This window comes from Sphingobium aquiterrae, assembly GCF_037154135.1.
GTDB classification, from domain to species: Bacteria; Pseudomonadota; Alphaproteobacteria; order Sphingomonadales; family Sphingomonadaceae; genus Sphingobium; species Sphingobium aquiterrae.
Window position 1 is genome coordinate 57672 of record NZ_JBANFL010000017.1, and the last position, 57671, is coordinate 115342.

The following is a 57671-nucleotide window of genomic DNA, read 5'->3' on the forward strand; positions in this document are numbered from 1 at the left end:
TGCTGTCGACCCATCGCGTCGTCAGAGCCTATGGCGTGCTCAACCTCATCGGGCTGACGATCGCGCAGATCGTCAAGGAATATGCTTTCGCTTCGGTCTGGTGCTTCTACGCCGCGACCCTGAGCATCGTGATCTACTGGCAGTTCAGCCACCGGACCATCGACGTCGAAACGCCCAATGGCACGTCGGCGATCCTCAGGCCATTCCTCCTCCCCTGGCTGCGGCTGACCGGCGCGGCGCCCCCGCAGCCGGACAGACCCCGCGAGGCGGATTTATAGAAACATCTGCCTCAGCCGCACGATGAGCCAGGCCGGAGACCTTGCAGCCGCATCGACGCGGCATGCAAGCGCCCCCAATGCGCAAACGACCTCAGAACTCTGGATGTGCTTCAACCTAGGTGAAACAGATCCTAATGCGACGCGTCTCCGCCTTCTTCCGTTGATGAGGATGCCACCGGTGCGCCGGCCAGCATGCCATTGAGGCTGCCGCCGGACATGCCCAGTTCGCTCATCAGTGCGTCGATCAGCGGGCCTCCCACCCGATAACGCATCGCCGCGGAGACGGCGGCATCTGCCAGATTGCCGCCGCCTGTCGCTTCGTCGCCGGTTGCATGGTCGCCATGCAGGCCCCGTGCATCCAGGATCGATATCTTGTCGATCTGCTCCATTGGCTTGCTGGCGGCTGCAATGATTGTCGGCAACGCTTCCAATATCGCCTTGCGGACCAGCAAGGCTGTCTGCGCCTCGTTCAGGACATTCGTTGCTTCGTTGACCGCCGCCTGACCAGCCGCGTCGACCTTGAAAGCGGCGGCACGACCTTCCGCGCGCGCCTTTTCCGCGTCGGCCTCTGCGGTCGCTTCTGTCCGCAGCGCTGCCGCCCTGGCTTCAGCCGCTTCCTTTTCGGCCGACGCAGCGACGGTGATCTGCACCGCTTCTTCCTGGGCCCGCTGGGTTGCCGCGATCACGGCCACATTCTTGTTCCGGTTTGCAATTTCCGTCGCCTTGGCGGTCTGCACGCTTTCCTCGGCGCGAACAGCAAGGGCGCGGGCCTCATTTGCCGCTGCCGTTGCCGTCGATTCCTCCTCGGATTTCTGCGCGGTCTGTACAGCGGTGGTAATGCGCGCCAATTCGATATTGCGGTCGCGTTCGATGGTCGCCGTCTGCACGGCGCCATCGCGTGCAATGGTCGCGGTCTGGATCACCTTATCGGCCTCAGTCTGCGCCACGGTCTGCGCCTGCTCCGCACTGATACGGGCAATCTCGGCAAGGCGGGTCTGCTCGGCCTCCGCCGTTGCAATGGCCGTCGCCTGCTCGGCGCGGCGGGCCGCCAATGTCTGCTCTTGCGTCAGTCTCGCCTGCTCGGCCGCCTGCGCGATTTCCAGCGACTGGTTATTGGCGTCGAGGTTCCGTTGTTCGATCTCGACGCGGTTGGTCGCCACGATATCGTTCCGGATTTTCTTCCGTTCCTCAATGGTGCGCGTCAACACGGTCAGGCCTTCGGCATCGAAGGCATTGTTCTCGTTGAAATGCTCGAACGCGGTCTGATCGAAATGCGTGATGCTGACCGATTCGAGCTGGAATCCGTTCATGTCCAGATCGGTCATCAGTGCTTCCTGCACCTTCTGGATGAAGTCTGCGCGGTTGGCATGGAGATGTTCCATGGTCATTGTCGCGGCTACGGATCGCAAGGCGGATACCAGCTTGCCGTCCAGCAGGGATTTGACCGCATCCGGGTTGTTCACGGAATCGCCCAGCGTCTGCGCCGCCGCTGCAATCGACTGGGCATCCGGCTTCACCTTGATGTGAAACAACCCCACGACATCGACGCGCAGTTTATCCAGGGTGATCAACGCATCCTTGTTGAGCCGCGACACTTCGAGTTTCACCGTCGTGAGGCGAACCTGCATCAACTCGTGAAGCACGGGGATGACCATGATGCCCCCGTTGAGCACGACTTTCTCTCCCCCGAATCCGGTACGGATCAGCGCAACGTCCTTGGTCGCGCGGCGGTAGAGCCTGGTGAGGATGATGCCGATGACAATGAGCGCAAAAAGCACGATGCCGGCATAGATGAGGATGTTCAGAAGCGATGCGGGCAAGAAAGTCTCCTGTATAGATTTGCACGACGCCTTATAATGGGCGGAATGGGGTGCTCGCGTCTGGCTGGACGAAGAATAGCGGGCCATTACGCCGGACAAGCAGGGCCGTCTCCCCCTGAGCGATGACATCGCCGTCCATATGGGGCTCGATCATCACATAATGGGCCTGCCCATGCTGGTCGATGACCTTGGCCCTGGCCGGGTGCCCCCTTCGGGCGGCCCCCTCCAGCACGGTTCCACGGCGCATGATCAGATCCTCGGTGTCGATTATGGTGCTCTCATATTCGGGCAAGATCCTCGCCAGGCCAGCCGATGCAAAACCGTTGGCAATCAGGCCAGCCACAAGAGCGCCCGCACCGGCAATACTCCAGTGGAAAGGCGTTCCCAGGATCGCGGTCGCGCTTTGCTGGAGGGCTATCCCGACAAGCGTAAAACACCCCAGCAGAGAGGTGAACCAAACAAGGACCGGCAATCCGGACCGCAACCCCAGCCAGTCGAGAACGCCGGAGGAATCGATCCCTCCGCCATCGGCACCGGTGGCCATTTCGTTATCCAGGTCGAAATGGCCAAGACCCAGTCCGATCGCCTCAATTGTACCGATTCCCAGCATCACGACGAACGCGATTGCGAATATGGCATAGCTGGGCGTGAGAAGCTCCGCGAACATGTGCTGTCCATATCAGGACGGCTTTAATGAAATACAGCAAAATCCGCTCTCCGAACGCAGGCAGTTCATCCGCTTTCTCATTTCGAAACGAACCGGACGCGCGAAACAGCCGACTTTCGACCGACAATTCCGGCGCGCCCCCCTGCGAAGGCCTCTGCCTTCTTCCCCCGGCAAAAGCGAACTGATCGCGACATCCGCCAGTCGCTTTCCGATCCGTCCCACGAGCGTGGGCCAGCCACTTCCCGTCACCCATATGGTCCGATATCGCCCGCATGGTCCGGATGCCCATGTTGCGTTCGGCCATCTGCCTGTCCCGGCGGTTGCGGTGGAGAGAAGAGCGAGGCTCCTGGTCTCACCGGCCGACTGACCGAAACCGCGCCGCCTCGCCCGCTGCCCTGGAGCGATTGATCCGATATCATCAGATCAATCACCCTAGAAGCGGATCTTCAGCCCGACCGTTGCGCTTTCGCCGCTGCTGTCCGCGCCGAACTCGCTATTGGCGCCGAAGAAGAGCGCTGTCGCTCGCGATAGCTGCATGGTCGCTCCAGCCCCGACGGTGGCCAGCGTCGCGTTGCGCGTAACGCCGATGACTGTCAGGCTGTCGGGCACACCGATATAGGCCGCCGTCGCCGCGCTATGGGTATCGCTCAACTGATGGCGGATGCCGACCGAAAGCCAGGGGCTGATGCGGGCCGCCGTCGCGCCCTTCAACGTGAAGGCACCGTTCAGGAAGCTTGCCTTGGTTCGACGGGCATCCACGGTGAGCCCCCATGTTCCATCGCCATTTTCGGTCGCACGTCCGCGGCGTGAGGACATTTGGGTGAGGCCCACTTCGGGCCGCAGCGACCAGCCGCCGCCGATGGCGAAGGATCGGCCGAGCGACAGGTCCGTCGTCCAGCCGCGCAGCCGATAATGGGCGCTCGTCCTGCTGCCGTTGAACAATGTGCGATCCGTGTCCGCCGCACTGCCGTCATAGCTGAGCGAGGCGGCAATCTCGAACCCGTCGAAAGTCGCCCGGGCGAACACGCCGGCCAACACGCCGTCCGCTTGCGTCTTCGTGCCGAGAGCCGCGATCCGCTGCCGCGCATTGATATAGCCGGCAAAGGCGCCGATCGACGCGGTTTGCGATCCCAGCCCGATTCCGGCGAACGCACCATAGGTGGAGATGTCCGCCCGCGACGTGCCCGTGGCCGCGGCGCCGGGCAACCGCCGCCAGCCGCCCAACGTCTGGCCGAAGGTGAAGAGGCCAGGCGCGTCACCATGCGATGCGACATTGGCGGAGCGTAGCGCCGCCGCGATGGTCAGCCCATTTTCCACCCCGATCTGCGACGCGGAGGCGTAGCTTTCGGCATTGAGGCGCGCGATGGATGCCGCATTCACCGAACCATCCGCCATCAGCAGAGATGGGGCGGCATCCAGGATGGCGCCGGTCGCGGTGCCGGCGATCAGCAGGCCATTGAGATAGTCGACCGTGCGGACCACCTGCGGATTGGCGCTGCCGTTGACCACGAACTGTCCGAGCAGGTCTATGCTCTGACTCCCCTGCCGGATGAAGCCGATCACCGTCGATGCCTGGTCGATGGTCGTGAAGCTGCCGGTGATGCCGTTGCTTGCCGTGATGAGCCGATAGGTCACGCCGGGGGTCAGCGGACGGTTGCCGATCAGCGTCAGCGTTGCACCAGGCGCGATGGCCAGCGATCCGTTGATGATCAGGGCGTCGCTCACCGTCGGCGTCATTTCGAACAGCGTGGTCGACCCACCGGCCAGCGCAACGCCGCCGTTGATCGTCATCGTACCCGGTGACGCGCCCGGAGAGAGCGTGCCCTGTACCGTGACATTGCCGTTGACGGTGCCCGCGCTGCCAAAGGTCGCGCCGCCATTCACCGTGATGAGAGGCGCGTTCAGGACCGAACCCGTGCGTCCGATGAACCGGCCGTTGACGATATCCAGCTGACCCGTCGTGTAATCGCCGGAAAGCGCGACCGTGCCGCTGTCCTGCCGCGTCCGTTCAAAGCCCGTGAACGCGGACAGGCGGATGTCATCGGGAGATGTGCCGCTGCCGCCGGCTGCCAGGATCAGCAGGTCATTGCCTGCACCCGCATCGACCGGACCGGAGACCAAGGAGCCTGCCCCGATGGTGAATATGTCATTGCCGCCGCCCAGCGTGACCGGCCCGGCGATGTTCCCCATGTTGACGAAGCTGTTCGTGCCGCCAGCAAAGCTGAGCCCGCCCTTGATCGTCCCCATGTTGATGAAGCTGTTCGTGCCGTCGGCAAAGACGACGGCAATGTCGCTCGCAGTCTGCAATGTTTGCCCGGCCGCCAGCGTCATATGGGCATCGCGCAGGAACAGGCTGTCCACGGCGAGCTGGCCGTTCGTCGTGATCGTACCGGTGCCGCTGAGCGCCTGGCTCTCGAAGTTGACGAATGTGTCGAAGGTCGCCTGATCGAGCAGCCCGCCCCCGTTGATGTCGATGACCAACGCGTCGGTACCCGCCCCCCCGTCCACCATGCCGTTCAGCGTGGCGTGCAGATTATGCGTGAACGAGTCGTTCCCCTCGCCCAGGAAGACATTGCCGTTGATGGTGCCCAAATTCACCATGCTGTCGTCCATCGCGCCCAGATCGACCGATCCGCTGATCACGCCGGTGGCGAGGTTGGTGATCGTGTCGGCCGAATTCACCGTTTGAATGGCGCCGGCCATGAAGCGGCCTGCATATTCATAATCCGAAATGTCGTTGTAAATCAGGAGATCGGAAGGGGTAACGCCGCCATTGAGACCGCGGATCGTGCCTGCATTGACCAACGTGACCCTGTTGGCCGAGGCCATGAACGCCGTCGAGCCGATATCCTCGAACCCGGCGAGCGGCGTGCCTTCCAGATCGCCCGCATTTCGGGTTGCACCCGTCGCCGAAATCAGGCCGCCGACGGCGTTGGTGACGGTGATGGAGGAAACGCCGCCGCTCGAGGCATTGATCCCGAGGGCCGTAACCAGCTGCAGACTTTCCGGCGTCGCGGGATACCATGGGTAGGGCGGCGGAGATGCCGCTTCATGCAAGGCTCCTCCATCGGCACTTATGACACCGGAGTTCGTGATGCTGACGCTCGTCGTGGGTTCTCCATCACCGGGCCCGGCCGATTCATCATAGCCATGTATCTGCTGGTCGACGGATCGTGCGTAGCCTTCGATGGAAACGGCGGATACGCCCAGGCGGTCTGTCTTGATCGTCCCGCTGTTGGTGAGGTTGATCGTCTGGCTGCCCTGGCTGCTCGACTCTATTTCAAGGGCGGCCCCGTCGGTCTCCGCCAGCGTAGTGGCTGCGGCATCCACGGTGCCGCTGTTCGTCACCGTGAGGGTTCTGGCGCTTGCCAAGATATTCGCGCCGCCGTTCACCGTTCCGCCGTTGGCGAATGCGACGCTGTCCTGATCGACATTGCCGTAAAGGCCCATTGTCGCGTCGCCCGTCCAGTGGCCATATTGGGTCAAGGAAATCGCCCCTCCATAAGAGGACGAACCGACGATGCCGCTATTGGTGACGCTTATTGCCTTGGCGCCGGCATAGAGGCTGAGGCCGTTAGAAAAGGTTCCGCTATTGTCGATGGTGACGCTGTCGGCGTTGATGTCGTCGCTGGCGCCATAGCCTTGCCCGATATCGATCGACGCCGAGACATTCTCGCCATTGCCGCGCGCGATGGTGCCGCTGTTCGCGAAGGTGAACTGCCTGGCGTTCAGCGCCACCGCGATGCCACCTTCAATCGCGCCGCTATTCTCGATATCCGCCTGGCCGATCATAAGGCTGCTCGTTGCAGCCTCGATGGTGACGGCCGTCGCCATGCCCGAATAATATGGGCTGTTGTCAGGCGACGAGATGGTGCCGCTGTTCCTGAATGTGAAGCTGTTTGCGTCGCTCGCCATGATCTGGGCGCTGACATTCCCCGCCACGCGGTTGAGGACAGTCCCTTCATTGTCGAAGCTGCGCGCATAACCGATCACCCCGTCGCCGATGGTGCCGCGATTGATGAATGCGAGCGTCGAGCCGGCGCCCGAGAGGTTGAGCGGATCTATCGCGGTGCCAAGCACGACAAGGCGCCGCGGCCGCAGACCCGCTGCCGTCGCGATATCCGCCATGTTGACGATGGTGCCATCGCCGACCAGCATGATCGGCTCGCTCGCCTGTCCCGACGATGCGGTCAGCGTCACCACCGTGTTCGCGCCGGAAGCGCCGACGCCCCGCCGTTCAAAACCGACAGGAAGCGTTGGCAGGGCGGCAAGGTCGACGCTGCCGCTGGCATTGTAGCTGCGCACATATGTATCGGTACCGGCGCCCGCATTGAGGGTGCCCAGCACGCCGGTCGTGTCGCCCGTGGCGACGAAGATGTCGTTCCCCGCGCCGAATGTCAGATTGCCATTCAGCGTGCCCCCGCGATCGACATAGGCGCCGCCCGCCATGCTGGTGCCGCCAAAAGCGCTGTACGCCAGATTGACGTTGCCATTGATGGTCCCCGCATTGGAGAGCGCCCCTCCGCCCGCCAGCGCAACGGCATCGAAACCGGCTCCGCCGGAAATCGTGCCGCCTGTCTCGTTGACGATGGTCACCGGGCTATAGCTGCCCATGATGGCCTGCGCGCCGCTGCCCGCGATCGTGCCGCTGTTGCGAACGGTCGACGGCATGGAGTCGCCCGTTCCGACCGCCACCCCGGCCGTCTTGATTGTGCCGCTGTTCGTCAGGTCCCGGACACCCGAAACGCCGACAGCGGTCGCGCCACCCGAAATCTGGCTGATCGTCCCGCTGTTGATCGCGGACAGCGAACCGACAATGCCGGCGCCACCGTCGAGGATAATCCGGCCATTGTTCGTCACCGCGCTACCGCCACCGATGGCGGCAATACGCAGGCCATAGGGGTGCGGCGCCTGAACAAGCGTGATCGTCCCGTCATTCGTGAAGCGGTCGGTCTGATCGAGGGCAACGCCAGCTCCGCCATTCGCACTGGCATCGAATTCTGCGTTCAGCACACCACGACTGATGATGGCCGTACTGGTGTTGTCATAGGGCGATGGGCTGTCTGGAAGATTGAAGCCATAAGACGAGCCGGTGATCAGGCTATGGTTTTTCGCGTCGATGGTCAGTGAGAGGTCGGCTGTACCTTCACCGAAAACAGCCAGGCCATTGCCCGATAGGGAGCCGCCCATCTTTGCAACTTTGCCTGCTGCGACTTCAAGGCCAATCGCTTCGAAATTCATGAAATCGCCCAGGACGACATCGGCATCCGACCGGAAACGGGCGACGAGCTGATCGTTCCCGGCCCCGCCATCGAGCGCGCCGGAGATGCCGGTGCGGAACCCGTCTGCGCCCATGGCACCGTCGGCGATGAAGATGTCGTCGCCCTCGCCAAGGCGGACATCGCCATGCACCGCGCCGCCCTGCTGCATGATGAAACGATCGGCGCTCGACCGACCTGTCAGATCGACATTGCCGTTGATCGTGCCTGCATTGGTGATGCCGGTCGCGCTCGCCGCATAAGGATTGCTGCCGGACACGATGGCGATGGCAGCGGATGCGCCCTCGATCACGCCACCGGTCTTGTTCTCGACGGCCAGTCGGCCACTGCCGAAAGTGTCGCCAAACAGGATCGCCGGACCATCGCTGGCACTGATCTTCCCCGAATTGACCAGAGCGGAACCCGATCCGGACTGCATGAAAATGCCGACCCCGCCCGTCGCCTCGATCATCCCGTCATTGGTGAAGGAGGCGCCATCCAGAAAGATGGCGGCATCGGTGGCGTTCTGCAGGCCAGCCTTGATCGTGCCGCCGTTCACCACGCCCAGCGGGTCGGGAGAGGCGAAACCACGAGCGGCGATCGCCCGACCCCGGGTTTCGATGCGGCCCTGATTCTCCAGCGTCCCCGACCCCGTCACCGAAACCAGCGCCGCTGCGCTGAAGCCGGTGTCCAGTGTCAGGCGCGCCTTGTCCTGCAATGCGACGCCCAGAACCGAGAAGTTGGTGGGGAGAACCAGGGGACCGCTGGCCGTGCTGTCCTGGGCCACAGCCACCTTGATCATGTTGATCCCGGCGGCGCCATCGACCTTTCCGGTGACGCCGGTCGAAATTATACCCACGGTGTCAATCGAAGCGACGAATATGTCGTCACCTGAACCGAACAGTACGTCTCCCTCAATAGTGCCCAGACTGTTGTCGACCAGCGACGCTGAAGCACCGCCCGTCTGTATGCTGCCCTTTATGGTGCCGCTGTTGGTCAGGGAAAGGCCGCCAGTCGCCAGTATCGCGAATCCGGCGCCCTTATTCTCGATGGAACCGCTGTTCGAAATGTTCGACTGGTCCTGACGGCTGTCGATGGTGGCCGCCGACGAGGATGCAATCGTGCCGCTATTGGCGATGCTGCTGGTCGAGGAGAGGAAAAAAAGATCGGTCAGGTGGTTGAGCGCAATGGCCGCATTGGCGCCACCATCGATCATGCCCGCATTGCTGATGTTGAAGACACCGGCCGCGATGCCCGTGATGGTGCCGGTCTGCGCGTTGGCAATCTGGCTGTAATAGATGTCGTTGCTTGCAGGGCCGCGGATGGCGGCACTCCCGCCCGTGGACGTGATCAGGCCGCTATTGCTGATCGAAGCCGTCGAGCGGCCGATGGGGTTGCTGGACGATTTTTCAATCCAGATTCCGGTGTCGCCGCTGATCTTCCCCTGCTCGCCCACGACGATGGTGGCCGCGCCATTGGGATAGACAAATCCATAATGGGGTGAAGCCCCGGCATAGGGATCGGTGTTGTAATAGGGAATGCCATTCTGCACCGTCAGCGCCGCCGCGCCCGTTGCCGTGATCGTTCCGTCGATCCGCAGGTTGGCGCGATCACTGTTGAGGCGGATGGCGGACAGGCCGTTGCCGGAAACGGTCGCGCCATCGGCAATGATCATCTGCGCATTGGTCGTGACTGTGAAAGGTTGATTGTCCCCCGTGCAGGTGGTGATGCTGCCCTGAGCGGGAGGGGAGGTATCGCAAGCAGCTTGGGCGGATTGAACCATGGCAAGAACCGCAACAACGCTTCCGCCAGCCAGCAACGCCCATTTGGACGTGCATTCCCTCAATTTCATGATTCCCCCAGTAACTGCTTAGTCAAACCGAGCCTTACAGAGTGAATGCAAATAAATACAAGGCATTATTTTTCACCAAGCCGGATTCAATATTTCTCGGCAGGCGTGCCATCCGGCACCGGAATTGAGATATTTTACGCGCGGACACTTTAAGCGACATCTTTGTCACCCATTTGTCACCAGGTGGCGCGCGCCGTAGAATGAAAATGGGCTCGCATCGTCCACATTACACGCCTTATATCCCCAGAAATCGGGCTTATCTGGCTCCCGCAAGGACCATTTCTCTATATTGAATTGTCTATATTGAACGCATCTTGGTCTAAAAGCGACTCAGCCGGCCGTCGCCCGCACATGGGGGGGGCGCGTCCATACAGGAAGTCTGCGAACCGGAACCCAGCCGCGCCGTCGCAAGACAGCTTTCGGCGCCGGCGACAATATCCCGCCCATATCCTCCCCCCCTGATCGCCATCATCGCCGATCCGATGGGCCAAGGGCCTCGATGATGCGGCAGTCCGCCACCTTGCCGCCGTCGCAGGAATCGATCACCGCCTTCAACTCGCGGCGCAGGGCGGTCAGGTCGGCAAGCTTGCGGTCGACCTCGCGAAGATGGTCCCCGGCGATGCGGTCGATCCCTGCGCAGTCGCAGCTTCGGTCGTCCGACAGCTGCAACAGCGCCCTCACCTGGTCCAGTGAGAAGCCAAGCGCCCGCGCCCGCCGGATGAAGGACAGGCGGCCCAATTCCGCCTTGCCATAGTCGCGGTAATTGCCCGTCGTGCGCGGCGGCTTGGGCAACAGCCCGATCCGCTCATAATAGCGCACCGTCTCCACCCTGGTGTCCGTCGCCTTGCCGAGATCGCCGATCGTGAGCGCCATGATCCTGACCCTGTAGTTGCTACGACCACCCCTATGGCACGTCGTCGCGGGCCATGCGAGGTGGCGACATCGCCGGCGGCGGGCGGATCGCCCGTCAGGCGCGCGGAAGGGGGCGTTCAGTCCGCGCCGAACCGGAAGCGCACCCCGCCATTGACCACGAACCCATCGGTCGGCGCCCAGGCATCCACCGTCCACGCGCCATCGGGTGCGCGGTACGGCAGGAGCAGCGGGTCGAAACGGGTCTGCCGGACATTCAGCATATTCTCGGCATTCACGAACAGGCTGACCCTGCCCAGCACCAGCTCGCCCATCGCGCCCAGTTCGACATAGGGCCGGCCCCGGGTGCGATAGGGATTGTCGTCCAGCTGCTGCTGCCCGGTATAATAGGCTTCAAGGCCGATCCGGCCCCGCCCGGGCTTTTCCCACATCGCGACCAGCCCGGCGGTATTGCGCGGCGTGAGCGGCACCGTGCGGCGGCGCGCGGCCCCGGGGTCGGGCCCGGTCGCGTCGATATGCACATAGCTGCCGGTGAGGGTGAACGCGCGCCAGCGATAGCGCAGCATCAGCTCGGCGCCGCGCGTGCGCGTGACCCCATCGGCGTTCACCAGCGCAACGCTGTCGGCATCGATCGTCCGCAACTGCACGGCATGGTCGATATCCGAGGCGAACAGCGTCAGGCTCGCCTCGATCGGCCCCCGCGCATAACCCATGTCGAGCGACGCGGTTTCCGCCGTTTCCGCCCGCAGCCGGCCAAGCGGTTGCAGCCGTGAGAGGCCCGCCGCCTCGATCTCCTCCACAAAGGGCGTGGGGGCATAGAAGCCCCGGCCGAGCGAGGCGCGAACCGTCCACGGACCGGGCCGGTACAGCAGCGACAGGCGGGGGCTGAGGCGCGAACCATAGGCGCTGTGCCCGTCCCAGCGGGCGCTCGCCGCCAGCGTCAGGTCGCTGCGCAGCGCCTGCTCGCCCTGCACGAACAGCGCCGGGACGGTGTAGCTATAATCGAACGCGGGAAAGGCATCGGAGCGGTAACTGTCCCGCTGGAACGCCACCCCGGCCAGCCATGTCGTCGCGCCCGCGCCGCCGCCCAGCGATGTTTCGGCCAGCAGCGTCCGGTGGCGATCCTCCTCGACATCGGTGCCGAAGCGGTGGCGATGCGACTGGGTGACGCCCGATGCGCGCAGGTGCAGCGTCCCCAGGCCCGCCACCGGCGCTTCCGCCACCAGCCCCGCGTCCAGCCGCCGGCTGTGCTGGGCCTGCGGGAAGGGCGAACCGTCCGGCGTCGTCCGGCCCGGCAGGGTGCCGCCGTCGCGCTGCTCGGTCATCGCCCCGACCGTCAGCAACGCCTTGGCCCCGCCCGATCCGTCCCAGAAGAGCCGCGGTCGGACCGTCCAGCGATCATAGCCGGGCATGTCGGCCCAACCATCGCCGTCCAGGTCCCGGCGGCTCTGCCGGTCGAAGCCCCCCGTCACCGACCAGCGCAGGCTGTCGGTCAGGGGGGCCGAGCCATAGGCCGTCACATCCTGCCCGTCGCGACTGGTGAGGTTCACCAGCAGCTCGCCCTGCGGCTCGGGCGCCGGGCGGCGCGACACCAGGTTGATGACCCCGCCCAGCGCGGACGGACCGTAGAGCGCGGATGCCGCGCCCTTGATGACCTCCACCTGGCCCAGATCGGTCGGCGGTATCTGCAGCAGGCCGATCGCAGGCGTCTGCCCGCCATAGAGCGGCAGGCCATCGGCAAGGACCTGGGTATAGCGCCCCTTCAACCCCTGCATCCGGACATTCGCCGCGCCCAGCGCCGGCGATGTCACCTGCACCCGAACCCCCGGCGTCTCGCTCACCAGCATGGCGATGTTGCCGGGCGTCATCAGCAGCTTTTCCTCGATCTCCTCGCGATCGATCACCTCGACACGGATCGGCTCGTCCTGCACGCTGCGGCCGGACCGCGTGGCCTGCACGACGATCTCCTCGCTCTTCTCCGCCGCCGGATGCTCCTGCGCGAAGGCGGCGGACATATCGAGGGACGACAACAGCGACAGCATCGGCGCCGTCGCCACCATCGGCCAACGGCGAATGCAAATCCTTGAATACAAGCCTGCCCCCTGGAATATGCGCGGCGATATGCGCGGCGAACGGCCCGCCATCATGGCGGGCGTCCCGACAGGCGCCTCCATAAAGGCTGTAGCGACTACAGGGTCAAGCCATGCCTTTGCGAAGGTTGCAAAGGCTGTTCCCGTGGCGCGCGTCGCCGCCCGCTATCGCGCTTCGCTTGGCGCCATGCCGATGGCCAGCCCGGGCACGGGATGCTTTCCCGCCGCTCAGTCGGTGAACTGCGGCGCCCGCTTTTCCTGCGCCGCGCGCAGGGTTTCGCGATGGCCTTCGGAGGCCAGAAGCGCCAGCTGCTCGCGGGATTCGGCCAGCAGCAGGGCGGCGTCATCCGCCTGTGACGCGCGGTTGAGCAGCCGCTTGGCCGCCCGCACCGCCTCCGGACTGTTGCCGGCGATGCCGTGGGCAAGCGCGCGCGCCTCCGCCAGCGGATGGTCCGCCGTCCGCGTGACAAGGCCAAGCATCGCCGCCTCCTCGCCGCCGATCCGCCGCCCGGTATAGATCAGCTCGCGCGCCACATCGTCGCGCACCAGTCCGCGCAGCAGGGGCATGGCGCCCATGTCCGGCACCAGCCCCCAGCGCATTTCCATGAGCGCGATCTGCGCATCGGGCGCGGCGATGCGGATATCGGCGCCCAGCGCGATCTGCGCGCCGCCGCCAAAGGCGACGCCGTGGATCGCCGCGATCACCGGCACCGGCAAGTCGCGCCATCCCAACGCCAGATGCTGGAACAGATTGGCCACGCCATGGCTGCGCGGCATCAGGTCCGTCAGCATCGGGTCGCCCGCCACCGCCGCGATATCCAGCCCGGCGCAAAAGCCCCGCCCCTCGCCCGACAGCAGGACGCAGCGCAGACCGGGCATCGCGCCCAGCCGGTCGATCGCGTCGGCTATGGCCGCGATCTGCGCCTGGTCCAGCGCGTTCAGCTTGTCGGGCCGGTTGAAGCGGACGTCGGCCACGCCGCCATCCATGCTGATCGTCACGCGCTCGTTCATGTTCGCCCTCTCCGGCCCATGCCTGTCCTGTCGGCAAGGCATGGCATGGGCCGCAAAGCGCTTCAATCGGGAAGGATCAGAGGCGAAGGTTCAGGCGGCCGCCTTCACCCGCGCGCGGAATCTGTGGAGCAGGGGCTCGGTATAGCCATTGGGCTGTTCCACCCCCTCGAACACCAGCGCGCGGGCGGCCTGATACGCAAGGCTTGCATCCTCATGCCCGCTCATCGGCCGGTAAAGCGGATCGCCGGCATTCTGCCCGTCGACCTTGGCCGCCATGCGCCCGAAGGCGGCATCCGCCTCCGCCGCCGAGCAGACGCCGTGCAGCAGCCAGTTCGCCATATGCTGCGACGAGATGCGCAGGGTCGCGCGATCCTCCATCAGGCCGATATCGTGGATATCGGGCACCTTCGAGCAACCGACGCCCTGATCCACCCAGCGGACGACATAGCCAAGGATGCCCTGCGCATTATTGTCCAGCTCGTCGCGGATGTCCTGTTCCGACCAGTTCCGGCCCGTCGCGACGGGAATGGTCAGCAGCGCGTCGAGGCTGGCGACGGGCTCCGCCTTCCGCTCCGCCTGGCGCGCAAACACGTCCACTGCATGATAGTGCGTCGCGTGCAGGGTCGCGGCGGTGGGGGACGGCACCCAGGCGGTGTTCGCGCCGGTCATCGGGTGGCCGATCTTCTGTTCCAGCATGTCCGCCATCCGGTCCGGTGCGGCCCACATGCCCTTGCCGATCTGCGCCCGGCCAGACAGCCCGCAGGCAAGGCCGATCTGGACGTTGCGGTCCTCATAGGCCCTGATCCAGTCGGTGCTCTTCATGTCGCCCTTGCGCAGCATCGGCCCGGCCCGCATCGACGTGTGCATCTCATCGCCCGTGCGGTCGAGGAAGCCGGTGTTGATGAACATGATCCGCCCCTTCACCGCTTCAATACAGGCGGCGAGATTGGCCGAGGTCCGGCGCTCCTCATCCATCACGCCGACCTTGAGCGTATGACGCTCAACACCCAGCAGATCCTCGATCGCGTCGAACAGATCGTTGGTGAAGGCGGCTTCCTCCGGCCCGTGCATCTTGGGCTTCACGATATAGATGGAGCCTGCGCGGCTGTTCCTGAAAGCGCCATTCGCCTTGAGGTCGTGCAGCGCGATCAGGCTGGTGACGATGCCGTCGAGAATGCCCTCCGGCGCCTCGCCGCCATCCGCCAGCAGGACGGCAGGCGTCGTCATCAGATGGCCGACATTGCGGACGAACAGCAGGCTCCGGCCCGGCAGGGTGAAGCTGGCGCCATCCGGCGCGGTATAGCGGCGGTCGCCATTCAGGCGCCGGGTCATCGATGCGCCATTCTTCTCGAACGTATCCTCCAGATCGCCCTTCATCAGGCCCAGCCAGTTGGCATAGGCGGCAACCTTGTCCTCCGCGTCGACGGCGGCGACCGAATCCTCCAGATCGCAGATCGTCGAGAGCGCGGATTCCAGGATGACATCGGCGATTCCTGCCGGATCTTCGCTACCGATCTCGTGAGCACGGTCGATCACGACTTCGATATGCAGGCCGTTATGCCGGAACAGAACCGATCCGGGTCGTTCCGCCTCGCCACGATAGCCGACAAACTGCGCCGTATCTTTCAGCGCCGTATACGCCCCGGCAGCAGAATTGCGATATCCCAACATCAATTGCTGGGGGACAAAATCGGTCAGGCTGTTCCAATCACCCGTCAGCACGCGGATGTCGTTGATGTCCGACCACTTCATGCCGGCAAGCGGCACGGCCTTGTCCAGGAACGCCTTTGCCCAGGCGATGACCTGCGCGCCGCGCGCGGCATCATAGCCCCTGCCCGCCGCCGCGCCGGGAATGGCGTCCGTGCCATAGAGCGCATCGTACAGGCTGCCCCAGCGGGCATTGGCGGCGTTCAGCAGGAAGCGGGCGTTGAGGATGGGGACGACAAGCTGCGGCCCCGTCATCGTCGCCAGTTCATCGTCGACCTTCGTGGACGTGACCGCGAACGGCGCGGGCTCCGGCACCAGATAGCCGATCCCGGTCAGGAACGCCTTATAGGCCGCCATGTCGATCGGCTGGCCGGCGCGCGCATCGTGCCATGCGTCGATGGCGGCTTGCAGCGTATCGCGCTTTGCCAGCAGCGCGGCATTTTGCGGCGCAAAGCGCGCGAAAATCGCGGCGGCGCCTGCCCAGAAGGCATCCGGCGCAATGCCCGTGCCCGGCAGCGCCTTGCTGTCGATGAAATCCGCCAGGTCGGCAGCGACGCTCAGGCCGGCCTTTTCGATCATGCTCATATCCAGCTCCCGTTCGTGGCGCGTCGCGCCGCTCGCGCCGTTCCTAGACGGGTCGCGCAGTTTCCGGTAGACAGCAATAATTCAATCAAGTTTTTCCTGTAGTGAAATAATCATGATGGACCCCGATTATGACCTGTTCGTTGCCATCGTGGAGGCGCAGAGCCTGTCGGCGGCGGCGCGCGCGCTGGGCATGTCGACGGCCAGCATCTCCAAGCGGCTGGTGCGGCTGGAAGAGCGGCTGGGCGTCCGCCTGATCCACCGGACCACCCGCCGCATGACGCTGACACCGCAGGGGCATCAGCTCCATGCCGACCTGCAATCCATCATGCTGGCGCTCAAGGCGGCGGAAGACAAGATCGCCGGCCGGGCGGACGTCCCCTCCGGCCCGCTGCGCGTCACCGCGCCGACATCCTTCGGCCGGCTGCATGTCGCGCCTTTCCTGGGCGCCTTCCTTGAACGCTATCCCCATGTCGCGCTGGAACTGGACCTGTCGGACGGTTTCACCGACCTGATGAGCAGCCGCCATGACCTCGCCATCCGCATCACCGCGCAGGTCGGCGCCGGTCTTGTCGGCCATCGGCTGGCGACCAGCCGCCGCCTGCTGTGCGCGGCGCCCGGCTATCTGGGCCGCCATGGCGTGCCGGCCAGCCTCGCCGCGCTGCGCGATCATGCGCTGCTGGCGGCGGATGGCCAGCTCCCCTGGCAGCTCGATGGGCCGGGCGGGCTGGTCACGCTGGGCGGGCAGAGCGTCGTGCGTACCAATAGCAGCGAGGTCGTGCGCGAGCTGGCGCTGGGCGGCGCGGGCATCGCGCTGCGGTCGCTGTGGGATGTGGGCAGCGCGCTCGCGCACGGCGACCTGGTCCGCATCCTGCCCGATTATGAGGGGTCGCAGGATGTCGCGATCTTCATCGTCCACACCCCCATGCCCCGCCTGCCCGCCGCCGCGCAGGCGCTGATCGACTTCCTCCAGTCCTGCTACCAGCCGGTGCCGCCATGGGAGCAGGACAGCGTGCGCAGCTCGCGCCTTGCCCATCCGCGCACGCACGACCAGGCCATTCTTTGCCGTGTTCCTGCGAAGGCAGGAACCCAGGGCGAGGAAACGCCCTGCCATCCTGGATTCCGGCCTTCGCAGGAACACAAAAGATGAGCTTTTTGTGGGTTGGGCTGAATGTCGATCGGCCCTAAAGCAATCGCCATGACTGCACAGATCGACCCCTTCCACGCCATCGCCATCAGCGGCCTCGCCCATCGCCTCGCGGCGGAAGGCCGTTCCATCATCCATATGGAATTCGGCCAACCCTCCACCGGCGCGCCCGCCGCCGCCATCGCCGCCGCCCACCGCATCCTGGACAATGACGCGATGGGCTATTGGGAAAGCCCGGCGCTCAAGCAACGCATCGCCGCGCATTATCAGGACCGCCATGGCGTGACGGTCGACCCCGATCAGGTCATCCTGACCTGCGGCGCTTCGCCCGCCTTCGTGCTCGCCCTGTCCTGCCTGTTCGCGCCCGGCGCGCGGGTGGCGCTCGCCCGCCCCGGCTATGTCGCCTATCGCAATACGCTGAAAGCCCTGCACCTCGTGCCCGTCGAGCTGCCCTGCGGCGCGGCGGAGCGGTTCCAGATCACCGCGGACGCCATCGCCCGCCTCGATCCCGCGCCGGACGGCCTCATCATCGCCAGCCCGGCCAATCCGACCGGCACGATCATCCCGCCCGAGGAAATGGCGCGGATCACGGACATCTGCACCCGGCGCGGCATCGCCCTCGTCTCCGACGAAATCTACCATGGACTGAGCTATACGGAGCAGGCGGATTCGATGCTCCAGCACGCGCCCGACGCGGTGGTGGTCAACAGCTTTTCCAAATATTTCAGCATGGCCGGCTGGCGGCTGGGCTGGCTGGTGGTGCCGCCACGGCTGATCGAGGCGGCGCGGGCGCGCATGGGCAATCTGTTCCTGACGCCGCCGTCGCTGGCGCAACATGCCGGGCTCATCGCCTTCGATTGCCGCGACGAGCTGGAGGGCCATGTCGAGACCTACCGGCGCAACCGCGCCCTGCTGCTGGAGGCACTGCCCGCGCTCGGCCTGCGCCGCATCGCACCGCCCGACGGCGCCTTCTACATCTATGCCGATGTCAGCCACATGACGGACGACAGCATGGCCTTCTGCCGCGATCTGCTGCTCGACACCGGCGTCGCCACCGCGCCGGGGATCGATTTCGATCCGGTCGACGGCCATGGCTTCATGCGCTTCAGCTTCGCCGTCTCCACCGACCGCATCGCGGATGCGATCGCACGGATGACGCCATGGTTCGCGGCGCGGAACACCGGCTAGAGCATTCTGAAGTCGGCTGGAACAGCCGGCTTCGCTGTCGAGAAGGCGAAGATCGTGCGACTGGAGAACGCCTCGCCCGGCCGCAGGATGCAGGACGGGAAATCGGGCCGGTTGGGGGAATCGGGGAAGAATTGCGTCTCCAGCGCGACAGCGCAGCGACGGTCATAGGCGACCCCGCCCTTGCCGCGCTGCGTGCCATCCAGGACATTGCCCGTATAGACTTGCAGGCCCGGCATATCGCTGCACACCTCCATCACCCGGCCGGACGCCGGATCGTGCAGCCGGGCCACTATGCGAAGCCCCTCACCATCGGCGATCCAATTATGGTCATAGCCCCCGCCGATGGTCAGTTGCGGATGGTCGCCCGCGATATCCCGGCCAATCGCCTTTGCCGTTCGAAAATCGAACGGGGTGCCCGTCACGCTTTCCGGCTGTCCGGTGGGGATGAGGCTGCGGTCGACGGCGAGATAATGCGCCGCCGGGATCGTCAGTTCATGGCCAAGCACGCTGTCGGCCACCCCCGAAGCGCCACCAAGATTGAAATAGCTGTGCTGGCTGACGCTGAACGGCGTCGCCCGCGCCGCATACTCCACGATCAACTGGCTGTCGTCGGTCCAGACATAGGTTGCGCTCAGATTCACCGCGCCGGGATAGCCCTCCTCCCCATCGGCGCTGACCAGGGAAAAGCGCACGCCCTCCCCCTGCGCCGTGGAAACGCTTTCGCCATGCCAGAGCCGCTTGTCGAACCCCATGGCGCCGCCATGCAGGCTGTTGGGGCCGTCATTGGCCGCCAGCCGATAGTCGACGCCGTCCAGCGTGAAGCGCGCGCCCGCGACCCGATTGGCAAAACGCCCGACGACCGCGCCGAAATAGGGGCAATCGAGATAGGGCGCCGCCCTGTCGAAGCCCAGCACGACATCGGCCAGCCGGCCATCCCGGTCGGGCACCTCAAGCCGCTGGATGACCGCGCCAAGGTCCAGCAGCGTCAGGGCCGCGCCGCCGGCGTTGCGGATCGTCCATCGGTGGACGGTGCGGCCATCCGGCAGGGTATCGAAGATGCGACGATCCATGGTCATGACGGCAGACGCCCGGTCGAAGGTTAAGGGAAAAGGCTCAGGCCGTTGCCAGGGCGGCGTCGCGCAGCCCGCGCCACACCCGCAGCGCCTGCACCGTTTCGGGCACATCATGCACCCGCACGATCTGCGCGCCCAGTTGCACCGCGCGCACCGCCAGCGCTATCGACCCGCCCAGCCGTTCCGCCACCGGCGCCTCGCTCGAAAGCGCGCCGATCATCCGCTTGCGACTCCCGCCGAAGAGCAGCGGCACGCCCAGGCCGTGGAAGGTCGCCAGCCGGTTCACCAGCGCCAGATTGTCGCTGAGCGACTTGCCGAAGCCAAGGCCCGGATCGACGATGATCTTCTCCCGCGCGATGCCGGCGGCGACGCAGGCACTTATCCGCGCTTCCAGCCAGTCGAACACGTCGCAGACCGGATCGGCATAATCGCCGCCCAGATGGGGATTCTCACCGGTCGAGGGCGCGTGCATCAGCACCACCGGGCACCCCGCCGCCACGACCACCTCCAGGCTGCGCGGATCGTGCAGCAGCGCGCTCACATCGTTGACGATCGCCGGGCCGGTGGCGAGTACCGCCTCCATCACCGCCGCCTTGCGCGTGTCGATGGAAACCGGCACGCCGGACGCGGCAAGCCGCTCCACCACCGGCATGACGCGGGCGATCTCGTCCCCCTCCCACACCGCCGGGGCGCCCGGACGGGTGGATTCGCCCCCCACGTCCACGATCGCGCCGCCTGCGACCGTCATCGCAAAACCGGCATCGGCCGCCGCCTGCGCATCGTCCAGATGCCTGCCGCCGTCGGAAAAGCTGTCCGGCGTCATGTTGAGGATGCCCATCGTCTGCGGCACGTCCAGCCGGATGGTCCGCTGCCCCAGCACCAGCGAGGCACGCGGCGCGGCGATGTTCGCGGCCAGAGCCACCGCGCGGACGGCCAAAGGTTCGGGCAGGGTCGCGATCAGATCGGCAAAGGCCGCGACCGGCACGCTTGTCCGCGCCACGCGCGCGCCGCCATGCATCGCCGTTATCTCATAACCCTGGAACCAGATGAGGCTGCTCCCGATCCGCGCGGTCGTGCCATCCAGCCCCACGGGGGTTTCGGCGAACCAGATCGGGCGAAGGTAGAGCCGGGCGTCGGCGGGAAGACGTTCAAGAGCCATGAATCGCGGTTCCGTTCCATTCCATTCGTAACGTGCTCCTGCGCAGGCAGGAGCCCAGGATGAAGGTCGCGCCCTGAACTCTAGGCCCCTGCCTACGCAAGAGCATGTTTATCTCCAGGCTCAGGGCCGTTTCAATGGACGATGGAAGGCGGCAGGCGAGCGCAATCAGGCCCGCCCCAATCAGGGCTGCGTCGCCAGCAGATAGGTCTGGCGCAGCGCGTCGATGGGTTTCAGGCCATCGGGCGCGTCATAATGCCAGAAGGTCCAGCCATTGCACGAGGGCGCATTCTGCAGCTTCGCGCCGACGCCGTGGATCGACCCCTGGTGCCCACCCGACGCCGCATCCGCCTGCAGCGATCCGTCGGCGCGCACGGTGGCGCTCCAGCGGCGCTTGCTGTCCGTCAGCACCGCGCCCGGCGTCAGATAACCGGTCTCGACCAGCGTGCCGAAGGCGACCTTGGGCGCCTGGCGCGGGGTCTGCATGATCGACAGGGAGGATTCATCGAGCGGCAGCGCCGCCTCGATCCGCTCCAGCGCGACCTCGATATAATTATCCTCCCGCTCGATGCCGATCCACTTGCGGCCCAGCCGCTTGGCGACCGCGCCGGTCGTGCCGGTGCCGAAGAACGGGTCGAGGATCACGTCGCCCGGTTTGGTACAGGCCAGCAGCACGCGGTAAAGCAGAGATTCCGGCTTCTGCGTCGGGTGCGCCTTCGTGCCGTTGCGCTTCAACCGTTCCTGCCCGCCGCAGATCGGCAGCACCCAGTCGGAGCGCATCTGCAGCTCGTCGTTCAGCGTCTTCATCGCGCGATAGTTGAACGTATATTTGCTGTCCTCGCCCTGGCTGGCCCAGATCAGCGTCTCATGCGCGTTGGTGAAGCGCGTGCCCTTGAAATTGGGCATCGGGTTCGCCTTGCGCCAGATGATGTCGTTGAGAATCCAGAAGCCCTGATCCTGCAGCGTCGCGCCGACGCGGAAGATGTTGTGATAACTGCCGATCACCCAGATGGTGCCGTTTGGTTTCAGGATGCGCCGCGCTTCCTTCAGCCATGCGGCGGTGAAGCGGTCATAGGCGGCGAGCGTGTCGAACTTGTCCCAGTCATTGTCGACCGCATCCACGCGCCCGCCCTCGGGCCGGAACAGGTCGCCGCCCAGTTGCAGATTATAGGGCGGGTCGGCGAAGATCATGTCGATGCAGGCATCGGGCAGCCTGGCCATTTCGGCGATGCAGTCGCCCTTGATCAGGCGGTCGGCTTCCACGGGCGCGCCGATGGGCGCAGCCTTTTTCCGTCGCGTCTGTACGCGTTCCATCACACCCATGAACGTCTTGCCCCCTTGTCTGAGGAACTGGAATGAGTCTTTCGGAGTCTCCCGTCAAGATCAACCGCTTAGCATGGGACTCTGAGACAGCGACTCGGGAACGGGAGAACGAACCGAGTCCCCACGACATGTTGAGTCGTTTGCTCACACCCGGACTCAACATGTCGTGGTGTTGCCCGGAAGACTCACCATTTCCGCGCGCCGGATTTTTTTCGTCACCGCCGGGCCGAGGGGCGCGATCACAGCAGGAGCAGTTGCGCGACGGGCGCGAAGCTGCGCCGGTGCAGCGACGTCGGCCCATGCGCGCGCAGCGCGGCAAGATGCTGCGCGCTGCCATAGCCCTTGTTGCTTTCCCACCCATAATGCGGGTGTTCGCGCGCGGCGGCCACCATCATCCGGTCCCGCGCTTCCTTGGCGAGGATCGAGGCGGCGGCGATGGAAAGGCATTTCGCGTCCCCCTCGACAATCGCGGTCGAGGCATAGCGCCATTTGGGGCAGCGATTGCCGTCCACCAGCACATGCGCGCAGTCATGGTCCAGCGCCTCGACCGCGCGGGTCATCGCCAGCATGGTGGCCCACAATATGTTGAGGCTGTCGATCTCCTCCACGCTCGCCATGCCGACGCCCCAGCACAGCGCCCGCGCCTTCACCTCGCGCTCCAGCACGGCGCGGCGCGCGGCAGTGAGTTTCTTGCTGTCGTTCAGGCCGTCCGGGCAATCCTCCTGCCGCAAGATGACGGCGGCGGCGACCACCGGCCCGGCGAGCGGCCCCCGCCCCGCTTCGTCCACCCCGGCGACAAGGCCGGGATGATGGCGCAATTCATGGGCGAAATCAGGCATGGGACGGCCATCGGGCGGCAAAGGCTTTTGCGTCCCACCCCTCTTCATCGGTTTGCGCCAGGATGCTGTAGAAGGGCACCTGCCCCAGCGCATGGCCGATCGGCCCATGTCCCTTGCCAAGGCCGGGCGCCACAGCCAGCGCCCGATGCAGGAACGCCTCGGCACGGTCAACGGCATCGTCCTCGTCCAGCCCGGCGCCAAGGCCGGTCGCGATCGCGCTTGCCAGCGTGCAGCCGGTGCCATGGCTATGCCGCGTGTCCAGCCGCGGGAACAGATGTTCGTAGACGCCGCCAGGTGTCACCAGCAGATCGTGGACCGTCGCCTCGTCATCGTCGGGCTGATCGGGAAGATGGCCGCCCTTCGCCATGACGCTACATCCATGCCGCACCATCAATGTAACCGCCGCGCTTTCCAACGCGTCTACGCTAGTGATGCTTCTGCCCAGCAGCGTTTCCAGTTCGGGCACATTGGGGGTTATCATCGTCGCCACGGCCATCAGCCGCTCAAAGGCCGCGACGGTTTCCGCATCCGCCAGCGCCGAACCACTCGTCGCCACCATCACCGGATCGAAGACGATGGGTATATCCCTACCTTCGTCATTCCCGCGCAGGCGGGAATCCATCTCCCCCACCTCGCCTCCATCGGCAACGTCGGAGATGGATTCCCGCCTGCGCGGGAATGACGATGCGAGAAAATCCGCCACCGCATGGGCGGTCGCGGCCGATCCGATCATGCCGATCTTCACCGCGTCGACGCCGATATCGGCGATCACGCTGTCCATCTGCGCGATCACCATGGCGGTCGGCACCGGATGCACGGCCTGCACGCCCAGCGTGTTCTGCGCGGTGATGGCGGTGATCGCCGTCATCGCATGGCCGCCCAGCATCGTCACGGTCTTGATATCCGCCTGGATACCCGCGCCGCCGCCGCTGTCGGAACCCGCGATGATGAGGATGCGTGGCGGCTTCACCCCTTGAACTTCCGCTCCGTCGAGGCCGGGTTGCGCGCCAGCGCATCGCCCATGCGCGTCGGCCGGTCCATCAACTCGCCGCCGCAATTGGGGCAACGGTCATCCAGCGCTTCCGCGCAGGGCACGCAGAAAGTGCATTCGAAGGAGCAGATGAACACGCCGGGCTCGTCGGCAGGCAGGTCCGTGCCGCAGCGTTCGCAATCGGGGCGCATTTCAAGCATTTCCGGCTCCATGGCAGTCATTCCCGCGAAGGCGGGAACCCATCTCCCATAAGAAGCCCCAGGCACGACGCTGGGGAGATGGGTCCCCGCCTTCGCGGGGATGACAGTAAAGACCGCGGGAATGACTATGAGAAGCACGGGAATGACGATAAAATTCGCGGGAATGACATTGCTCTGTCATCACGCCGCCACCTTCTCGACCGCCGCGCAGATGCGCTCCACCACATCCTTCACCTGATCGGCCCGGTCGCCCTCGGCCATCACGCGGATCACCGGCTCCGTGCCGGAGGGGCGGATCACCAGCCGGCCGGACCCGGCAAGCTCCGCCTCCGCCTGCGCAATGGTGCGCTTCACCTCCTCATGCTCCAGCGGCTTGCCGCCAGCGAAGCGGACATTTTTCAGCAGTTGCGGCACCGGATCGAACTGATGCAGCAGCTCGCTCGCCGGCTTGCCCGATCGGATCAGCGCGGCCAGCACCTGCAGCGCGGCGATGGTGCCGTCGCCCGTGGTCGCATAGTCGGACAGGATCATGTGGCCGGACTGCTCGCCGCCGACATTGAAGCCGCCTTCGCGCATCCGCTCCAGCACATAACGGTCGCCCACCTTGGTCCGCTCCAGCGCGATGCCCTGCCCGCCAAGGAAGCGTTCCAGCCCCAGGTTGGACATCACCGTCGCCACCAGCCCGCCGCCGCGCAGCGTGCCCTCGCGCGCCCAGTTGGCGGCGATCAGCGCCATGATCTGGTCGCCGTCGACAATCTGCCCCTTTTCGTCCACCACGATCAGCCGGTCGGCGTCGCCATCCAGCGCGATACCGATATCCGCGCCCGAAGACACCACGGTTTCCTGGCAGAGCATCGGCGCGGTCGACCCGCAGCCATCATTGATGTTGATGCCATTGGGCGTGACGCCGACCGCGATCACCTCTGCCCCCAATTCCCACAGCGCGGAGGGCGCGACCTGATAGGCGGCGCCATTGGCGCAATCGACCACGATCTTCAGCCCGTCCAGCCGCAGGTCGGCGGGGAAGCTGGACTTGACGGCATGGATATACCGCCCGCGCGCATCCTCCACCCGGCGGGCGCGGCCGATATCGGCCGACGCCGCCAGCGCGATCTCCTCGCCCAGCAGCGCCTCGATCTTCAGCTCGTCATCGTCCGACAGCTTGTAGCCATCGGGCCCGAACAGCTTGATGCCATTGTCATAATAGGGATTGTGGCTGGCGGAGATCATCACGCCCAGGTCCGCCCGCATCGAATGGGCGAGCATGGCGACGGCGGGCGTCGGGATCGGGCCGAACTGCACCACGTCCATGCCGACGGCGGTAAAGCCCGCGACCAGCGCATTCTCGACCATATAGCCCGACAGCCGCGTATCCTTGCCGATCACCACGCGATGGCGATGCTTGCCGCGCAGGAAATGCGTGCCCGCCGCCATGCCGACCTTCATCGCCAGCTCGGCGGTCATCGGATATTGGTTGGTGCGGCCCCTGATGCCGTCGGTGCCGAAATATTTCCTGCTCATATTGCCGTGACCGCTTCTGTTTGGAACCGGGCTCTATAAGCAATCTTTGATCGACATTCCACCGGCCTCCCCTAAATGTGCGGCGATGGAAACGCTGAACCGCGCCGTCGACGCGCTCTCTGCCGCCGTCTTCTTCAAAGTGCCGCTGCTGGGCGTGCAGATCGAGCTGATCGTGCTCTATCTGGCGCTGCCCATGCTGTTCTTCACGCTGTGGCTGGGCTTCCCCAATATCCGCGCGGTCGGCCATGCCTTCCGCGTGCTCAAGAACCAGCCGGCCAAGGGCGAGGCCAGCGGCGACGTCAGCCAGTTCGGCGCGCTCGCCACCGCGCTTTCCGGGACCATCGGCCTTGGCAATATCGCGGGCGTCGCCGTGGCGCTGACCATGGGCGGGCCCGGCGCGATCCTGTGGATGTTCGTCATCGGCTGGTTCGCGATGACGGTGAAGATGGCGGAGGTGACGCTGGGCCTCAAATATCGGGTGATGGACGCGCGCGGCCATGCCCATGGCGGGCCGATGTATGTGCTCAAGTCCGTGCTGGCGCAGCGCGGCTGGCCGCGGCTGGGCATCGCGCTGGGCGGCTTCTACGCCTTCTTCGCGCTGTTCGGGGCGATCCCGATGGTGCAGGTGAACCAGAGCTTCGCGCAGGTCTCCGCCGTCACCGGCATCAAGAGCGGCTGGGGATACGGCGTCTTCCTCGCCGCCGCCGTCGCCATGGTGACACTGGGCGGCGCGGCATGGCTGGGCGAGGTCGCCAAGCGGCTAACCCCGCTCAAGGTCGCGGTCTATCTGGCCGGCGTCGTCGCCATATTGGTGATCCACGCCGACGCGGTGCCCGGTGCCCTCCTGCAAATCTGGGACGGCGCGTGGAACGGCACGGCGGCGGCCGGCGGCGCGGTCGGCGCCTTCGTCGCGGGGATGCGCCGCGCGGTGTTCGCGAGCGAGGCGGGCGTGGGGTCCGCCGTGATGGCGCACAGCCTTGCCCGCACCGACGAGCCGGTGTCCGAAGGCATGGTCGCGCTGCTGGAACCGCTGCTCGGCACGATGATCGTCTGCGCGCTGGGCGGGCTGGCGCTGGTCGTCGCTGGCACATGGGACGGCGGGCTGCAGGGCATCGCCATCACGTCGGCCGCTTTCGGGAAGGTCTCGCCCTGGTTCCCCTATATCCTCGCGGTGGCGGTATTCCTGTTCGCCTATTCGACGCTGGTCGCCTGGGGCTTCTACGGGCTGCAGGCATGGGGCTATCTCTTCGGCCACGGCCCGCGCGCGCAGTGGAGCTACAAAATCCTCTACGTCGTCGCCCTGCCCCCCGCCGCCGTCATCGACCTGGGCCGGGTGATCGACATCGTCGACTGCAGCTTCTTCCTGATGGCCATCCCCAATGTGATCGCGCTGTACCTGTGCGCGGGCGAATTGCGGCGTGATGTGGCGGCCTATTGGGGGCGGGTGAAGGCGGGGTAGATCGCGCTGGCGCATTGGGGCGGTGTGTATCGCCCCTTGCAGACATTGGCCGGACCTCAAGATAAGGAGGGATAATTTCAGGAGATGATCGATGAACAAGGGGATGGTCGCACTGAAACTTGCCGTTATTGCGACGACATTACATTCGTGCAGCCATGAAGATAGTACAAGGGGCGACTTCATCCGTGAGTACGGCGAAGATATTATTAAAAAATGCCCTGATATATCTATAAAATTTTTAAACAATAGAAAATTCAATCTGTTCCATGACGTAGATCATGGATGGTACATTACATTCGGAGATGGAAACGGCGCTACATTAAGTGCTGTTGGACCGAAAATAAGAAAAAGAATAAAGGAATTGAGAAAAAGAGAAGATAAAATATCAGGGTGGATATTTGATGGCAGCTGCTTAGGTTATCGGGACGATTTGTTTTTTCCTTCAATAGGGCAGAAATAGCACTCGTTTTCATATTCCCTCCCGATGGGCGCTGTTTAACAATTCCAGGATAGACGTGGCCTAGAAAACCGGGGCTGGCGTCCGCAATCCACCCAAATCAGCCACGCAGCCTCACCGCCATTGCCCGCCCGGCGCTAGGCCGATCACCCCTCCCCCTTGCCCAGCGTATCCAGATGCATCAGCCGCTTCACGAAAGGCGCGATCATCATCACCGCCGCGCCCGCGACCACGGCGATCCAGCCGATCCGGCTGTAGATATCCAGCACCCGCCCGGCCGCATCCGCGCCGCCTTCCACGCCTTCGCCGCCGGTCGCCGCCGCGATCATGCCCGCGACATATTCGCCGCCCGCCATGGCGAGGAACCAGATGCCCATGATGAGCCCCAGCATCCGCGCCGGCGCCAGCTTCGACATGGCGGAAAGGCCGACGGGCGAGAGCGAAAGCTCGCCCATGGTGTGCAGCAGATAGAGCAGGAAGATGAAGATCACCGGGGTCAGCGCATCCCGCCCGACCATGCTCGCCCCCGCGACCAGCACCAGGAATCCCGCGCCGACGAAGATGATGCCCAGCCCGAATTTCGCCGGTGCGGACGGCTCCAGATTGCGCCGCCCCAGCGCCAGCCAGCCCCAGGCGAAGAATGGCCCCAGCAGCAGGATGAAGATGGCGTTGACCGACTGGAACAGCGACGCCGGCACTGTCCAGCCGAACATCACGCGATCGATATGGCGGTCGGTGAACAGGCTCAGCGACGATCCGGTCTGCTCGTACAGCCCCCAGAACAGCGGGTTGAGCGCCAGTAGGAACAGCGCCGCCAGCAGGCGGTTGCGCCCTTCGCGGTCCAGCTTGGCCAGCGCCTCGTACAGCAGATAGGCGACCATCAGCAGCGCGGAGATCGACAGCAGCCCGCCCACGGCCCGCTCATTCTGGATCAGCCACCATGTGAGCGCGATGCCGCCAAGGCTGCCGGCATAGACCAGCCATTCGCGGCTCAGCAGGCCGAAGGGCCTTTCCCTGAGCGCCTTGGGATCGGGCGGCTCCCCCGCGCCCTTGAGCAACGGCCGCCCCAGCGCGAAGCCGATGACGCCCGCGATCATCCCCACCGACGCCGCGCCGAAGCCCAGCGACCAGCCATAGACCTCGCCCAGATAGCCGCAGATGATCGGCCCGAGGGCGGAGCCCGTGTTGATGCCCATGTAGAAGATCGTATAGGCCGGGTCGCGGCGGATATCGTCGCGCGGATAAAGCTGGCCCACCAGCGCCGAGATATTCGCCTTCAGGAAGCCGGTGCCCACGATCACCGTCGACAGCCCCAGCCAGAACATGTCGAGCGCCGCTCCGCCCGCGCCCCGGTCGCCCTCGATCCCCAGCAGCAGGTGCCCGGCGGCGATCGTGACGCCGCCGAACAGCACCGCCTTGCGCTGCCCCAGATAGCGGTCGGCCAGATAGCCGCCCACCAGCGGGCTGATGTAGATGAGCGACATATAGGCGCCATAGGTCAGGCTGGCGTCGCGGTCGGAAAACAGGAAATGCTTGGTGAGGTAGAAGATCAGCAGCGCGCGCATGCCGTAGAAGGAAAAGCGCTCCCACATCTCGCCGAAGAACAGCAGGAACAGCCCCTTGGGATGCCCGAGCCACATGCCATCCGCGCCCTGCGTGTCCGGCTGGCCCGCATCTGTCTTTGCCATCAGGCGCTCTTCCTATCGATTGTCCCTGCCGGGCGGCGGCCGGGCGCCTGCCCCATGCCCATGAGCCTAGCGCGAAAATTGCGCGTGTGAAGAACATAATTTCAAACATTGCCGGCTTGCGCGGCGGGGCGCGTGCCGCCATCTGTTGGGGCATGTTCAACGACCGCTCCGATCCGCTCGCGCTGTTGCGCACCCGCCGCTCCGGCAAGCCCCGCGACCTTGTCGCGCCCGGCCCCGACGACGCGCAGCTGCGCACCATGCTGGAGGTCGCCACGCGCACGCCGGACCATGGCAAGCTGTTCCCCTGGCGCTTCGTCATCGTGCCGACGGAGCAGCGCGCCGCGCTCGCCACCCTGCTGGAAGACGCTTATCGCGCGGAAAAGCCGGAGGCCGGGCGGCTGGAGATCGAGGCGATGCACCAGTTCGCGCATCAGGCGCCGACATTGGTGGTCGCCATCTCCTCGCCCAGGCGCGACAGCCATATCCCGATATGGGAACAGGAGCTGTCCGTCGGCGCCGCAATCATGAACCTGCTGCATGCCGCCCATGCGATGGGCTTCCTCGGCGGCTGGCTCACCGGCTGGCCCAGCTATAATGCGGCGGTGCGCGATGCATTTGGCTCGGCGGAAGAACGGATCGCCGGGTTCATCTTCATCGGCAGCGCGAATACTACGCAAAGCGAACGGCCAAGGCCAGAATATGACAAGATTGTCTCGACCTGGGAAAGATAATTGCCAGCAGGCGGGATGCATCCCCAATCGCGACTTGACCTGCCGCGCTGTATTATGCCACTGATGCAGCTATGGCCGATGATTCCAAGCCCGTCTACCTCCGCCTAAGAGAGGTGATTTCCGCGTCCATCCTGGATGGCGAGTATAAGGATGGCGACATGCTGCCCTCCGTCCGCGCCTTTGCCGCGCAACAGGGCGCCAATCCACTGACCGTCGCCAAAGCCTATCAGAGCTTTCAGGACGATGAGCTGATCGTGGTGAAGCGCGGCGTCGGCATGTTCGTCGCGCCCGGTGCTGCGCGGCGCCTGCGGACGGCGGAACGCGCGCATTTCCTGGAAAATATCTGGCCCCCCGTCGCCGCGCAGATGCGCCGCATCGGCGTGTCGCTGGACGATCTGCAGGCCAGGCAGGACGCCTGAAAAGGCAGCCTCCATGGCGATGCCGACGGGAAAATGGCGCGCGATGCGCCCGGCGGACATCGCGCCGGTCACGGCCATTTCCCAAACGGTCCATGGGGATTATGCGGAGACGGCCGCGGTCTATGCCGAGCGGCTGGCGCTCTATCCGGCGGGCTGCTTCGCCTTCGCACAGGATGGGCAGGTCGCCGGTTTTCTGGTCAGCCATCCCTGGCTGCGCGATCGCCCGCCCGCGCTCAATGCGCCATTGGGCGGCATTCCCGACGCGGCGGACGGCTATTATCTGCACGACATCGCCCTGCTCCCGAGCACGCGCGGCAGCGGCGCGGGCACGGAGATCCTGGCGCTGGTCGCGGCGCATGCCAGGGCGGCGGGCTTTCGCGATATCACGCTGGTCGCGGTCAACGGCGCGGACGGATTCTGGTCGTCGCACGGTTTTGCCCATGTCGAGGGGGTCGCATCCTACGGCCCCGGCACCTTTATGATGCGCCGCGCGCTATAATGCGGCCAGCGCCGCCTTTGCGTCATCCCGCTGCACGAAGCCCGGCGTGCCTGCGGACAGGCTGAGCGCCGCAAACGCCTCCCGCTTCATGCCCGCCGCGGCATAGGCCCTGCCCAGATGCAGCTGCACCAGCGGCTGCCCCGGCACCAGCGCGGCAGCCTTTTCCAGCAGGTCGATGGCGCCACGCCCGCCACCCCCGGCCTGCAGCATCGCCCAGCCATAGACATCCGTGACCATCGGATCGGCCGGACGCAGGCGATAGGCCGCCCTGGCATAGACCAGCGCCTTGTCGGCATCCCCCGCACCCAGCCATGCCCAGGCGAGGTTCGCCATCAGCAGCCCGTCGCCATTGCCGGTACGGGCGCGGATCGCCTCCAGCGCATTGATCGCCCGATCCCATTGCTCCGCACCCAGATAAGCCGTGGCCGCAAGGCGGCTGGCCTCAAGGCTTTCGGGGTTCTGGCTGAGGTAGAGCGACAGCACATTGGCCGCGCGGGCGGGCTGCCCCGCCAGTCGCCATGCGCCGATCAGGCGCAGCGCCGCACTTTGCGAGAAGCGGATATTGGCCGCCGCTTCATAGGCGCGCGCCGCCTCGCCATGCCGCCCGGCGGCGGACAGGGCATCGCCCAGCACGATAGCGGCATCGGGCGCCCCCCGATTGGCGGCGAGCAACGCCTGCGCGCGGACGATGGCAGCGCCCGCCTGCCCGCTCGCGATCAGGCCCCGGATATAGGCGATATTGGGCGCAGCGACCGTCGTATCGGCCGGCGCGTCGCCCGTCGCCTCGGCAAAGGGCGTCGCCATGCCGCGCTCCGGCCGGGACGCCCGCGCCAGCAAGGCTTCGGCGCCGATGCGGTCGCCCGCCTGCTCCAGCGCCCGCGCCGCCAGCAGCAGCGCATAGCTGTCCGCATCGGCGCGCGCGGCGAGCGGCGCCAGCGTCCCGGCGGCAGTGCCGAACATCCCGGCATCATATTGCGCCCGCCCCAGCAGCAACCGCGCGCGCTGGTTGAAGGGCTGCAACGTCACCAGCCGCCCCAGCGGCTCCGCCGCCAGCGTCGCATTGCCCCCGCGCAGGAACAGCACGCCGCGCAGCAGCATCGTCGCCGGCTCACCGTCCAGCGCGCCATGGGTCCGTTCCAGCAGGGCGCGGGCGAGCGCATATTTGCCCGATCGCACCGCCATCACCGCCTGCATCATATAGGCCCGCGCATTGCCCGGATCGAGCGCCAGCACCCGGCGGCTGAGCGAGAGCATCGCCCGCGCCTGCCCCGTATCGGCCAGCGTCGCGGCATATTCGGTCAGCGCCGGCACATTGTCCCGGTCGATCGCCAATGCCCGCTCGAACCAGGGGAGGGACGCCACCAGCCCATATTGCGCGCGCACCATCGTCGCGCGCAGCGTCATGATCCCGGCATCCTCGCCATCCAGCGCCAGCGCCCGGTCGACGGCGTCCAGCGCGCCCGCCACATCGCCATTGGCCAGGCGGAAGCGGCCGATATCCGCCCAGAGTTGCGCATCGCGGGGCGAAAGCGCTAGAGCCCGGTCGAACGCCGCGCCGGCCTCCGTCCCGCGCCCCAGCGCCTGCAACGCATTGCCGGCGATGCGCGCGGCATAGGCGCGCTGGCCGGGGATTGCATCGGCGGCCGTCGCTTCGGCAAGTGCTTCGGCCGGGCGGCCCTGCAACAGCAGCGCATGGGCCATCAGGTGGCGGCTCGCGGCCGGACGCGCGCCCAGCGTCCGCGCGCGCGCGATCTCCGTCCCGGCCGTGGCCCCGTCGCCCAGTTCCAGCAGAGCGCGGGCCTGCGCGATGTGGGCCACCGGCCAGTCCGGGTCCGCCTTGATCGCGTTCATCAGGTCGATCCGCGCCGTGCGCGCCTGCCCGGCGTCCAGCGCCGCAAGCCCGCGCGCCAGCAGCGCGCGCGCATCGTCCCGCCCATGGGCCAGCGCCCTGTGCAAGGGGGGGGCGGCCACGAGCGCAAGCACCCCGGCGACCAGAAAACGCATGCGCATCCCGTCAGTCCTGCATCTCATATTGCCGCAGCAGGTCGTACAGCGTCGGGCGGCTGATCCCCAGCATCTTGGCCGCGCCGGAGATATTGCCCTGCGTCCGGGCGATGGCGCGGCGGATCGCGCGGCGGTCCGCAATCTCCCGCGCCGCCTTCAGATTGATGATCTCCGCGCCCTCCTCCACCGTTTCCAGGTCGAGGTCGGCGGCGGTGATCAGCTTGCCCTCCGCCATGATGACCGCGCGCTTGATGCGGTTTTCCAGCTCGCGGACATTGCCCGGCCAGGCCCAGGCATCCAGCGCCGTCAGCGCGTCGGGCGCCAGCCCCTTGATCGCGGGGTTCATCGACGGCGCGAAGCGGGAGAAGAAATGGCGGGCCAGCAAGGCCGGATCGCCCGCCCGTTCCTTCAGCGTCGGGATGCGCACGACGATTTCGGCAAGGCGATAGTAAAGATCCTCGCGGAAGCTGCCCGCCACGATCATCGCTTCCAGATTCTGGTGCGTCGCGCACACGATGCGGGTATCGACGGCGATGGGCTGGCGACCGCCCACCCGCTCGATCACCCGCTCCTGCAGGAAGCGCAGCAGCTTCACCTGCAGCGGCAGCGGGATATCGCCGACCTCGTCCAGGAACAGCGTGCCGCCCTGCGCCTGCTCGATCTTGCCCTGCACGGTCTTGACCGCGCCGGTGAAGGCGCCCTTCTCATGGCCGAACAGCTCGGATTCCAGCAGCGTCTCGGGGATCGCCGCACAGTTGATGGCGACGAAGGCGCCCTCGCGGCGCGGGCTCGCATCGTGCAGGCCATGGGCCAGCAATTCCTTGCCCGTCCCGCTCGCCCCCAGCAGCATCACCGACACATCCGCCAGCGCGACCCGTTCGATGGTGCGCGCGACCTTCAGCATCTCCGGCGCGGCGGTGATCATGCGGCCGAGCACGCGATTGTCCTCCGCCCCCTGCAACGCCAGCCGGGCATTTTCTCGCTCCAGCCGGTGGACATGGAACGCGCGGGCGACGATCAGCCCCAGCTCGTCGATATCGACCGGCTTCTGGTAGAAATCATAAGCCCCGCCGGAAATCGCCCGCAGCGCGCTTTCGCGCGCGCCATGGCCGGACGCGACGATGATCTTCGCATCCGGCCTGATCCGCAGCATCTCCTCCAGCGTCGCGAAGCCCTCGCTCGTGCCGTCGGGGTCGGGCGGCAGGCCAAGGTCGAGCGTCGCGACATCGGGCGCTTCGGCGCGCATGATCTCCACCGCTTCCTGGCGATTGCCCGCGATGAAGAGCTGATACTCCTCATAGGCCCAGCGCAGCTGCCGCTGCAGCCCGACATCATCCTCCACGATCAGCAATTTGGGGCGCATATCCGCCATCAGGCCACCTTTTCCTCGATATGGGCGATGTTCGCCGCGGCCATGGGCAGCAGCAGCGTGAAGCAACTCCCCTCGCCCGGCCGGCTTTCCACCAGGATGCGCCCATGCATCGTCCGGGCCAGTTCGCGCGCCTCGAACGCGCCGATGCCGAAACCGCCCGGCTTGGTGGAGACGAAGGGCTTGAACAGTTCGCAGCGGATGAATTCGGCGCTCATGCCGCAGCCGCGATCGGCGATCTCGATGCTGGCATGGTCGCCCTGCCGGCCCAGCCGCATGTGGACGGGGTCGCCGGGCGCGCTCGCCTCCAGCGCATTCTGCAGCAGATGGGTGAGGATCTGCTCGACCCGCGCTAGGTCGGCCCGGGCCATCGGCGCGGTGCCGCTCACCTCCACCACGCCTTGGCTCCCGCGCGACCGCACCACCTGATCCACGATACCGCGCAAGCCGATGGCGCGCGGTTCCTCCTGCCGGGCGCGGTTATGCTGGGACAGGCGCGCCAGCATGTCGTTCATCTTGCCCACCGATTCGCGCAGGGTCAGCAGCATGTCGGCGCGAAAGGCCGGATTGTCGGCATGGCGCTCGGCATTGCGGCTGAGCAGCGACAGCTGGCTGACCAGATTCTTGATGTCATGCATGATGAAGGCGAAGCGGCGGTTGAATTCCTCGAAATTGCGGGCATCGGCCAGCGCTTGCTGCCCCTGCGCCTCGCTGATGTAGCTTGCGACCTGCCGCCCCGCCGCGCGCAGCATGTCCAGATCCTCCCAGTCCAGCCGGCGGTCGACGCGCGGGCGGGCGAGCAGGATGGCGCCGGCCAGCCGGTCGAAATGAATGAGCGGCACCAGCGCCCAGGCGCCGGCATCGTCCAGCATCCATTGCGGCAGTGCGCATGGCGCCTCCCCCTGCCGGGCCACCTTGAGATCGATGATCCAGCCGCTCTGTTCCAGCGCCCCCACCTGCGCGCTGTCCAGCATGATGCCCGGCGGCAGCGGATCGGCCCAGTTCCATACCGTCTGCAGGCCCAGCGTCCCATCCTCCTCGCGCAGCAGCAGCAGGCCGGCGGGGGATTCGGTGATGTCGGCCACCGCCTGCACCACGCGGCTGTGGAACGGCACCGCCTCCTCGCCGGGGCGCCCGATGGTGTCGGTAAAGCGCATCCATTCCAGCCGGTAATCGTAGCGATGCTGGAAGAAATGCTTGGCGACATGCACCTTCAGCTGCGCCCTGAACCGGGCGGAGGGCAGCAGCAGCATCGCGACGACCGCCATCATGAAGACGCCGCCGATCTGCACCATGCGCGCCCAGGGGCCCGCGACCATGTCGATCGCCACCAGCGCAAGCACGATCAGCATGACATACAGGCTGACCGCGACCAGGGAGAGCGATCCGAATGTCGCCGTGCGCGACAACGTCAGCCGCCAGTCGCCATTGCGCTGCGCGCCGATCGCGATCACCGGCACCAGCGCCGCCATGGCAAGGCCGCGCAGCGCCGTCAGCTCCTGCCCGGCGCCGTCGGTGGCATAGGCGAAGGCATAGCTGACAAGGTCATAGGTCCACATCGCCGCCAGCGCCGCCATCAGCAGTGCATAGGGCGAATGCCGGCGCGGCGCAGAAGCGACAAGATTGTGGACAAGCACCAGCGCCGCCACCGCGACCATCATGCGCAGCACCAGCGCCAGATGGCTGATCCGCAACCGCTCCGGCGCATCGGTCGCCACGCCCTGCGCCAGCACATCGACGCCATTCTGAAGCAGCAACAGCCCCAGCACGACGGCATAGAGCGCGGATATGCCGCGCGACCGCCCCTGCCCCGCCGCCTCGCCCCGGCGCAGCAGCACGAACATCGCCAGCAGCCATGCGGCGTTGCGTAGGCTTTCGGTCAGGTCGGACAGCATCCGCCCGGCGCCGCTGAACGACGTACACAGCGCCCACAGCGCCGTCATGTGCAGCGCGATGACGATCAGCAGCCGCTGCGTGCTGCCGTCGCGCCCGCGCGCGACCCAGATGGCGAGCGCGGCGAACAGGGCGGCGGCAAAAGCGTGCCCCCAGTCTCCGATGGAAAGAAGCGCGGCGTTCATCGCCATCGCCCCCTAGCGCGCGCCTTCGGGCCAGAGGATGACGCGCACCGTCTGGATCAGGATCAGCAGGTCGAGGAATGGCGTATAGTTCTTCGCGTAATAGAGGTCATATTCCAGCTTGTTGCGGCTGTCCTCGATCGACGCGCCATAGGGATAGTTGATCTGCGCCCAGCCGGTGATGCCCGGCTTCACCATATGCCGCTCGGCATAATAGCGCAGATGCTGGACCAGATCGTCCACGAACTGGCGCCGCTCCGGGCGCGGGCCGACAAAGCTCATCTCGCCCTTCAGCACCGTCCAGGTCTGCGGCAGCTCGTCGATGCGCAGCTTGCGCAGCCAATAGCCGAGGCGGGTGATGCGCGGATCGTCCTTTTCCGCCCATTGCGCCTGGCCGGCGACTTCCGCGTCCTGCCGCATGGTGCGCAGCTTGGTGATCCAGAATTCCTGCCCGAACAGGCCGACGCGCTGCTGGCGGTAGAAAGCCGGCCCCTTGCTGTCCATCTTCACCAATATGGCCGCCAGCGCGATCACCGGGCCGGTCAGCATCAGCAGCGCCGAACTGGCGGCGATGTCGAACAACCGCTTGCCGATGCTGGACAGGCGGCGGCTGGCAGAGAAACCGTCGGAAAAGATCAGCCAGCTGGGATTGACGCTGTCCAGGTCGACCCGACCCGTCTCCCGCTCCAGAAAGGTCGACAGGTCGTTCACATGCACGCCGGTCGTCTTGATGCGCAGCAGGTCGGCCATCGGAATGGCGTTGCGCCGTTCCTCCAGCGCCAGGATGACCTCGCTCGCGCCCAGCCGCACGACGAAATCGGACAGATTGTAGATGGCGCTGCGGTTGATCGCCTCCGGGATCAGCTGCGGCCCGTCATTCATGCCGATATAGCCGACGACAAGGAAGCCCGCCCCCTTGCGCGCCTCCAGCTGGCGGATGCGGTCGGCGCGCGGCCCGGCGCCCAGCACGATCAGCCGCCGCTTGAACGCCTCGCCGCCCAGCATGGAGCCCAGCATGATGCGCACGGCCAGCAGGAAGACGAAGGACAGCCCCATGGCGTAGAGCGAGTTGGAGCGCCACAGCGTCATCTCCGGCAGCAGGAAATGCATGACGGAAAGGAACAGCACGCCCAGCGACACCGCGACCAGCAGGCGCGCGATGGCGAAGCGGAGCGACTGCAACGCCTCCGTGCCGTAGACGCCGACCGCGATCATCGCCACCTGCAGCGCGATGGCAAAGCTCGACAGCGGCCCGATGCGGTTCATCACATAGTCCACATCCATGCCGATCTGGCGCGCGCGCAGCACCCAGCCGGCCTCGGCCGCGCACAGCAGCAGCGCGAAATCGAGCAGCCCCAGCAGCAGCACGGCATGCGGCACATAATGCTTGAAAAGGCGTATCATGGTTGGTCCACAATCCCGTCGCACGCGCGGAAAGGACGTGGTCCGGCGCGCTGTTCTTTACACAGCGATGTCAGGAAATCCGACACCCGCAGCCATCATGACGGGATTTGGCAAAGATTCTCTGAATGCCGGCGATTGCGTGCGATTTCCGGTTTCGCGCCGCGATGCGCAGGCACGGCATGATGGAGGCGGACGCTGGCAGGCGGGCGCTGATGGACGGGCGATGATGGACGGGCAATGGCCTCAACCGGCGTTGCGCCCCATCCCGTTGCGTAACGCCTCGTGCCGCAACGCCCCGCCCCGCATCTTCTCGCCGGCCCTGGCGGCGGCATCGTCACGCGCCGTCGCGCTCCGGTCCATCGACTGGGCGGCGCGTGTCCCGGCCTCATTGTCATGATAACGATCGCGGTCCGGAAACATCATCATCGCGGCAATGGCCAGCAGCACCGCGATGACGATGATCGCAAGGATGACACCGCTGGAAGAACCCCCGGCCGACAGTTCCTCATCGGGGTCGATACCGGACCGGTCCTCTTCGTCCATGCTGTGGCGCTGCGCCATCCGGCCTCTCCTCCTGGGCCGGGAATCAACGATTATGGCGCCGGAAGGTTCCGTTTCACCGCCCGGCCGCTATCGGCTCCGGCCCTTGGCCAATATGTCCAGCGCCGCCAGCGTCATCGCCTCGCTTGCCACGGGGATGACGGCGTCGGCCTGCGGTGCCCAGAAAGGACTGTGAAGCGACGGCAGGCTGGCCTCGCCCTTCGCCGCCTTCGCCATCTGCGCGGCCGGCACGCCGCCCACCCAGAAGATGAAGCTCCTGATGCTCTTGTCCGCGCGGTAGAAGCGGCCGAAATCCTCGCCGCCCATGGCCGCGGGCGCACGCACCACCTGGCTGGCGGGGAAATGCGCCTTGAACAGGGCGGCGGTCTGTTCGGCGAATTCCGGCGGATTGTAGGTCGCGGGCGTGAACTCGTCCTTCACGCTCACCACCGGCATCCGGTCCTCCGGCACCCCGGCGGCGATCGCCTCGCCCTTGGCGATGCGGGCGATGCCGTCCAGCAGCTTCCTGCGGGTCTCGTCGGAATAGCTGCGCACGGTCAGCAGCAGCGTCGCCTCGTCGGGGATGATATTATGCTTCGCGCCGCCACGGAAAGAGCCGACCGTCACCACGGCGGGGTCCTGCGGGTCCTGCTCGCGGCTGACCAGCGTCTGCAGCGCCGTCACGATCCGCGCGCCCAGCACGATCGGGTCCTTTGCCGTCTGCGGATAGGCTCCATGGCCGCCCACGCCGCGCACGAGGATGTCGACGCTGTCGACATTGGCGAGCGCATAGCCGGGCGTATAGGCGATCTTCCCCGCCTCGAAATTGGCGGCATCGTGAAAGGCCAGCGCATATTCGGGCTTGGGGAAACGGGTGAACAGCCCGTCCTCCAGCATCATCCGCGCGCCGCGCCCGGTCTCCTCGGCGGGCTGCAGGATCATGATCAGCGTGCCGGACCATGCGTCCTTCATCGACGCCAGCAGCCGCGCCGTCTCCACCCAGCTCGTCATATGGGTATCATGGCCGCAGGCGTGCATGACGCCGCTCTCGATCCCGTCATCGGTGGTCGCCCGCACCTTCGACGCAAAGGGCAGCCCGGTCTGCTCGACCACGGGCAGCCCATCCATGTCGGCGCGGATCATCAGCACCGGCCCGGCGCCGTTCTTCATCACCGCGACGACACCGGTGCCGCCCACCTTCTCCGTCACCGTGAAGCCCAGCCGCCGCGCCTCCGCCGCCAGCTTCGCCGACGTCTTCACCTCCTGCCCGCTCAGTTCCGGATTGGCATGCAGATCGCGGTAGAGCGTCATCAGTCCGGGCATGTCGCCCCTGATCCGGGCGTTGAGGCCCGCCGCTGCGGGCCCCTCCATGGGCTTGGCCGATGCCGGTGTATCGAGAAAGGACGGGCCGAAAACGGAAAGGCCAAGGACGAACGGCATGGCGGCCAGCACGGCCGGAACGGAATGGCGCATCAATATCTCCCTTGCTGCCCGGCAGCATAAGGAGAAATCCCGTCACCGCCAGAGGGATGCGGGCTGTGGAATGCGGGCAGAAGATGCGCCGGCAATCGGGCCCATGGGCGGCACCGGGCCGCCCCGCCCTCTCACCGCCAGTCGAAAGTCAGCGGCGCCTCGCGAAAGGCGAAGCGGTCGAGGTGGCTGGCGACCACCTCCTTCAGCCTGTCCAGCCCGTCCGCCTCGTCGGTGGTGACGGTGACGTTCAGGCTGTCGGGCGCGGCCACCATCGTCGCCGTGCCGATCGGCAGGGCGATGGTGCCGCGCTCGGCATCGAAGTCCGTCTCGAACTTGTGGCTCCAATGCTTGCAGAGCTGCTGCAGGTAGCGGCTGCCGCTTTTCGTCGGCACCTGTGCCGTGGCGCTTGCCATCACTTCAACCTTTCGATCTTGCTCGCCGCCTCGTCGATCAGGGCCGCGACGTCCAGCATGGTGTCGGCATCGGCGCCTTCCTTTTCAAGGCGGGTGCGCAGGGCCATGGCCAGATTCTGCATCGCACGGCGAATGGGGGCGCCATCGGTGCGCTCGCTCATCTTCGCCAGCGCCTCCAGCCGTTCCATGGCGTCGGCCAGCGTATCGCGGTTTTCCTCAAGGAAGGCGGTGCCCGCCGGCGTGATCGCGAACAGCTTGCGGCTGCCCTCGCCCGGCTGCTCGCTGATATAGCCCATGTCGGTCAGCAGCGTGAGCGTGGGGTAGATGACGCCGGGGCTGGGCGCATAGGCGCTGCCCGAAAGCGCTTCGATCTCGCGGATCAGGTCATAGCCGTGGCGGGGCTCCACCGAAATCAGGTTGAGCAGCATGAGCTTCAGCTCGTCGCCGCCGAACAGGCGCCGGCGCCCGCCCCTGCCGCCGCCAAAGGGACCATCGCGGCCGCCATGTCCGCCATGGCCGTGCCGGCCGCCGCCAAAACCATGGCGCCCGCCGGGCCCGCCCCAGCCCCGCCCCATGGGCGAGCAACCGCGCGGATCATATTGTCGAAAGAAATGCATATATACTCCTTGGTGCATCTTGTTTGACTCACGATATATCTTAAAATTGCCCAAGGTCAAGAGTTGAGATATATCTTAATGCATCTTTCGTGATCACATGAGATATGCCCGACCGCGCATCCGCCGGCAAAGCGCCCCGTGCCAGACGCAAAAAAGGGCGCCTCCGGCCAGCGGAGACGCCCTTTCCTGTTACGTACTTCCAGGAAGGCCGATGTCCAGCCTCCCGCCTGGCAGGGCCTATTCCGGCGCCTTGGCCACCGCCACCAGCGCGGGGCGCAGCAGGCGATCCTTGATCATGTAGCCGGCCTGCATTTCCTGCACGATGGTGCCCGGCGCGGCATCGGCGCTCGGCATTTCGATCATCGCCTGATGCTTGTTGGGGTCCAGCGCCTGGCCGATCGCCTCGATCCGCTCGATACCGTTCTTGCGGAACACGCTCTCCAGTTCGCGGCCGGTCGCCTCAAGGCCCGTCACCAGGCCCTTCATCTTCTCGTCCTCGCGCAGGTCGGCGGGGATGGCGGCCAGCGCACGGGTCAGATTGTCCGACACCGACAGCACATCGCGGGCAAAGGCCGTGGCGGCATAGGCGCGCGCGTCGATCAGTTCCTTTTCCAGCCGGCGGCGGACATTCTGCGTCTCCGCATGGGCATAGAGCACGTCCTGCTTGGCGGTCGCCAGCTCGTCTTCCAGGGTCGAGAGGCGGCTTTCCAGCGCGCCCAGCGCGTCTTCGGCCGCACCGGCAGCGCCGGTCGCCTCGGCCACATCCTCGGCCATCTGCGGATTTTCGATCTGTTGGTCTTCGTTCATTTCATCAATCTCGACAGGGTCTGTGCGGTGAAATCCACCATGGGGATCACGCGGGCATAGTTCAAGCGCGTCGGGCCGATCACCCCGACCACGCCGACCACGCGGCCGTCGCTCGCATGATAAGGCGCCGCTATGACCGATGAGCCCGACAAGGAAAAGAGCTTGTTTTCCGATCCGATGAAGATTTTGGTCGCGGTGCCCGCCAGCGCGCTTTCCAGCAACCGGGCGATCTCCTGCTTGCCTTCCAGCTCGTCCAGCAATTGCCGCACCCGTTCCAGGTCGGCCGCCATGCCGTCATCGATCAGATTGGCCTGTCCCCGCACGATCAGCACCGGCCGATCCTCGCTGTCGGCCGACCAGATGGCAAGGCCCCGCTCCACCAGATCGCGCGCCACGCCGTCCAGCATCTCGCGGTCGTCCACCAGCTCGCTGCGCATCCGCGCCTGCGCCTGGCGCAATGTCAGGCCGGAAAGCCGCGCCGTCATATAGTTCGCCGCTTCGTTGAGCTGGCTGGGGGTCACGCCTTCGGGCAGGTCGATCACCCGGTTTTCCACCGATCCGTCGCGCCCCACCAGCACGGCGAGCGCCTGCCCGCCATTGAGCGGCGCAAAGCTGAACTGGCGCAGCATCGGCTCCCGCTTGGGCACCATGACGATCCCCGCGCAGGCCGACAGGCCCGAAAGCGCGATCGTCGCCGCCGACAATGCCTCCTCGATCGGGCCGGCCTCCGTCAGCCTGCCCTCGATCGCGCGGCGTTCCTCCAGCGAGGGCTCCGCGGTGTGCATCATGCCGTCGACAAACAGGCGCAGACCGGTTTCCGTGGGCATCCGCCCGGCCGAGGTGTGCGGCGCAGCAAGCAGGCCCAGTTCCTCCAGATCCTGCATGACGTTGCGGATCGAGGCGGGGGACAGGTTGAGCAGCGCGAGCTTGCTGATCGTGCGCGAGCCGACCGGCAGGCCGGTGCCCAGATAATTCTCCACCACCAGGCGAAAGACATCCCGCGCCCGGTCGTTGAGTTCGCCGATGGAGGTCGTCGTCACCATGGGTCATATCCGCCTGACGGACGCTGCGGGCATGATGACCGCAAGAGCCGGGGCCATCATGGCCGGAACCGGAATGGCCGGTGCATCGCCGGAGCGCTTCCCGCAACACCATATTCCGGCGCCATGCCCCGGCACATCGAGGCGCCGGGGCATGGCATGAAAGCGTGCAGGATCGCGATCAGTCGCGATTGCCCATCAGCCGCAGCAGGAACAGGAACATATTGATGAAGTCGAGATACAGCGACAACGCGCTGTTGATCGCCCTCTTCCCTTCCCATTCCGTGCCGGCGACGACAGCATATTCAGACTTGATGCGCTGCGTGTCCCAGGCGGTGAGCCCCGCGAAGATCAGCACGCCAAGCATGCTGATCGCCAGTTCCATGCCCGTCGACTTCAGGAAGATGTTGATCACCATCGCGATCAGCAGCCCGAACACGCCCATCACCAGAAAGGCGCCCATGGCCGACAGGTTGCGCTTCGTCGTGTAGCCGAAAAGGCTGAGGCCGGCGAACGCCGCCGCCGTCGCGAAAAAGGCCTGCGCCACCGACTGCCCGGTATAGACGAGGAAGATCGCGGAAAGGCCAAGGCCGTTCACCGCCGCATAACCCCAGAAGACCGCCTGCGCGGTCCCCGTCGACATGCGCGACATGCCGAAGCTCAGCGCCATCACGAACAGGATCGGCGAGAACATGATGACATATTTCAAAATGCCCGGCGCCATCAGCACCTGCGCGGCCGGCGAATTCGCGCCGCCCCAGGAAAACAACATGGCGACAAGGCCGGTCAACAGCACGCCGCTCGCCATATAATTGTAGACCGAGAGCATGTAGCTGCGCAGGCCAGCGTCTAAACGCTCGGCCTGCGTGCCCGCTGCCGTGCCGATGCCGACCATGTTCGGCCGGGGATCAGACCAGTTCGCCATGAGAAGATATCTCCCTGACGCCGGCATGATTGCCGCCGTCCTTTCCCCCATTATCGTGCGTATGCCGCCGGCTTTCAAGGAAAAGCGGACTGGTGCGAAAAAGCGGACCGATCGCTTTCCCCCGGGCAAGGGCGCTGGCGCCATGATCCGATCGGCATGAAACGGATCATGCGCCATCCCCCTTCCGGTTTCCGCATTTTCCGCGCCGCCCGATGAAGTCATCCGGCGGGGAAAAACTCCGGGGCCATGTCGCGCCGGGCGGAAACGCCCAACGGCGCGGAAATGGCGGCACGGAAACCGCCCCGGAGCGCGCGGCGTTAAATCCGACGCGACCAGGATCGATCGCCATTCGGGTCAGGTCGAGCCGGAGCCGCGGACGACCGCAGGGCAAAAGGGTGATTGCCTAGGACGAATCGACATTCAGAAGAGGGCAGGTTGGTTACAGCCAGGACCATCGTCATCCTGAACGTGTTTCAGGATCTATCGCACCTCCTGAAGCCATCGCGCATGTGGAGGAATGGATGCTGAAACACGTTCAGCATGACGAATTGGAATAAACATAGCTCAATCATTCAAGAGAGTTGAATGTCGATTCGTCCTAGCACCGGAGCGCAGCCATTGAAGCGCGGCAGGTGACTCGTCCGACATGGGTTGAATGGCGATCGGTCCTAAAACCGGTTCCCCCGTTCCCGCACGATGTTCTAACATGTCGCGATGCACAGGCTGTTCGTCGCCATACGCCCACCCGCCGCCATCCGCGTGCAACTGCTCGGCTTGATGCAGGGCGTGGAAGGCGCGCGATGGCAGGGCGACGATCAACTGCACCTGACCCTGCGCTTCATCGGCGAGGTCGATCGTCATCGCGCCGCCGACATTGCCGATGCCCTCGCGCGGATAACCAGCCCGATGTTCACCCTTGCCCTGCATGGCGTCGGCAGCTTCGACCAGCGCGGCCGGGTGAACGCGCTGTGGGCCGGCGTGCAGCCGCATGACGAGGTCGGCCGGCTCCATCGCAGCGTCGACCGCGCCTGCGTCAACGCCGGGGTCGCGCCGGATATGCGGGCCTATCTGCCGCATATCACCCTCGCCCGCGCCAACCGCGGCACCGGCCCGCTCGACGATTTCGTCGCAGCCCATGGCGGCCTCTCCTCGCCACCGTTCGCGGTGCGGGAATTCGGCCTTTATGAAAGCATTTTGGGGAGCGAAGGCGCGGTCTATCATCTGGCCGAACGCTATCGGCTGACGGAGCGCTAGGCCATTTTCCAGCCAGGCGGCATCACCTGACGGCTCGGAAAATGCGTCACATCAAAAGCATAGAGCGGTTGACCCGATGCAATCGGATCGCAAACCGCGCCCGTGTGATGGAAACGCAGTGCATGCCATCGAAAGCGCGTCACCCTGAACGTGGTTCAGGGTCTATTCCTTCCCACATTCCGGTCCACCGGGAGGCGTAATGCGCAGCCGAATCACCCGCCTCGGCTACCCTGAAACAGGTTCAGCATGACGAACGCATTTCAGTTCCAGATGACTAGGAGCGATCGGCATTCAACGCATCCATGCCGGCAAGCCGATCGGCCAGGGCCTCCACCGCCTCGACAATATCGGCCCAGACCGTTTCGAACCCTTCGTCGGCATCGAAATAGGGATCGCGAACCCCCTGTCCTTTCCGGTCCGGCAGATAATCCAGCAACAACGTCAGTTCCGCCTGCGTGTTTCGAGGGCGCAACGCGGCAAGGTCGCGAAAATTCTGGCCGTCCAGCGCAACGACATGGGTGAAATCCAGAAAGTCGCGCGCCCGCACCTGGCGCGCGCGCAGACCGGCAATGTCGACGCCATGCCGCCGCGCGGTCGCCTGCGCCCGTGGGTCCGGCGGCTCACCGACATGCCATGATCCCGTCCCGGCGGAATCGATCTCGATCGCCAGCCCCCGGTCCGACGCGACCCGGCGCATCGCCCCTTCGGCCATGGGCGAGCGGCAGATATTGCCCAGACAGACGAACAGGATGCGGGCCGGCAGGATGCGGGCAGGCATGGCCGGCCCCATGCGACCGGCCTCCCCAGCCTCTCCCGCCTCAGAGCTGCTCATCTTGCCGCACCGCTATCCCCGATCAGCCGAGGGAGAGCACGCCACAGGCGATCCGCCCGCCGGCATTGCCCGCGGGATCGGACTTCATGTCGTCCGGCCCGGCATGGATCACCGCAGCAGCGCCATCGGCATCCAGCAACGGCGTCGCGCCGCCGGTCAGCATGCCCCCGGCAATGGTGTAGGTCAGCGTGCCGGTCCCATCGGCGCCCACGGTCATGTTGGGCATGTCGCCCATATGCATGCCCTGCGGATTCTCGCTGCCATGATGCTTGCCGGTCGGGTTCCAATGGCCGCCGGCACTGGTGAAGTCGGGCGCCACGCACATGCCGGTCGTGTGGATATGGACGGCATGCACACCCGGCGTCACGCCCAGCGCCTTCACCGTCACCTCAAGGCCATGGGTGTCCTGGGTGATCGCGACCGTGCCGCGCGGCGTCCCATCGGCGGCCAGCAGCGACGCCGTCGCGCGCGGTGCTGCGTCTTGTCCGGATGCCGTGGCACAACCGGCAAGCAGAGCCGCCGGCGCGAGCAGGGAAAGATGGACGAGCTTCGGGAATGTCATGAGGGAGGCTCCTCTGGAGAATCAGATCCGCTGGGGGAGAACGCGGCAGGCGCCGGAATGTTGCCCCCATAGGTGCCGCTTGTCACGCCCCATGTTGCAGCACACCCGAGGCCGCAGGGGATATACCGAACCACATCACCGCCCCGACATATCCACGCAAAGACAGCCGCTTGGCCCCATCTTGCCGGTCGCCCGGAACGCCCCAATCGGGCCGCCATCCTCACCTGCCAGCAGGCAATGGGCAGGAAGATCGCCCCCGTTTCGCCCATGGCCGGCAGCGCCGCGGCACATTTCCGCCACCATGCCGATCCCGGATCGGCGCTCATCCGCAGCGATCCGCGCAACCGCCCGAAAAAAAGCAGGCGCCCAAAAAGAAAAGGGCCGATCCCGAAGGACCGGCCCCATCCATTGCATCAATCCGCCTGTGTCAATCCACCGGGGATTGAAGCGAAGCTTAGTTGCCCGAACCCGGACCGTAGGTGATTTCCACGCGACGGTTCTGGAGTTCGCGGACGCCGTCGGCAGTCTCGACGCGCGGGCGGCTTTCGCCGAACGCTTCGGTCGCGATCACGCCTTCGCCGATGCCCTTGGACGTCAGGTAAGCCTTGACCGAGTCAGCGCGGCGCTGCGACAGGCCGACGTTGTACGAAGCCGAACCCGACTTGTCAGCGTGACCGGCAAGCATGACCTGCGCACCACCACAGCTGCCATAAGCCGTGATCGCATTGTCCAGGATGGTCGCGGCATCAGGCGTGATGTTCGACTTATCCCATTCGAAGAACACGATATACGGTCCCGGGGTGCATTCTGCCACCGGCGGCGGAGGCGGCGGGGGCGGAGGCGGCGGGGGAGGCGGCGGCGGCGGGGGAGGCGGCGGCGGCGGAGCAGCCGGTTCGCCGAAGTTGTAGCTCAGACCCGCCAGGATGCTGTGCGACTTCATCTTCGCGTCGACGTCACGACCGGCGCCGATCGGGCCCAGCGCATTGCTGGTCACGATACCCAGGTCAGGATGCTGGAAGTAGCGATACTTCAGCGACGCATCGAGATGGCTGGTGATCGGATAACGCACGCCAGCCAGTGCCTGCCAGGCAAAGCCGGTGTCCGAATCGTCGGTGTTCAGCGTGTAGATATAGGTGCGTGCAACGCCGACACCGCCGCCGACGAAGCCCTGAAGGCCGTCATCGGGACCGAAGTCGAGCAGGCCGTTGATCATGAAGCTGAGCGAACGGATGTTGCCGCGCGTGCTGTCGATCGCCGGGTTCACATAAGAGACCTTGTCGGTCCATGCGCGACGGAAGCCAACTTCGGACTCGAGGCGGAAGCCGCCGAAGTCGTAACCGATGACGCCATCGACGTCGAAGCCGGTGTTGTAGTTGGCAGTGGCGATCTTGTTGATGACCGTCAGATCGGTGTCTTCCACGATCATCGCGCCAGCATCGGCACCGACGTACCAGCTATTGTCGCGAGCGAAGGCCGGAGTGGCCAGCGCGGTGGTAGCAAGCGCTGCAGCGAGTGCGAGCTTCCGCATAAACTTCCCCTTTCAAAAGTGTCACGAAGGACTGCTGTAATCCTCTAGCTTCGGGAAAGTTTCATGGCAAGTACGCAAATGCCTGAATTGTTGCATAAATGCCGCAGTTGTGCGGGCTATTTCCCTTGCGCAACGGCTTGAAGCGCCCGGATGCACGACAATTTTTTCTTGCGCCGCGGTGGAACCGGTGGGCGGCGCAGCAAAGATCAACTGGCGACAAGGCCGTGCGATCGCAGCGCAGAAAGGATCTGGACAATCACGGATCGCGCCTCGGCATCCACGGTGGCGCCGCCCGCGCCGGGATCGGCGATGGCGGACGCGCGGGCACCGATGATTTTATCCCCGTTCACGTAAAAGCCGTCCGCACGCATCGCTTCGTCATCCCATCCGGCGCCGTCATGCTGCATGGCGGCGGCCCGATCCGTCACCCACAGGCGCATCCCCTCGCGACCGGCGACAAAGCGCCATCCACCGGTACTCCACATGGCGATGGCACCCTCCTGCCCCGCCCAGTCGCCGGTCGCCCCCGCAGCGACGATCCAGCATTGTCCGATCCCGGGCGACACCGGCGGCGTCGCCAGACCGGCACTGGCAACGGCCGCATGGACCAGCAGGTCGAGCCGCATCAGCGCCTCGTTATGGAAAAGCTCCTTCTGCGCCTGCCCGGCATGCAGCAGGGGCAGCAGCAGGCGGGGACTATTGTCGTCAGCCATCGATATTCTCCATGTCAGTCAAACCTTACAGGTCAGGCCATAGGTCACGCCGTCAGCGCGACGGTCGCCGCCCGGCCAATGGCGAAGGTGCCGAGCTGGCGGACGGAAAGCACCAGCGGCCCGCCAAACCCCGCCGCCGCGTCCGCCGCCGCCATGCCCGCATCATAGGTCCATTCGGCGACCGCGCTCTCGGCGGTCCGCACCACCGTCGCGCCATCGGTCACGGTGATGGCATAGCGCTCACCCTCTTCGCCCAGCGGCGCATCCACGCCATCGTTCCAGCGCCAGCCCGCACGGCTCCGCCGGGTCCAGCCGATCCTGCGCCCGCCCACGCCATCAGGGGTCACATGCAGATGCACCGGCGCCAGCGGGATCAGCGCCTCGCCGGAGATCGCCAGGCTCGCCGCCGCCGGCACAAGATCGCCGATGCCGATCGCCATCATGCTCAGCGTCGCGCCCGGATGCACGGCGCTCGCCGGCACTGCCGCCAGCCGCTCGGCGTCGATCATCAGGAAGGGTTCGCCCGCATCATGGCCCGCGCACGCCCATTCGCTCCCGCGCCGCCCGCGCAACAGCCGCGTCAGGCGGAACCGGCGCGGCCCGGTCGCCTGCACCCGGCCGAACTGCACCAGCTCGCGCCCGACCAGGCACAGGTTCGCCCCCTGCCCCAGCGCCGCATCGTCCGCCGCCATCAAAACCATGTCGTCAGCCAGCAGTTCGACATCCATGGACGAAAGATCATCGAACAGCGTCGTGGCACCATCCCCCGGCGGCGTGACGACCTGCCCCAAAGTCGCGGCCGGCGCCGTCTGCCCGGCATCCTCGGCAATGCCGCTCGCAGGCGCCACTGTGAACAGCGCCGCCCGCCGCCAGCCGGCAGACGCTCCCGCCGCCGCGGCCACGATCGTCGCAGCCACAGGCGCGGCATCATCCAGCGGCGGCAGGTCGGCCAGCAGCAGGGTCGTCGGCCCATGCACGACATCGGCCTGACTGACCGCCGATCCCGAAGACACCGGCACCGCCAGCCCCCCGCCCTGCGCCATTCGTCGCAGGTGCAACGCAACGCCGCCCGTATCCCATTCCTGCGTTTCCACCAGCCACAAGCCCGGCTCATCCTCCACCTGCACCAGCCGCCCCGCCGCATAGGGCAATGCGCTCCAGTCGCCCGTCAGGTCGATCTGCCGCCGCCCCGCCCAGTCGCGCGCCAGCCTTCGATCCGCCAGCGTCCGCGCCCGCGCCGCGCCGATCACCGCCGGCATCTCGATGCTCGCCTCGCTGCGCCCGGGGCCGGGCCGCACCGCCTTCTGGATGCCTGCCTGATAATCGCGCGCCGGATCATAATGCCGCACCGAAAGCCGCACCGGCACCGCCTCCGCCGATTGCCGCGACAGCCGCCACGCGTCCCCCACAGCGCCATTCATCCGCGCCACCAGCCTGTCGCGCCGAACCACATCGCCATCCCCCGTCCGGCGCCCGCTCAGCACCAGCCCATCCTCGCCCGGACACAGCCTCAGCCCCTCCGCCTCGACCAACGGCTGCAACGCGACACCCATGCTCTCGCCACTCGCCGCATAGCCCATCACTGCGCCGGCATCCTCGCCCGTCACCCGGCCACCGCTCAGCGCCCGCGCGATCGCGCCGATCTCCACCTCGCCATCATCGGCGATCAGCTCGAATGTCAGCGAGGGGATGCGGTTGCCGAAATCGGCCAGCGCCAAGTCCTCGAACAGCACATAGGCGATGCCGCGATGCGCCGGCGTCTGCGCGATCCCCTGCGCCGCCGCGATCAGCGGATCGAGCGGCTGATCCCCGCTCCCGTCATGAAAACGAAACGCCCCGATCTCCGATTTGAAATCCCCCGCGCTCCCCCGCAACAAATTGCCGTCCGCCCAGATCCGCCCCACCGCCATCGCCCGGCGCGCCGACAGCGCCACCGCGAAACTCGCCGCATAGCTATATTGGGTGACGCTCGGCCGCCCCTTGCCGCCGCCGCTCTTCGTCTTCGTCTCGCGCAGGTCGGTCGCCCAGATCACCGTGCCCGCCACCCGCATCGTGCCGAATATCTGCGGCACCTGGCTGCCATAGGTCGATGTCTGCACCTGCAGGTCGCTCAGCCGAGGCCCCTCGCGGCTCCCCCCGCCCAGCACCATCTGGTCGACCGAGCGCCCCAGCAAGGCGCCCAGCGCGCCACCCACCGGCCCGCCGATGGCGGTGCCCACCGCCGTCAGGATCAACGTCGCCATCGGCTATCCCTTCCCGTTCGCTTATCGCCCGTCCCGCCACCGGCCGATGATCGGCCATGGCGGCGCACCCGGCATCTCGACCACCCGGCGCAGCCCCGCATGGGCATGCACCGTGCCGCCCTCCACACAGATCATCAGGTGAAATTGCGCCGGCCCCGGCCGCACCAGCATCAGGTCGCCCGGCCGGCCCTTGCGCACCCGCCGCAACCCCGCGGCCTTCATCCAGCCCGCAAAAGTCTCCGCATCCCCGCCACGCAACCCATAGCGCCCCGGCTCAGCCCTGAGCCGCCCCGCCGCCGCCATCGCCAGCAACACCAGCCCGACACAATCCACCCCCGCCTCCGCCGACCGCCCATGCAGCCGGAACGGCACACCCACCAATTGCCGCGCCGCCGCCGCGATCCGTTCCCCCCGCCGCGCCATCATCCGGCCCCCGGATAGCGGGTGAGCAGGTCATTGCCCGGCAGATAGGGCTCGCCCTGGAAATTGATCGCATTGCCGAACCGCGCGGCACAGGTCTCGATCCGCTTGTCGCACCCCTCGGTGAGCATCGCCCGCGTCCCCGGCAGCACGGCAAAGGCCGGCGGGTCCGTCAGCGTCACCTGTCCGCCCGTCGATGCGACGATCGCCTGCGCCATCCCTGCATTCTCGCCCGTCAGCCAGCGCAAGGTGCCAAAGACATAGGGCCCCTCCACCAGCCCGCCGCCCGCAATCGCCACCTGGGCATCCTCCACCGAAACCACCGACACCATCGCTCGCCGCAGCGCCAGATCGACCCGGCACGCCCCGTCCCCCAGCGCCGCGCGACAATCGGGCGACGTCGCCGGCGCAACCGCCTCGTCCAGCACCGCCGACGGCCCGACCAGTTCGGCGGTAAAGCCATTGCCCGCCCGCTCGACCGCACCGATCGTCCCCCGCGCCAGCTCCAGCCACAGCGCGCCCGGATCGGTCCATTCGGTCAGGTGCAGCCACAAGGCCGCGCCATCCCACCGCCCCGCATCCAGATCGACATCGCTGATCGCATCGCTGCCGATCATCCCGCGCACGTCCATGCTCTCGCTGCTCGCGCTCGTCCCCCAGCGCACGGCAGAGGGCACCATGCCCGGCGCCGCGCGATAGACGAGGCCATCCACCGCAAGATCGCGATCATGGCTGGTGAGGCCAATCGTCACCCCGTCGCGCCGCGCCAGCCGCCAGCAAAAGGCCAGCGCGGCAAGCGGCTGCGCCAATATCTCTGCCGCGCTCATTCGCGGATTTCCACCAGCGGCACGGACAGCGCCTCGCCCGCCGCAAAAGTCGCCCGGCCGATCTCCAGCCGATCCTCGGCAAAGCGCACCGGCACGTCGAAGCGGAACCCCGCCGTCAGCACAGCGCCCTCGGCGGGCGCGACATCGAAGGCGATCACGCCCTTGCCGGCATGGGTCCACCCGCCAGTCCTCTCCATCCCATCCACCGCCACGCGGATGCTGCCCTCCACCGGCCGGGTGATGACCCGCTGCTGCGGCTCCGCCCCCTCGCCATAATATTTGCACAGCTGGAACTGGCTCACGGCGCCATCCCCCAATCCCAGCCGCTGATCGAGCACTCCCGGCGACAGCCCCTGCGCGCAGGAGCGGTCATCGAACGGATCGCCAAAGCGAAAGCCCCGCGCCGCCCCCCGCCGCGCCCGGAAAAACGCCACCAGTTCCGCCAGATCGGCCTCGGATCGCACCCCCGGCCCAGCGTCGAAGCTCAACCGCGCATCCGCCCACTCGCTGCTCCGCCGCTCATGCCCGGAAATCCCTTCCGCGATCCGCGTCGAAAATTGCGGCGCCACGCTCGCCTGCCCGCCGATGGACAAGGGAAAGACCACATCATCAAAGGCTTGCATGGCACCATCTCCATCCATTCTGAAACAGGTAAAGCCATCCCGCGCCACCTGCGGCAGCGCCCAGATGAAGGTCGTTGCCGTCCCGCGCGCCACCGCCGCGTCCGCCGCCTGCGCGATCCGCGCCCATTGCCCGGCATCCTCCGCCGCCAGCACGAAGCCCGCCAGATAATGCTGCTCCTCGACCGGATAACCCAGCCGCGCCGTCGCCGCCGCCACGCCCGCGCGGGTCAGCGCGGATCGCCCCTGCGTCACCCAGTCATAATCCTCCAGCTGCAGCACATCGAAGGCGGGCGCCGCCCATCCGACCGGCAGGTTCGCCCGCTTCGCCTCGGGCATTTCGGGGTTAAGGATGGTCGGCAGATAGGCGAGCAGATGCGTCACCACCCCCGGCGCCTCTTCCCGCACCGCCGCACACAGCCCCGCCGTCGATGCCGACAGGATCGCCCCCGCCGCATCCAGCAGCGCCGCCTGCGCCCCGTCCAGCGCGCCCCGCATATCGGGAATGGCCACAGGCGCGCCACCCAATGCCGCCCGCGCCGCATCGTCATACAGGCAGATGCGTCCATCGGGCATGATCCACCACCAGGGCTCACCCACCTGAAAGCGCGGCGCCAGCCCCGCCGCCACGCCGATCGCCACAAAGGCCCGCGCCACCCCCTGCAGATACGCCATCGCCCCGCCATGCGCCGGCGACAGCAATGTGGACGGCGGCTCCCACCCGGTCAGCGCCGGGTCGCCATCCGCCGCCCGCTGCTTCCACGCCTCCGGGCAATGGGTGTCCAGCAATTCATAGGAGAGCGACCAGATGACGTCGAAGCCCAGCGCCGCCGCCCGCGCCGCAAAATCCCGGTGCCACGCCGCGCAAGGCCCATTGATCGCCCCGCCCCCCGCATCCGCCAGCCATGCCCCGTCAACCCGGACCAGCCGGAAATAATGGCTCATGCCCACATAATGGTTGATCGCCCCGCGATAGCCGAGCGCCACGATCGTCCGCAGCACCCGCTCCGGCGTCTGGTTGAAACAGTCGTCATAGCCGGTCGCCATCGACAGCCCATGTTCGGGCACCATCACGTCGCCGATGCCCAGCACCGATCCCGACCCGTCGCAGGCGATGCCGGTCAGTTCCACCCATCCCTCGACCGGCGCGGCAAAGGGCGCATCCCCCGCATCATAGCCCGGCGCCACCAGCGAGATGAACATCCGGTCGACATCGCCCGCCCACAACGGATCGGCCTCCCCCGGCAGCGTGAAGCCACCCTCAAGCGCACCAAAATCCAGCACGATATCAGAATCTTCCGGGCCACCACTGGCATAGTTCCACAGCCGCACGAACCAGCTGCGCGGGCTCCCCGCCGCGTCCCGCCCCTCGATCGTCAGCGTCGGTCCATGCACGACATCCAGCGCCTTCACCCCCGCACTCCGCCAATGAAAGCGCAATGTGCAGGCCCGAAAATCCCGCCGCGTGTCATAAGCGAGCAGAACATGGTCGATCCGGTCCTCCGCCTCCCAGATCAGCCCCGCCAGATCGCCCGATCCGCAGAACATCGCATCCACCCGCAACGCATCGGGCGCGCTCGTCGTCACCGCCGCCATCATCGGCCGTGGAAAATTCACGGTCCAGAAAGGCGGGGAAAAGCGCTTGACCACGCCCGCCTCCTGCCCCTGCCGTTCCCCGGCAAGCCAGAACCCCATCGCCCGCCCTCCTGTCACTGATTGATCGCGCCGCGCACCGCCCGCGCCACCTGCCGCGCGCTGCGCGCCAGCGCCTGCGGCGCATCGCCGCCCGCCGCGTTCACGGTGATGTTCACCCGCACGTCGCGCCCGCCGCTTCCACCCTGCCCGGCTTCCACCCGCCCGCTGCTCGTCGGCACGAACATCTCCGGCCCCCGCTCGCCGACCAGATAGGCCCGCCCCGGCGCCACCGGCCCGCCCGTCGCCCGCCCCGGCAGGCCCAGCGCCGCGCCCAGCAGCCCCACGCCCAGCCCCAGCAAGCCACCCGATCCTCCACCACCAATCGCGCCGACACCGGACCGCACCGCCGACGCCGCAATCTCGTCCAGCACGCCCAGCGCCACGCGCCGCAAATCCTCGAAACCAAAGCGCCCCGTCCGCACCGCGCGCAGCAGCCCGGTCTCGATCGCCCGCCCGGCCCGGTCCGCCCCCGCCGCCAGCGGCCCTTCCAGCCCGTCGCGCATCGTCGCCACGTCGCGCGCAAAGCCCTGGGTATCGGCACGCACGCGCACCACCAGGCTGTCGATTTCCTCATCCATCGGGAAACATCTCCTTCAACCGCGCGATCTGGCCGGAATCGGGCGGCACGCCCGCCCCGTCCCCACCCCGCGCCACCGCCCATATCGCCGCCAGCTCATCGGGCGTCGCCGCCCAGAAGTCGCCCGGCCGCCACCCCAGCAGCCACGCCGCCATGCCCGAAAGCCGCCCCGCCGCCTGCGCAAAGCCGCCCGCCAGCACCTTCAGCGTCCCGCCAATATCTGCCGCAGGATCGTCCCCAGCACCGGCGTCGCCGCCGCAAGTCCCCCGCGCAGCATCGCCTCGCCCAGCGCCTCCCGCGTCATCCCCTCGGGCGGATCGACGATGCAGTGCCAGAACAGCCCCACCATCTCCGCCAGGGTCAGCCCGCCCGCCGCCGCCCGCTCCACCAGCGCGAACAGCGATCCCAATTCCCCCTCCGCCGCTACCAGCGCGGCAAAGCTCGGCCGCAGGCGCAATGCCGCGCCATCCACCACCAGCGCCGCCTCCCCGCGCGCAACATTCACCCCGCTCACAGGCTCACCACCGGCCCGGAGCTTTCCAGGTTCATCGTGTAACTGCGCTCGCCATTATGATCCCCGGCATAGTCCAGCCGCGTCACCAGAAAGCGCCCGCGCATCCGCTCCCCGCTCTCGAAGCTCAGCTCATAATCCTCGATCGTCCCGGCCAGCGCATGGCCGCGCACCCGCAATTCCGCCGCCGACCCGGTAAAAAGCCCCGCCGCCGACACGCTCACCGACCTGATGCCCGCCCCCGACAGCAGTTCACGCCACCCGCCGCTGTCCTTGCTCGTCACATTGACGGCCTCGCCGCCCACCGACATCTGCGTCGTCCGCATCCCCGCCACGGTTTCGTAGCTCACCGGACTGCCGCCATTCCCGACCTTCAGCAGGAACGCGCTACCCTTCTCGATTGCCATCGCCATTCTCCCAAATTGTCAAAGCGCCCGCAGCATCCGCAGCCGGTAATCCAGCGTCGCGCTCCACCCGCCGCCATCGCGCTCGGCCGCGCTCCGCCGCACCGCGCGGGATCGCAGGAAGACGATGCTCCCCACCTCCCACCCCGCCATGGCGCCAATGCCGCGCACCGCCGCATCCGCCATCGCCATCATCTCGCCCAGCCGCCCGCTGCCCTCGGCCCGGTCGAACAGGCTCAGCCCCACGCGGACCTCCCATCCGTCGGCATCCTTGGTGCCCCACTCGCTGCCGATAGCCTCGCCCACCACCGCATAAGGGGCACTCGCCTGCACCGGCGCGCCGTCATGCACGCCGTTCAGCACCGCCATCAGCCCGCCATGGTCCCGCAGCGCCGCCAGCACCGCCCCACGCGCCGCGATCTCCGCGCTCATATCCCGTCCTCCTGCATCCAGAGCGCCGGATTACGCAGCCACGGATCACGCGCCCGCCGCGCCATCAGCCCCACGCCGGAAAGGATCACCGCATCCCCCTCCACCCGCGCACCGACGCCTGGCATCTGCGCCATGACCGCCGCCGCCATCGCCACCCGCCGCGCGGCAGCCCGCGCCTCCGCCGCCGCGCGCCCGCGCGCCTCCAGCCCCGCCATCCTCATGCCAGCCGCATCCTGCGCCAGGGCCGCCACAGCGCCGTCACCGCAGCCGGCGGCTGGTCGCCCTCCGCCCCACCGCGCCGCAGATACTGGTCGCCCGCCAACCGGATCACCCCCTGCCGCAACGCCTCGGGCAGCGCCTCGCCCGTCTCGCCGATCCCCGCCAGATAGCGCACCGCCACCCGCCCGATTCCCGGCACGCCACGCACCCGCACCCAGCCATCGCCGGAGGCATCGATATCCACCGCATGGCTCTCCACCGGCAACGCCATCTCGGCCCCCGCCGCATCGATCCCCATGACGGACAGGATCGCCCGCACCGGCCGCGCTTCCAGCCGCCGCCATTCCCCGGAAACCGCAACCGTCTCGCGCGCCTCCCGGATCATCAGCCACTGCCCCAGAAACTGCTCGCACAGCGCCACCGCACCCCGCACCAGCCCGACCAGCAGTGCATCGTCCCCCGCCGTCTCGATCCGCAAATAGGCTTTCACCGCGTCCAGAGGCACGGCCTCGCCCTCCGGCTCCTGTTCTTCCACCGCCATCCGCCGCTCCCGCCCATCCTGAATGCCATGTAAAAAAGCCGGGCGGCTCAGCGTGCCGCCCGGCTTCGTGGGTCGTTCGTCATCTGGAATGAAGTTCGTCACATAGAGTCGTCATGCTGAACTTGTTTCAGCATCCATTTCGCCTCCGGGTGGCCCGGAATGTGGAGAGAAATAGGCCCTGAACCAAGTTCAGGGTGACGAGTTAGCTTTATGGAACGAACTTCATCCCCATCATCAGCTCGCGGCGAATTTCATCAGCTTGATCGCCTCGCTGTTCGCCACCGCGCCGCCCACGCGCTTCACCGCATAGAAATGCACGAACGGCTTGTTGCTGAAGGGATCGCGCAGGATGCTCGTCTCGTTGCGCTCGGCGATCACATAGCCGGCGGCGAAATTGCCGAAAGCGATGGACAGGCTGTCCGCCGCCACATCCGGCATCGCCTCGGCCTCCACCACCGGATAGCCCAGCAGCGTGTCGGGCTGCCCGACGCTAAGCGACGCCTGCCACAGGAACGCGCCGTCGCTCGTCTTGAACTTGCGGATGCGCGCCAAGGTCGCCGCATTCATCACGAACACCGCCCCCTGCCGATAGGGCGCCTTCAACGACTGCACCAGGTCGATCAGCCGATCCTGCGGGCTCGACGCCGCAAAGCCGCCCGCCGCGCCCGACGCCACATATTGCAGCGAACCGAACGCCCGCACCGCGTCCGCCTCCGCCGTGGTCGTATAGGTCAGGAAGCCCTTGGGCTTGTTCGTCCCATTGCCGCTGACGAACGCCGTCCCTTCCGCCACCGCGAATT

The 57671-nt window shown here is 66.4% G+C and carries 51 protein-coding genes (2 of these 51 cut by a window edge); 9 read left to right on the forward strand and 42 right to left on the reverse strand.

Annotated features, from left to right (window positions below):
- Nucleotides 1–278, forward strand: partial view of a DUF6629 family protein gene (locus WFP78_RS17550; protein ID WP_336965310.1) — the end only. Its footprint begins 469 nt before the window's first position; 278 of the gene's 747 nt are visible here — the last part of the coding sequence; its start codon lies off the left edge, out of view; the stop codon is at nucleotides 276–278.
- A 131-nt stretch (nucleotides 279–409) separates the two neighbouring features.
- Here WFP78_RS17550 and WFP78_RS17555 read toward each other — a convergent pair whose 3' ends face one another.
- From WFP78_RS17555 to WFP78_RS17585, 7 genes are all read right to left on the reverse strand, one after another.
- Complete coding sequence (locus WFP78_RS17555; RefSeq protein WP_336965312.1) at nucleotides 410–2098, reverse strand: flotillin family protein; 1689 nt, start codon at nucleotides 2096–2098, stop codon at nucleotides 410–412.
- Nucleotides 2099–2129: 31 nt separating this feature from the next.
- Nucleotides 2130–2765 carry an OB-fold-containig protein gene (locus WFP78_RS17560; protein WP_336965314.1) on the reverse strand — a complete coding sequence of 212 codons (636 nt, stop codon included), beginning with the start codon at nucleotides 2763–2765 and terminating at the stop codon, nucleotides 2130–2132.
- 432 nt (nucleotides 2766–3197) lie between these two features.
- On the reverse strand, nucleotides 3198–9698 hold the full coding sequence (locus WFP78_RS17565; RefSeq protein ID WP_336965317.1) for an autotransporter domain-containing protein: 6501 nt from the start codon (nucleotides 9696–9698) through the stop codon (nucleotides 3198–3200).
- 645 nt (nucleotides 9699–10343) lie between these two features.
- Complete coding sequence (locus WFP78_RS17570; RefSeq protein ID WP_336965320.1) at nucleotides 10344–10748, reverse strand: MerR family transcriptional regulator; 405 nt, start codon at nucleotides 10746–10748, stop codon at nucleotides 10344–10346.
- A gap of 116 nt (nucleotides 10749–10864) precedes the next feature.
- A complete protein-coding gene (locus WFP78_RS17575) occupies nucleotides 10865–12787 on the reverse strand; it encodes a TonB-dependent receptor plug domain-containing protein (protein ID WP_336965323.1) in 1923 nt (640 codons plus the stop codon).
- Nucleotides 12788–13063: 276 nt separating this feature from the next.
- On the reverse strand, nucleotides 13064–13846 hold the full coding sequence (locus WFP78_RS17580; RefSeq protein ID WP_336965326.1) for a crotonase/enoyl-CoA hydratase family protein: 783 nt from the start codon (nucleotides 13844–13846) through the stop codon (nucleotides 13064–13066).
- A 90-nt stretch (nucleotides 13847–13936) separates the two neighbouring features.
- On the reverse strand, nucleotides 13937–16138 hold the full coding sequence (locus WFP78_RS17585; protein ID WP_336965329.1) for a malate synthase G: 2202 nt from the start codon (nucleotides 16136–16138) through the stop codon (nucleotides 13937–13939).
- Between the two features lie 112 nt (nucleotides 16139–16250).
- On the opposite strand from WFP78_RS17585, the gene WFP78_RS17590 reads away from it, so the two are divergent.
- Nucleotides 16251–17285 carry a LysR family transcriptional regulator gene (locus WFP78_RS17590; protein WP_336965331.1) on the forward strand — a complete coding sequence of 345 codons (1035 nt, stop codon included), beginning with the start codon at nucleotides 16251–16253 and terminating at the stop codon, nucleotides 17283–17285.
- A 48-nt stretch (nucleotides 17286–17333) separates the two neighbouring features.
- Nucleotides 17334–18470: an aminotransferase class I/II-fold pyridoxal phosphate-dependent enzyme gene (locus WFP78_RS17595; protein WP_336965334.1), complete on the forward strand. Its 1137-nt coding sequence runs from the start codon at nucleotides 17334–17336 to the stop codon at nucleotides 18468–18470.
- On the opposite strand, the gene WFP78_RS17600 is transcribed toward WFP78_RS17595, so the two are convergent.
- The 7 genes from WFP78_RS17600 to glmM all read right to left on the reverse strand — a co-directional run bounded on the left by WFP78_RS17600 (nucleotide 18467) and on the right by glmM (nucleotide 25573).
- A complete protein-coding gene (locus WFP78_RS17600) occupies nucleotides 18467–19546 on the reverse strand; it encodes an aldose epimerase family protein (protein WP_336965336.1) in 1080 nt (359 codons plus the stop codon). The genes WFP78_RS17595 and WFP78_RS17600 overlap by 4 nt on opposite strands.
- Nucleotides 19547–19583: 37 nt before the next feature.
- Nucleotides 19584–20702: a dihydropteroate synthase gene (folP, locus tag WFP78_RS17605; protein WP_336965339.1), complete on the reverse strand. Its 1119-nt coding sequence runs from the start codon at nucleotides 20700–20702 to the stop codon at nucleotides 19584–19586.
- A gap of 180 nt (nucleotides 20703–20882) precedes the next feature.
- Nucleotides 20883–22022, reverse strand: a complete 1140-nt coding sequence (locus WFP78_RS17610) for a site-specific DNA-methyltransferase (protein ID WP_336965341.1) — start codon at nucleotides 22020–22022, stop codon at nucleotides 20883–20885.
- A gap of 239 nt (nucleotides 22023–22261) precedes the next feature.
- Nucleotides 22262–22861, reverse strand: coding sequence for a ribonuclease HII (locus tag WFP78_RS17615; RefSeq protein WP_336965344.1), 600 nt, complete (start codon nucleotides 22859–22861; stop codon nucleotides 22262–22264).
- The gene (thiD, locus tag WFP78_RS17620) at nucleotides 22854–23831 is read right to left on the reverse strand and encodes a bifunctional hydroxymethylpyrimidine kinase/phosphomethylpyrimidine kinase (RefSeq protein WP_336965347.1); all 978 of its coding nucleotides are present in this window, start codon (nucleotides 23829–23831) and stop codon (nucleotides 22854–22856) included. The genes WFP78_RS17615 and thiD overlap by 8 nt, the downstream gene beginning before the upstream one ends.
- Entirely contained in the window at nucleotides 23828–24052 is a 225-nt protein-coding gene (locus tag WFP78_RS17625) for a DUF1272 domain-containing protein (RefSeq protein ID WP_336965350.1), read from the reverse strand. The genes thiD and WFP78_RS17625 overlap by 4 nt, the downstream gene beginning before the upstream one ends.
- A 180-nt stretch (nucleotides 24053–24232) precedes the next feature.
- Nucleotides 24233–25573: a phosphoglucosamine mutase gene (glmM, locus tag WFP78_RS17630; RefSeq protein ID WP_336965353.1), complete on the reverse strand. Its 1341-nt coding sequence runs from the start codon at nucleotides 25571–25573 to the stop codon at nucleotides 24233–24235.
- 85 nt (nucleotides 25574–25658) lie between these two features.
- Here glmM and WFP78_RS17635 point away from each other — a divergent pair, with 85 nt between their 5' ends.
- Both WFP78_RS17635 and WFP78_RS17640 read left to right on the forward strand, forming a co-directional pair.
- Nucleotides 25659–27032, forward strand: coding sequence for an alanine/glycine:cation symporter family protein (locus WFP78_RS17635; protein WP_336965354.1), 1374 nt, complete (start codon nucleotides 25659–25661; stop codon nucleotides 27030–27032).
- 91 nt (nucleotides 27033–27123) lie between these two features.
- Nucleotides 27124–27492, forward strand: a complete 369-nt coding sequence (locus WFP78_RS17640; RefSeq protein WP_336965357.1) for a hypothetical protein — start codon at nucleotides 27124–27126, stop codon at nucleotides 27490–27492.
- Between the two features lie 143 nt (nucleotides 27493–27635).
- Here the strand turns inward: WFP78_RS17640 and WFP78_RS17645 are convergent, their stop codons facing one another.
- Nucleotides 27636–29177 (reverse strand): peptide MFS transporter, encoded by a 1542-nt coding sequence (locus WFP78_RS17645; protein WP_336965360.1) that lies wholly within the window; start codon nucleotides 29175–29177, stop codon nucleotides 27636–27638.
- A gap of 152 nt (nucleotides 29178–29329) precedes the next feature.
- Between WFP78_RS17645 and WFP78_RS17650 the strand changes: the two genes are divergently transcribed.
- The 3 genes from WFP78_RS17650 to WFP78_RS17660 all read left to right on the forward strand — a co-directional run bounded on the left by WFP78_RS17650 (nucleotide 29330) and on the right by WFP78_RS17660 (nucleotide 30826).
- On the forward strand, nucleotides 29330–29908 hold the full coding sequence (locus tag WFP78_RS17650) for a nitroreductase family protein (protein ID WP_336965362.1): 579 nt from the start codon (nucleotides 29330–29332) through the stop codon (nucleotides 29906–29908).
- Nucleotides 29909–29979: 71 nt separating this feature from the next.
- The gene (locus WFP78_RS17655) at nucleotides 29980–30327 is read left to right on the forward strand and encodes a GntR family transcriptional regulator (protein ID WP_336965364.1); all 348 of its coding nucleotides are present in this window, start codon (nucleotides 29980–29982) and stop codon (nucleotides 30325–30327) included.
- Nucleotides 30328–30340: 13 nt separating this feature from the next.
- A complete protein-coding gene (locus WFP78_RS17660) occupies nucleotides 30341–30826 on the forward strand; it encodes a GNAT family N-acetyltransferase (RefSeq protein WP_336965366.1) in 486 nt (161 codons plus the stop codon).
- Here the strand turns inward: WFP78_RS17660 and WFP78_RS17665 are convergent.
- From WFP78_RS17665 to WFP78_RS17715, 11 genes are all read right to left on the reverse strand, one after another.
- A complete protein-coding gene (locus tag WFP78_RS17665) occupies nucleotides 30821–32836 on the reverse strand; it encodes a tetratricopeptide repeat protein (protein ID WP_336965368.1) in 2016 nt (671 codons plus the stop codon). The genes WFP78_RS17660 and WFP78_RS17665 overlap by 6 nt on opposite strands.
- 4 nt (nucleotides 32837–32840) lie before the next feature.
- The gene (gene prsR / locus WFP78_RS17670) at nucleotides 32841–34202 is read right to left on the reverse strand and encodes a PEP-CTERM-box response regulator transcription factor (RefSeq protein ID WP_336965370.1); all 1362 of its coding nucleotides are present in this window, start codon (nucleotides 34200–34202) and stop codon (nucleotides 32841–32843) included.
- Complete coding sequence (prsK, locus tag WFP78_RS17675) at nucleotides 34202–36277, reverse strand: XrtA/PEP-CTERM system histidine kinase PrsK (protein ID WP_336965373.1); 2076 nt, start codon at nucleotides 36275–36277, stop codon at nucleotides 34202–34204. The genes prsR and prsK overlap by 1 nt, the downstream gene beginning before the upstream one ends.
- A 12-nt stretch (nucleotides 36278–36289) precedes the next feature.
- Nucleotides 36290–37678 (reverse strand): TIGR03013 family XrtA/PEP-CTERM system glycosyltransferase, encoded by a 1389-nt coding sequence (locus WFP78_RS17680; protein WP_336965376.1) that lies wholly within the window; start codon nucleotides 37676–37678, stop codon nucleotides 36290–36292.
- A 243-nt stretch (nucleotides 37679–37921) separates the two neighbouring features.
- Nucleotides 37922–38239 carry a hypothetical protein gene (locus WFP78_RS17685; RefSeq protein WP_336965379.1) on the reverse strand — a complete coding sequence of 106 codons (318 nt, stop codon included), beginning with the start codon at nucleotides 38237–38239 and terminating at the stop codon, nucleotides 37922–37924.
- A 69-nt stretch (nucleotides 38240–38308) separates the two neighbouring features.
- Entirely contained in the window at nucleotides 38309–39589 is a 1281-nt protein-coding gene (locus WFP78_RS17690) for an amidohydrolase (protein ID WP_419722996.1), read from the reverse strand.
- A 233-nt stretch (nucleotides 39590–39822) separates the two neighbouring features.
- Nucleotides 39823–40104, reverse strand: coding sequence for a DUF2218 domain-containing protein (locus WFP78_RS17695; protein WP_336965384.1), 282 nt, complete (start codon nucleotides 40102–40104; stop codon nucleotides 39823–39825).
- On the reverse strand, nucleotides 40104–40721 hold the full coding sequence (locus WFP78_RS17700) for a PadR family transcriptional regulator (protein WP_336965387.1): 618 nt from the start codon (nucleotides 40719–40721) through the stop codon (nucleotides 40104–40106). The genes WFP78_RS17695 and WFP78_RS17700 overlap by 1 nt, the downstream gene beginning before the upstream one ends.
- A gap of 237 nt (nucleotides 40722–40958) precedes the next feature.
- Nucleotides 40959–41528 (reverse strand): nucleotide exchange factor GrpE, encoded by a 570-nt coding sequence (gene grpE / locus WFP78_RS17705; protein ID WP_336965390.1) that lies wholly within the window; start codon nucleotides 41526–41528, stop codon nucleotides 40959–40961.
- Nucleotides 41525–42571 carry a heat-inducible transcriptional repressor HrcA gene (hrcA, locus tag WFP78_RS17710; RefSeq protein WP_336965393.1) on the reverse strand — a complete coding sequence of 349 codons (1047 nt, stop codon included), beginning with the start codon at nucleotides 42569–42571 and terminating at the stop codon, nucleotides 41525–41527. Before hrcA ends, grpE begins: the two co-directional genes overlap by 4 nt.
- A 178-nt stretch (nucleotides 42572–42749) precedes the next feature.
- Nucleotides 42750–43493, reverse strand: coding sequence for a Bax inhibitor-1/YccA family protein (locus WFP78_RS17715; protein WP_336965395.1), 744 nt, complete (start codon nucleotides 43491–43493; stop codon nucleotides 42750–42752).
- A 714-nt stretch (nucleotides 43494–44207) separates the two neighbouring features.
- Here WFP78_RS17715 and thpR point away from each other — a divergent pair.
- The gene (gene thpR / locus WFP78_RS17720; RefSeq protein WP_336965397.1) at nucleotides 44208–44747 is read left to right on the forward strand and encodes an RNA 2',3'-cyclic phosphodiesterase; all 540 of its coding nucleotides are present in this window, start codon (nucleotides 44208–44210) and stop codon (nucleotides 44745–44747) included.
- Between the two features lie 274 nt (nucleotides 44748–45021).
- On the opposite strand, the gene WFP78_RS17725 is transcribed toward thpR, so the two are convergent.
- The 16 genes from WFP78_RS17725 to WFP78_RS17800 all read right to left on the reverse strand — a co-directional run.
- Nucleotides 45022–45525, reverse strand: coding sequence for a low molecular weight protein-tyrosine-phosphatase (locus tag WFP78_RS17725; RefSeq protein WP_336965400.1), 504 nt, complete (start codon nucleotides 45523–45525; stop codon nucleotides 45022–45024).
- A gap of 76 nt (nucleotides 45526–45601) precedes the next feature.
- Nucleotides 45602–46141, reverse strand: a complete 540-nt coding sequence (locus WFP78_RS17730) for a superoxide dismutase family protein (RefSeq protein WP_336965402.1) — start codon at nucleotides 46139–46141, stop codon at nucleotides 45602–45604.
- Nucleotides 46142–46595: 454 nt separating this feature from the next.
- Nucleotides 46596–47669, reverse strand: coding sequence for an OmpA family protein (locus WFP78_RS17735; protein ID WP_336965404.1), 1074 nt, complete (start codon nucleotides 47667–47669; stop codon nucleotides 46596–46598).
- 206 nt (nucleotides 47670–47875) lie between these two features.
- On the reverse strand, nucleotides 47876–48382 hold the full coding sequence (locus tag WFP78_RS17740; protein ID WP_336965406.1) for a DUF2793 domain-containing protein: 507 nt from the start codon (nucleotides 48380–48382) through the stop codon (nucleotides 47876–47878).
- Nucleotides 48383–48426: 44 nt separating this feature from the next.
- A complete protein-coding gene (locus WFP78_RS17745; protein WP_336965409.1) occupies nucleotides 48427–50625 on the reverse strand; it encodes a phage tail protein in 2199 nt (732 codons plus the stop codon).
- A 21-nt stretch (nucleotides 50626–50646) separates the two neighbouring features.
- The gene (locus WFP78_RS17750) at nucleotides 50647–51051 is read right to left on the reverse strand and encodes an NlpC/P60 family protein (protein WP_336965411.1); all 405 of its coding nucleotides are present in this window, start codon (nucleotides 51049–51051) and stop codon (nucleotides 50647–50649) included.
- Complete coding sequence (locus WFP78_RS17755; protein WP_336965414.1) at nucleotides 51048–51872, reverse strand: DUF2163 domain-containing protein; 825 nt, start codon at nucleotides 51870–51872, stop codon at nucleotides 51048–51050. Before WFP78_RS17755 ends, WFP78_RS17750 begins: the two co-directional genes overlap by 4 nt.
- Entirely contained in the window at nucleotides 51869–54187 is a 2319-nt protein-coding gene (locus WFP78_RS17760) for a DUF2460 domain-containing protein (protein WP_336965416.1), read from the reverse strand. The genes WFP78_RS17755 and WFP78_RS17760 overlap by 4 nt, the downstream gene beginning before the upstream one ends.
- Before the next feature lie 14 nt (nucleotides 54188–54201).
- Nucleotides 54202–54765, reverse strand: coding sequence for a tail tape measure protein (locus WFP78_RS17765; protein ID WP_336965418.1), 564 nt, complete (start codon nucleotides 54763–54765; stop codon nucleotides 54202–54204).
- Nucleotides 54758–54964: a phage tail assembly chaperone gene (locus WFP78_RS17770; protein ID WP_419722995.1), complete on the reverse strand. Its 207-nt coding sequence runs from the start codon at nucleotides 54962–54964 to the stop codon at nucleotides 54758–54760. The genes WFP78_RS17765 and WFP78_RS17770 overlap by 8 nt, the downstream gene beginning before the upstream one ends.
- A gap of 2 nt (nucleotides 54965–54966) precedes the next feature.
- The gene (locus WFP78_RS17775; protein ID WP_336965421.1) at nucleotides 54967–55278 is read right to left on the reverse strand and encodes a gene transfer agent family protein; all 312 of its coding nucleotides are present in this window, start codon (nucleotides 55276–55278) and stop codon (nucleotides 54967–54969) included.
- The gene (locus tag WFP78_RS17780; RefSeq protein WP_336965423.1) at nucleotides 55275–55682 is read right to left on the reverse strand and encodes a phage tail protein; all 408 of its coding nucleotides are present in this window, start codon (nucleotides 55680–55682) and stop codon (nucleotides 55275–55277) included. Before WFP78_RS17780 ends, WFP78_RS17775 begins: the two co-directional genes overlap by 4 nt.
- Before the next feature lie 18 nt (nucleotides 55683–55700).
- Nucleotides 55701–56111: a DUF3168 domain-containing protein gene (locus tag WFP78_RS17785; RefSeq protein ID WP_336965426.1), complete on the reverse strand. Its 411-nt coding sequence runs from the start codon at nucleotides 56109–56111 to the stop codon at nucleotides 55701–55703.
- Entirely contained in the window at nucleotides 56108–56332 is a 225-nt protein-coding gene (locus tag WFP78_RS17790; protein ID WP_336965427.1) for a hypothetical protein, read from the reverse strand. Before WFP78_RS17790 ends, WFP78_RS17785 begins: the two co-directional genes overlap by 4 nt.
- Nucleotides 56329–56973: a head-tail connector protein gene (locus WFP78_RS17795; RefSeq protein WP_336965429.1), complete on the reverse strand. Its 645-nt coding sequence runs from the start codon at nucleotides 56971–56973 to the stop codon at nucleotides 56329–56331. Before WFP78_RS17795 ends, WFP78_RS17790 begins: the two co-directional genes overlap by 4 nt.
- A 132-nt stretch (nucleotides 56974–57105) precedes the next feature.
- Nucleotides 57106–57671, reverse strand: partial view of a phage major capsid protein gene (locus WFP78_RS17800; protein ID WP_336965431.1) — the 3' portion only. The gene runs 574 nt beyond the window's last position; only the last 566 of its 1140 coding nucleotides appear in the window; the start codon falls outside the window, past its right edge; the stop codon is at nucleotides 57106–57108.

Coding starts and splice junctions, on each gene's coding strand:
- WFP78_RS17690 (WP_419722996.1), bottom strand. CDS start 39,589: ATGGAGGGGCCCGCAGCGGCGGGCCTCAACGCCCGGATCAGGGGCGAC.
- WFP78_RS17645 (WP_336965360.1), bottom strand. CDS start 29,177: ATGGCAAAGACAGATGCGGGCCAGCCGGACACGCAGGGCGCGGATGGC.
- WFP78_RS17580 (WP_336965326.1), bottom strand. CDS start 13,846: ATGAACGAGCGCGTGACGATCAGCATGGATGGCGGCGTGGCCGACGTC.
- WFP78_RS17625 (WP_336965350.1), bottom strand. CDS start 24,052: ATGCTTGAAATGCGCCCCGATTGCGAACGCTGCGGCACGGACCTGCCT.
- WFP78_RS17610 (WP_336965341.1), bottom strand. CDS start 22,022: ATGGGTGTGATGGAACGCGTACAGACGCGACGGAAAAAGGCTGCGCCC.
- prsR (WP_336965370.1), bottom strand. CDS start 34,202: ATGGCGGATATGCGCCCCAAATTGCTGATCGTGGAGGATGATGTCGGG.
- WFP78_RS17665 (WP_336965368.1), bottom strand. CDS start 32,836: ATGCGCATGCGTTTTCTGGTCGCCGGGGTGCTTGCGCTCGTGGCCGCC.
- WFP78_RS17790 (WP_336965427.1), bottom strand. CDS start 56,332: ATGAGGATGGCGGGGCTGGAGGCGCGCGGGCGCGCGGCGGCGGAGGCG.
- folP (WP_336965339.1), bottom strand. CDS start 20,702: ATGGCTCTTGAACGTCTTCCCGCCGACGCCCGGCTCTACCTTCGCCCG.
- WFP78_RS17595 (WP_336965334.1), top strand. CDS start 17,334: ATGACTGCACAGATCGACCCCTTCCACGCCATCGCCATCAGCGGCCTC.
- WFP78_RS17640 (WP_336965357.1), top strand. CDS start 27,124: ATGAACAAGGGGATGGTCGCACTGAAACTTGCCGTTATTGCGACGACA.
- WFP78_RS17750 (WP_336965411.1), bottom strand. CDS start 51,051: ATGATGGCGCGGCGGGGGGAACGGATCGCGGCGGCGGCGCGGCAATTG.
- WFP78_RS17615 (WP_336965344.1), bottom strand. CDS start 22,861: ATGCCTGATTTCGCCCATGAATTGCGCCATCATCCCGGCCTTGTCGCC.
- WFP78_RS17735 (WP_336965404.1), bottom strand. CDS start 47,669: ATGCGGAAGCTCGCACTCGCTGCAGCGCTTGCTACCACCGCGCTGGCC.
- WFP78_RS17780 (WP_336965423.1), bottom strand. CDS start 55,682: ATGGCAATCGAGAAGGGTAGCGCGTTCCTGCTGAAGGTCGGGAATGGC.
- hrcA (WP_336965393.1), bottom strand. CDS start 42,571: ATGGTGACGACGACCTCCATCGGCGAACTCAACGACCGGGCGCGGGAT.
- WFP78_RS17755 (WP_336965414.1), bottom strand. CDS start 51,872: ATGAGCGCGGCAGAGATATTGGCGCAGCCGCTTGCCGCGCTGGCCTTT.
- WFP78_RS17745 (WP_336965409.1), bottom strand. CDS start 50,625: ATGGCGACGTTGATCCTGACGGCGGTGGGCACCGCCATCGGCGGGCCG.
- WFP78_RS17600 (WP_336965336.1), bottom strand. CDS start 19,546: ATGACCATGGATCGTCGCATCTTCGATACCCTGCCGGATGGCCGCACC.
- WFP78_RS17695 (WP_336965384.1), bottom strand. CDS start 40,104: ATGGCAAGCGCCACGGCACAGGTGCCGACGAAAAGCGGCAGCCGCTAC.
- WFP78_RS17785 (WP_336965426.1), bottom strand. CDS start 56,111: ATGAGCGCGGAGATCGCGGCGCGTGGGGCGGTGCTGGCGGCGCTGCGG.
- WFP78_RS17660 (WP_336965366.1), top strand. CDS start 30,341: ATGGCGATGCCGACGGGAAAATGGCGCGCGATGCGCCCGGCGGACATC.
- WFP78_RS17700 (WP_336965387.1), bottom strand. CDS start 40,721: ATGCATTTCTTTCGACAATATGATCCGCGCGGTTGCTCGCCCATGGGG.
- WFP78_RS17650 (WP_336965362.1), top strand. CDS start 29,330: ATGTTCAACGACCGCTCCGATCCGCTCGCGCTGTTGCGCACCCGCCGC.
- WFP78_RS17590 (WP_336965331.1), top strand. CDS start 16,251: ATGATGGACCCCGATTATGACCTGTTCGTTGCCATCGTGGAGGCGCAG.
- WFP78_RS17685 (WP_336965379.1), bottom strand. CDS start 38,239: ATGGCGCAGCGCCACAGCATGGACGAAGAGGACCGGTCCGGTATCGAC.
- glmM (WP_336965353.1), bottom strand. CDS start 25,573: ATGAGCAGGAAATATTTCGGCACCGACGGCATCAGGGGCCGCACCAAC.
- grpE (WP_336965390.1), bottom strand. CDS start 41,528: ATGAACGAAGACCAACAGATCGAAAATCCGCAGATGGCCGAGGATGTG.
- prsK (WP_336965373.1), bottom strand. CDS start 36,277: ATGAACGCCGCGCTTCTTTCCATCGGAGACTGGGGGCACGCTTTTGCC.
- WFP78_RS17765 (WP_336965418.1), bottom strand. CDS start 54,765: ATGGATGAGGAAATCGACAGCCTGGTGGTGCGCGTGCGTGCCGATACC.
- WFP78_RS17680 (WP_336965376.1), bottom strand. CDS start 37,678: ATGATACGCCTTTTCAAGCATTATGTGCCGCATGCCGTGCTGCTGCTG.
- WFP78_RS17725 (WP_336965400.1), bottom strand. CDS start 45,525: ATGCCTGCCCGCATCCTGCCGGCCCGCATCCTGTTCGTCTGTCTGGGC.
- WFP78_RS17655 (WP_336965364.1), top strand. CDS start 29,980: ATGGCCGATGATTCCAAGCCCGTCTACCTCCGCCTAAGAGAGGTGATT.
- WFP78_RS17565 (WP_336965317.1), bottom strand. CDS start 9,698: ATGATCATTGCCGATGGCGCGACCGTTTCCGGCAACGGCCTGTCCGCC.
- WFP78_RS17715 (WP_336965395.1), bottom strand. CDS start 43,493: ATGGCGAACTGGTCTGATCCCCGGCCGAACATGGTCGGCATCGGCACG.
- WFP78_RS17730 (WP_336965402.1), bottom strand. CDS start 46,141: ATGACATTCCCGAAGCTCGTCCATCTTTCCCTGCTCGCGCCGGCGGCT.
- WFP78_RS17635 (WP_336965354.1), top strand. CDS start 25,659: ATGGAAACGCTGAACCGCGCCGTCGACGCGCTCTCTGCCGCCGTCTTC.
- WFP78_RS17585 (WP_336965329.1), bottom strand. CDS start 16,138: ATGAGCATGATCGAAAAGGCCGGCCTGAGCGTCGCTGCCGACCTGGCG.
- WFP78_RS17570 (WP_336965320.1), bottom strand. CDS start 10,748: ATGGCGCTCACGATCGGCGATCTCGGCAAGGCGACGGACACCAGGGTG.
- WFP78_RS17740 (WP_336965406.1), bottom strand. CDS start 48,382: ATGGCTGACGACAATAGTCCCCGCCTGCTGCTGCCCCTGCTGCATGCC.
- WFP78_RS17575 (WP_336965323.1), bottom strand. CDS start 12,787: ATGCTGTCGCTGTTGTCGTCCCTCGATATGTCCGCCGCCTTCGCGCAG.
- WFP78_RS17760 (WP_336965416.1), bottom strand. CDS start 54,187: ATGGGGTTCTGGCTTGCCGGGGAACGGCAGGGGCAGGAGGCGGGCGTG.
- thpR (WP_336965397.1), top strand. CDS start 44,208: ATGCACAGGCTGTTCGTCGCCATACGCCCACCCGCCGCCATCCGCGTG.
- WFP78_RS17560 (WP_336965314.1), bottom strand. CDS start 2,765: ATGTTCGCGGAGCTTCTCACGCCCAGCTATGCCATATTCGCAATCGCG.